The organism is Pantoea sp. sgz302252 (genome assembly GCF_047713085.1).
In the GTDB taxonomy this organism is placed as follows: domain Bacteria; phylum Pseudomonadota; class Gammaproteobacteria; order Enterobacterales; family Enterobacteriaceae; genus Scandinavium.
Genome location: NZ_JBLFJW010000028.1, coordinates 1 through 57,671, shown reverse-complemented (window position 1 = coordinate 57,671; position 57,671 = coordinate 1). Strand labels below are relative to the sequence as shown.

The window sequence follows — 57,671 nt, the reverse complement described above, 5'->3', positions numbered from 1 at the left end:
GCCTGATCGTTTGGCACGATATCCAGCGTGAACCCGGATTCCGGCACGCCGTTATTCACAATTTTCTGCTGTATGTCGTCTTTCACGCGCTCGCAGGACTCCGGCGCGGCAAGGGCAGGCATCGCACTTGCAAACAAAAGAGCAACCAGCCAGTGAGTCTTTTTCATCTGCATCTCCTTATCGCTGTCGTGAGATAAAAGCATAGCACTCGTAGTGTAAATCGCTGTATTTGCTAATATGATTGAGAAAATTCTCCCTTCAAGGAATCGGTGTGAAGAAACTGCTGTTCGTGATGCCGCTGCTCAGCGTGCTTACAGCCTGCGATAACGCGTCAGTGCCGGTGGCATTTACCCCGGAAATGGCCAGCTTTTCGAATGAGTTCGATTTCGATCCGCTGCGCGGCCCGGTGAAAGATTTCAGCCAGACGTTGATGAACGAAAAAGGCGAAGTGACCAAACGCGTGAGCGCGAAGCTCTCTACGGAAGGGTGTTTTGATCTCATCGAACTGCACGACCTGGAGAACAACTCCGGGGCGACGCTGGTGCTGGATGCCAACTATTATCTGGATGGCATGACTCAGGAAAAACGCATTTTGCTGCAAGGCAAATGCCAGCTGGCAGGCATGCCCGCGGCGGGGTTGACCTGGGACACGGATGATAACGGGTTTGTGGTAGCGGCTCATGGCAAAGCGCTAACGGTAGATTATCACTACGACAAAGACGGGTATCCGCTGGGCAAAACGTCGAAGGGCGATAATGAAACGCTGAAAATCATCTCGACCCCCTCAAAGGATGAACGTAAAAAGCTCGATTACACCGCGATAAGTACGCTGAATGACAAAACCATCGGCAACGTGGCGCAAACCTGTGACTACGACAGGCATGACAATCCGGTGAGTTGCAGTCTGGAGATTGTCGATGACAGTGCAACGCCGCCGGTGAAGCAGCATTACACCATCAAAAATACGATTGAGTATTACTGAGCCGTCGGCTTCAGCAGGTTCTGCGCGCCTGCTTTATGTTTGGGCAGATATTGATGCTGGAACAGGCACATGCGAATGGTGTTGCGGTATTCACCATTAATGAAAAACTCATGGATGAGTTCCCCTTCGACCTGAAAACCGAGCTTACGATAAATATGAATCGCTTTCTCGTTTTCCTTATCGACAATCAGATACAGCTTGTACAGGTTCAGCACCGTAAAGCCGTAATCCATCGCCAGCAGCGCGGCTCTTGAGGCCAGACCTTTACCCTGATATTCCGGGGAAATAATTATCTGAAATTCTGCGCGACGATGAACATGGTTAATTTCAACCAGTTCGACCAGACCTGCTTTTTCACCATCGCATTCAATCACAAAGCGGCGTTCGCTCTGGTCGTGGATGTGTTTGTCGTAAAGGTCAGACAGCTCAACAAACGCTTCATACGGCTCTTCGAACCAGTAGCGCATGACGCTGGCGTTATTGTCGAGTTGGTGAACAAAGCGCAGATCCTCGCGTTCGAGCGGGCGCAGCTTAATGGCATAAGCATCGGCCATGTGATTTCCTTTTGTGAGCTTCAGTGCTGAATAGTGCTGATTAGTGCAGAAAAGAAAGGCGCCAGAGAGGGCGCCGTTCAGCATTACGGGGCAATAGGTCGACCGGTGTTGCGATCGAGACAGCGCAGGGTGTTGGGTTCCCAGTACGCATTCAGATTGGCGCTTTGCTCGCACTTGTCGCGCGTATCAAAAGCGACGTCTGTTTTGTCCCATTCTTTCTCTGCACGGGTATTCACTTTCTGGCGCAAGGAACGGGTATCGTTCCACTGTTCCTTGTCCATCGCAGCATTCTGTTTGCTCTGTGCGCTGTCACCAGACTCAATAACCAGTTTGCTGGTCTCGGCAGTTGCCGTGGCGGTGTACACGATGGCACTCAACGCCAGCATCGCCGTCAGACACAGGCGTTTGCTTAAAGTCACTTTCATGGCTGTTTCCTTACGGGATAAAAACGGTAAACCCACAGGGGAAGTTTACTACAACTCCTGTACAGGGAATACCCACGCAGCGACGTAAAAACTTAACCAGAAAACAACCAGAAGTAAAAAGGAAGGGCGTTTAGCAGGCGTCGCTGAGCGAAGATTTGTACAACCGAACTGCCTCGTTAACATCTTTGGTTTTCACGAAGGTAATTTTCGCCCCGTTGCTATAGATGTCGTAGCCGTCCTGATTAAAACGGAACACGAGGGTATTGCCGCGAAAGCGAATCACCTTATCTTTCACGCCGATCCCCTGGCGGCGCAACACAACCGTTGCCATTCTGTCGATACCCATAATCCTGCACCTCAATGGCCGTGAGTCTGTGAGAGAAAGCGATTCTCCCTTTATTCAGATTAATTTATCCTTAAGGACTTTGCAGACACTCACCCGAAAAAAACGTTCATGGTAATCGTCCGGGGTTATCGAGTGTGCCTCAGCGCTGCGGCTGCTTCTTCATCGTGAAAGATCGCATCAACTAATATCTTCCTCGACTTTCCTCTCCCTGCCGGTTTTTGCCGCCAGGGCCACACACTTATTTTTGTGATCCACTGTGACTTTTTTGATCAATATACTTGTATGGTAGTTGCCACTTTGCGTATATATCGCCATCAACACAGAGAGCAGGGAAAGAAAATGAAGATTGTTGCAGCAGAAGTGTTTGTCACCTGTCCGGGGCGTAACTTTGTCACCCTGAAAATTACGACCGACGACGGGATTGTCGGGCTTGGCGATGCCACCCTGAATGGACGCGAGCTTTCGGTTGCGTCCTATTTGAAAGATCACCTGTGCCCACAGCTGATTGGCCGTGACGCCCATCGAATCGAAGATATCTGGCAGTTTTTCTACAAAGGCGCGTACTGGCGTCGCGGGCCGGTGACGATGTCTGCCATTTCGGCTGTCGATATGGCGTTATGGGATATCAAAGCGAAAGCCGCCGGAATGCCGCTTTATCAACTGCTGGGCGGCGCTTCCCGTGAGGGCGTGATGGTGTATTGTCACACCACCGGCCATTCCATTGATGAAGTGCTCGACGATTACGCGCGCCACAAAGAGATGGGTTTTAAAGCGATTCGCGTGCAGTGCGGCGTGCCGGGCATGAAAACCACTTATGGCATGGCGAAAGGCAAAGGCCAGGCGTATGAACCCGCGACCAAAGGCCAGTGGCCGGAAGAACAGTTTTGGTCCACGGAAAAATACCTCGATTTTACGCCGAAGCTGTTCGACGCGGTGCGCAAGAAATTTGGTTTTAACGAACATCTGCTGCACGACATGCATCACCGCCTGACGCCGATTGAAGCCGCGCGGTTTGGCAAAAGCATTGAGCAATACCGCATGTTCTGGATGGAAGACCCGACGCCTGCGGAAAATCAGGCATGTTTCCGCCTGATTCGCCAGCACACCGTCACGCCAATTGCGGTAGGTGAAGTCTTCAACAGTATCTGGGACTGCAAGCAGCTTATCGAAGAGCAGCTTATCGACTATATCCGCACCACCATCACGCACGCAGGCGGCATCACCGGCATGCGGCGTATCGCCGATTTTGCGTCACTTTATCAGGTTCGTACGGGCTCTCATGGGCCGTCTGACTTGTCACCTATTTGTCACGCCGCTGCGCTGCACTTTGATCTGTGGGTGCCGAACTTTGGCGTGCAGGAATACATGGGTTACTCCGAACAAATGCTCGAAGTCTTCCCACACAGCTGGACGTTCGACAACGGCTACATGCATCCGGGTGATAAACCGGGGCTGGGCATCGAGTTTGACGAAAAACTGGCGGCGAAATATCCCTACGACCCGGCCTACCTCCCGGTCGCTCGCCTCGAAGACGGCACACTGTGGAACTGGTAAGGAGCGTTGAGATGAAAAGTATCGTTATTCGTCAACCGAACGAATTAGTGATTGAAGAACGCGATGTGCCCAATCCCGCAGCCGGCGAGGTGAGAGTCAAAGTGAAGCTGGCGGGGATCTGCGGTTCCGATAGCCACATTTATCGCGGTCATAATCCCTTTGCGAAATACCCGCGTGTGATTGGGCACGAATTTTTCGGCCTGATTGACGCCGTGGGCGAGGGCGTCAGCGCAGAGCGGATCGGCCAGCGTGTCAGCGTGGACCCGGTAATCAGCTGCGGGCATTGCTATCCGTGTTCCATTGGCAAGCCGAACGTTTGTACTTCACTGGTGGTGCTGGGCGTGCATCGTGATGGCGGCTTCAGTGAATACGCCGTTGTGCCTGAACGCAATGCGTGGGCTATCCCGGACAACATCCAGGATAAACATGCGGTGATGATCGAACCCTTCACGATCGCGGCGAATGTCACCGGCCAGGTGAATCCAACAGAACAAGATGTGGCGCTGGTGTATGGCGCAGGCCCGATGGGGCTCGTCACCGTTCAGGCCCTGAAAGGGGTTTATAAAGTGAAGCAGGTCATCGTGGTGGATCGTATTCCAGAGCGCCTGATGATGGCTGAGCGCAGCGGTGCAGACTGGACAATCAACAACAGCGACCTCTCGCTGCCAGATGTGCTGGCGGAAAAGGGCAGTAAACCCACGCTCATCGTCGATGCCGCTTGTCACCCCAGCATTTTGCAGGAAGCCATCACCCTGGCTTCACCTGCTGCACGAATCGTTTTGATGGGGTTCTCCAGCGATGCCTCTTCAATCGTTCAGCAGGGCATTACCGGCAAGGAACTGAGTATTTTCTCTTCACGACTAAATGCCCACAAGTTCCCGGTGGTGATCGACTGGCTCAAAAACGGGCTTATCAATCCGGAAAAACTGGTCACGCACGAGTTTGATTATCGGGACGTGACCGATGCCATAACGCTTTTTGAGAAAGATCAGAAGCGCTGCTGCAAGGTTCTGCTGACCTTTGCAAAATAATAAAACAGACGCGAGTTGAGTTGTCCGCACTTTATTCAGAGACAAGATTATGACACAACATCAACCTGTACGAAGCACTAAAGACCTGGTTCGGGCAGCGGTATCAGGCTGGCTGGGCACCGCGCTGGAATTTATGGATTTCCAGCTTTATTCCCTCGGCGCGGCGCTGGTTTTCCATGAAATTTTCTTCCCGGAACAGTCTGCGGCGATGGCGCTGATCCTGGCGATGGGCACTTACGGCGCAGGGTACATCGCGCGAATTATCGGTGCGTTTATCTTTGGCAAGATGGGCGACCGCATCGGGCGTAAACGGGTGCTGTTTATCACCATCACCATGATGGGCATTTGCACGACGCTGATTGGGGTGCTTCCGACCTATGCGCAAATCGGGATTTTCGCACCGGTATTACTGGTCACGCTGCGAATCATTCAAGGGTTAGGCGCGGGAGCGGAAATATCCGGTGCAGGCACCATGCTCGCGGAGTATGCCCCAAAAGGAAAGCGCGGAATTATCTCTTCGCTGGTGGCGATGGGCACCAACTGTGGGACGCTCAGCGCCACCGCTATCTGGGCCTTTATGTTCTTCGCCCTTGATCGCGAAGAGCTGATTGCCTGGGGCTGGCGTGTGCCGTTCCTCGCCAGTGTCGTGGTGATGATCTTTGCTATCTGGCTACGTCTGAACCTGAAAGAAAGCCCGGTGTTCGAAAAGGTCAGCGATGGTGAAGGGGTTGTCCAGGCCTCACAAGAGGCTTCACTTGGCGCGATGTTCAGCAGCAAATCGTTCTGGCTGGCAACCGGGCTGCGTTTTGGTCAGGCGGGTAACTCCGGCTTAATCCAGACTTTCCTCGCAGGCTATCTGGTACAGACATTGCTGTTCGACAAAGCCATTCCGACGGATGCGCTGATGATAAGCTCGATAATCGGTTTTGCAACCATCCCGCTTTTGGGCTGGCTGTCAGATAAAGTAGGGCGTCGTCTGCCGTACATTATCCTGAATATTTCCGCCATCATTCTGGCTTATCCGATGCTGGCCTTGATCGTCGATAAGAGTTACAGCGCCAGCACGATTATGCTGTGCCTGATTGTTATCCATAATGTGGCGGTACTGGGATTGTTTGCACTGGAGAACATCACCATGGCGGAGATGTTCGGCTCACGAAATCGCTTTACCCGAATGGCGATTGCCAAAGAAGCGGGTGGCCTGGTGGCGGTAGGATTTGGGCCGCTGCTGGCGGGGATCTTCTGCAACATGACCGGCAGCTGGTGGCCGATGGCGGTGATGATGATTTGTTACTCGCTGATTGGTCTGCTCGCTGCAGTGCTGATGCCGGAAGTGTGTGACCGCGACCTGAGTCTGGCACAGGATGCGGCGGAACCTGCACCGGTAAAAGCCGGGGCAAGAGTAGGGCAATACAGCTAATTATCCCTCTGTCAGGCGACACAGTTCACGCTTTGTCGCCTGATAGCCTCTTCTTGTATGGTAGTTGACGGAAATCAAAGATGTCATACCAATTGCGTGAGATGGTCTACATCCTTCGATTCGACAACCTCACACGACAATGAGCAACCTCATGAACAAAACCTTGTTGAATGCCAAAGCGTCCCTTCCGGCCTACGATCGTCACAAGCTGGTACCACGCATCGTCCATCTTGGGTTTGGTGCTTTCCATCGCGCGCACCAGGCTGTGTACACCGATATTCTGGCTCAGGAGCACAACAGCGACTGGGGCTACACCGAAGTGAACCTGATTGGCGGCGAGCAGCAAATTGCCGACCTGAAACAACAGGATAATCTCTACACCGTGGCGGAAATGTCTGCCAACGCGTGGACAGCACGAGTGGTCGGCGTGGTGAAAGAAGCGCTGCACGCCCAGGTGGACGGGCTCGAAACTGTGCTGGCGAAGATGTGTGAACCGCAGGTGGCGATTGTCTCGCTCACCATCACTGAAAAAGGCTACTGCCATTCACCGGCGACCGGTGAACTGAATGTCGATCACCCGATGATCGTCGCCGATCTGCAAAATCCACATCAGCCAACTTCAGCCATTGGTGTGGTGGTGGAAGCGCTAGCGCGTCGCAAAGCGGCTGGCCTGGTACCGTTCAGCGTGATGTCCTGCGATAACATGCCAGAAAACGGCCATGTCTTAGGTAAAGTGGTCCGTGCCTATGCACGTGCGCTGAACAGCGAACTGGCGGCGTGGATTGAGCAAAACGTGACGTTCCCGTCCACCATGGTCGACCGCATAGTGCCGGCGGTTACCGCAGAGACGCTGGACAAAATCGAAGCCATTACCGGCGTACGTGACCCGGCAGGCGTTGCGTGTGAGCCGTTCCGCCAGTGGGTTATCGAAGATAAATTTGTGGCGGGTCGTCCTGAGTGGGAAAAAGCTGGCGCTGAACTGGTGTCCGACGTGATCCCGTTTGAAGAAATGAAGCTGCGCATGCTGAACGGCAGCCACTCATTCCTTGCCTATCTGGGGTATCTGGCCGGTTACCAGCACATTAACGACTGCATGGAAGACGCTAACTACCGCAAAGCCGCTCACGCTTTGATGCTGAAAGAGCAAGCGCCAACGCTGAAAGTGAAAGGCGTGGATCTGGCCCGTTACGCCGACCTGCTGATTGATCGCTACAGCAACCCGGCGCTGCGCCACCGCACCTGGCAAATCGCCATGGACGGCAGCCAGAAATTGCCACAGCGCATGCTGGATTCCGTACGTTGGCACCTCGCTCACAAAAGCGATTTCTCGCTGCTGGCGCTGGGCGTGGCAGGCTGGATGCGCTATGTCGATGGCAAGGACGAGCAGGGCAATGAGATTGAAGTCTGCGATCCGCTGCTGAGCACCCTTCAAAGCGTGGTAAAGAACAGCGAACAAGGGGAAGCCCGTGTGAAAACACTGTTCGGCATTGAAGCCATCTTCGGTAAAGAACTGCCGCTGGAAGGGAAATTTGTAGAACAGGTAACGCAAGCTTATCTGTCGCTGCTGGCGAAAGGCGCGAAAGCGACCGTTGCAGACTTTGCCGCGAAACTGTAATGAAAAAAAGCCGCCTCGTTCTGAGGCGGCTGAGACTGATGACAAACCTCTAACGAATACCGTTTTGTCATGGGTGGCAGAACAAAAAATAAGGAAAATCAATTCATTGATTTTCGGCTGCTCACCACAAAGAAGGAAAAACCACGCTTTTTCCTTCTTTGTCAGCAATCTGAGCCGCCTCGTTCTGAGGCGGCTTCCTGTCTGACTATTCTTACTTACTCTTCGCTAAACCAGTCGCTATTTTCCTGACGGATCAACAACACCGATTCGCCAATTTCCTGCAAATGCTGCGTCATCGCTTTATCGACAGCCTCGACGTCGCGTTTTTCCAGCGCACTGAAAATCACCTGATGCTGACGCAACAACATCTCCGGAGAAGAGACGTGGTCGAGGCTCATGTAACGCACGCGGTCGATGGCGGCCTTGATGTTTTCGATGGTGTCCCAGGCGAGCTGACAGTCTGCAATCTGCGAAAGCAGGGCGTGGAATTCATCGTCAAGCTGGAAGAAGTCGGTCAACTGATGGCGATCAATGGCGATACGCTGCTGGTTAAGATTCTGTTCGAGCTGATAGCTCTGCTCATCGGTAATTAACGTTGCGGCGCGGCGGACTACGGCGCACTCAATCGCCTGACGGACGAAACAACCGTTACGAACCTGCGAGAGTGAAATCTTGTTCACATAACTGCCGCGCTGCGGGCGAATCTGAATCAGGCCGTTTTCGGCCAGTTTGATAAACGCTTCACGCACCGGCTGGCGAGAAACATCAAACCGAATCGACACTTCCTTCTCAGACAGCGGCGTACCGGGGGCTATCAGACAATGCACGATGTCCCGACGTAAAATACGATAAATCTGCTGATTCACGGGTTGTGTCGGATTGAGTTGCGATTCTGCGGCCATTGCGTTTTCTTGGTGACGGGTTAAGTGCGTTATTTTACGCTGATTTTGTTGTCAGGCACATACCCGGCCAGCAGGCCGGGCGAGTTTATTGCACAAATGTGCGCTTATCCCTGACGATGGATACTCAAACCGGCATAAGTCTGGCTGACCGGCATCATTTCCAGGGTATTGATGTTGACGTGTTTCGGTAACGTTGCTACCCACCAGACTGCTTCAGAGATATCTTCCGCAGACAAGGCATTCGCATTTTCGTAGATTTTATCGGCTTTGGCGTCGTCGCCTTTAAAGCGCACATTGGAAAACTCCGTGCCGCCGACCAGGCCTGGCTCGATATCTGTTACGCGAACGGCGGTGCCGTGCAAATCGGTGCGCAAATTCAGGCTGAACTGACGCACGAACGCTTTGGTCGCGCCGTACACGTTGCCGCCTGCATAAGGCCAACTGCCTGCGGTGGAGCCAATGTTGATGATGTGTCCACAGTTGCGTTCGACCATGCCCGGCAGCACGGCACGGGTCATGTAGATCAGGCCTTTGTTGTTGGTGTCGATCATCGTTTCCCAGTCATCGACATTGGCCTTTTGCGCCGGTTCTGTGCCCAATGCCAGCCCGGCGTTGTTGACCAGAATAGCGATATTGCGCCATTCGGCGGGGAGGTTGGCGAGCGTCTCTTCGATGGCTGCACGATTACGAACATCCAGCTGCGCCGTCAAAATGTTGTCACCAAACTCTTCTTTCAATTCTTGCAGACGCTCATGACGGCGTCCTGCGGCGATGACTTTGTGTCCATTGGCGATAAAACGGCGGGTAATACTCTCACCAAATCCGGCGGTTGCGCCAGTAACCAGTACAATCATTCTTCCTGTTCCTCAAGGCTTTAACTGTCGTAATACCATAGCATGCAGCGCGAAAGAGCGTGACAGGAACTTTGTGGCCCAATGTGGCACCAGCGGGGGGCAGTTCAACGCGAAGCACGCACAATCTCAGGCCGACCGTCACGCTGGGTCACCCAGCCGTAAGGGTAAGATATTCAGGAAAGCCGCTCGTTACGACGCTGGTCGGTCCGCACCGCGTGTTGTCCGAGCAAAAAAGCATGGAAAAGTGTGTTATCGGAGTAATCATCAGTTGTTTAGTTTTCATTGAAGCAATTAATGATATTTTGTCTGAATCAAGCAAGTCAGGCAAAGAAATGCCAGAGATGCTGACTAACCAAAACACAAATCTATCCATGCAAGCATTTACCGCCACTCAGTTGGCGGTTTTTTTTGCCTTTGTGCTTTGTCACAGGCAGTAAAAAGCCCCTTGAGCAACATGCTGCAAGGGGCTGTTAAGGGTGGGGATTGTCACTCTTCACTAGTCATCCCATTTGTGGCTGAAATACGCAGCAAGAAAACCCGAAAATAAGATGATTCCTAAGACTGCGATAAAGACATGCATATTTCCCAGCATGATTAACCTCCGTTAAATATTCAGACGTACGATAAAAGCCTCACTTACCTTAATTAGCCGCGATGAAGAGAGTATATCGCCTGGAATCTAAACGAATCATTAATTGTGTGAATTAAACTGCCGGTCCGGTAAATTTTTTGCACCAGGCCAGCGGGCTCATGCCGGTTTGTTGTCTGAAACGCTGTTTGTGGTCATCCCGGCAGTGGCAGAAAGTCCGGTTGGTGACGGAGATTGCTGCCGATGCCAGGTAAATTCTGAGAGTCGCCGGGCAATGCTGAATCAAGATAAACGGCATTGCCTGCAAAAAAGTACGTAAACGGACAGTGACGTCCAATTTTAACGTTATTTGCAGTTGATGAGGAAGACAAAAATACTAATGATCTTCTCTGTTTTTCATGGAGGATGTATGAACCGTTTTTTTAAATATGCCGCTATTCCGTTTGTTATTTACGCGTCTGCCTGTGCTGCACAGGTCAATACCACCCACTGGGGCTACCAGAATGAAAATGGCCCGGATCACTGGGGCAGTATTACTCAAGATTTTCGTCTCTGTGCCACAGGAAAAAACCAGTCACCGATCAATATTAAGAAGGCTTCTAAAACAACCCTGAACCATCTCAATCTGGGCTTTAAAACCGGCCCGCAAACCGTGATTAATAATGGTCACACGATCCAGGTAAACATCAGCGAAGGGAACACCCTGAAGCTGGATGATGAGTTGTATACCCTGACGCAGTTCCATTTCCACTCCCCAAGTGAGAACGAAATCAACGGGAAACACTTCCCGCTGGAAATGCATCTGGTCTACAAATCTGATTCAGACGACCTTGTCGTACTGGCCGTTATGTTCAAAACGGGCAGTGAAAACAAGGCGCTGGCGAATCTCTGGCAACATCTTCCTGCCAAAGAGGGAGACGAGTCTGCGTTAAGTCAGCCAGTGAAAGTGAAAGATCTGCTCCCCTCTGAACTCAATCACTATCGCTTTAGCGGTTCGTTGACCACACCACCGTGCTCTGAAGGGGTCACCTGGATGGTCTTTGAAACGCAGTTACAGGCTTCTGAGCAACAAATTCAGACATTCAAAACCATCATTCATGACAATAATCGTCCGGTGCAGCCGATAAGCGGCCGTGTTGTCGTAGAAGAATAAGTCTTATTGATAATAGGGCAGTGACAGAGCATCTCCTGCGCTGCCTTTTATATTTCCCGTCATGTTTTAACATGGATATTTGCACCGTTTTAAAGCAACGTTGCCCCTGAATCTGGCGTTGCACTCTGCAACAAAAGTTGCCTCTCTCCGGCCATCACGGCTGTTTTCCTGCACTTTTACAACCTGGCACTGTTTTTGCCTTACTCCTGATGACTACACCCGGTTAATAACATCCATGTTGCTGTCTCATTTCAGGAGTGAATCATGCGCCGTCGAACTTTGCTTAAAGCTTTTGCTCTTTCTGCCTCCACGATTGCCCTGGGGTTTAGCGTCAGTGTCTATGCCGCCGAGACCATCAAAGTGGGGATCATGCATTCGTTGTCCGGCACGATGGCGATTTCCGAAACGCCATTAAAAGATGTGGCGTTGATGACGATTGATGAAATTAACGCCAAGGGCGGGGTGCTGGGGAAAAAGCTGGAACCTGTGGTGGTTGACCCGGCTTCCAACTGGCCATTATTCGCAGAGAAAGCTCGTCAGTTGCTGACTCAGGACAAAGTGGCGGTGGTGTTTGGCTGCTGGACTTCTGTCTCACGCAAATCCGTATTGCCTGTGTTTGAAGAGCTTAATGGCTTGCTGTTTTACCCGGTTCAGTACGAAGGCGAAGAGATGTCGCCAAACGTGTTTTACACCGGTGCAGCGCCTAACCAGCAGGCTATTCCTGCGGTCGAGTACCTGATGAGCGAAGACGGGGGCAGCGCTAAACGCTTCTTCCTGCTCGGCACCGATTACGTTTATCCGCGTACCACCAACAAAATCCTGCGTGCTTACCTGCACTCTAAAGGTGTGCAGGACAAGGATATCGAAGAGGTTTACACGCCGTTTGGTTACAGCGATTACCAGACTATCGTCGCGAATATCAAAAAATTCTCTGCAGGCGGCAAAACGGCAGTGGTGTCGACCATCAACGGTGACTCCAACGTGCCGTTCTACAAAGAGCTGGCAAACCAGGGTGTGAAAGCGACTGATGTGCCGGTCGTGGCGTTCTCGGTCGGTGAAGAAGAGCTGCGTGGGATCGATACCAAACCACTGGTGGGTAACCTGGCCGCCTGGAACTATTTCGAATCCGTGGATAACCCGACAAACCAGACCTTCGTGGCGGATTACCGCGCGTACGCCAAAGCCCACAAATTGCCGAACGCCGATACGGTCGTGACTAACGATCCGATGGAAGCAACCTATGTGGGCCTGCATATGTGGGCGCAGGCAGTGGAAAAAGCTGGCACGACGGATGTGGATAAAGTCCGTGCGGCGATGGCCGGGCAGACCTTCAAAGCGCCGTCAGGCTTCACGTTGACGATGGACGCCACCAATCACCATCTGCACAAGCCGGTGATGATTGGTGAAATCGAGAGTAATGGTCAGTTTAACGTGGTGTGGCAGACCGACAAACCAGTGCGAGCTGAGCCGTGGAGCCCTTACATTCCGGGCAATGATAAGAAATCGGATCAGCCAATGAAAATGGCCAGTAACTGACGGTGACTTTTCCCCCTCTCCCTCAGGGAGAGGGGACTGAATGATGAACTGAATGTCCTTCTCCCTCTCCCTGGGGAGAGGGTGCGTGCCGGGCATTCTGCAACCGCTTCACCTCCCTCAAATAAAACACTGCCAAAGGAGGCGACCATGACACTGATCCGACGGCTGCTACTGCTCGTCTGGCTATTGCCACTATTCGCCCACGCGGCGAATGAGGCAGATGCCTTTGTGGCGGCGAATCGTACTCAGCAGGCAACGCTGCTGGAGCAATGGGCCGCCGATCCTCAGCCGCAGCGTATACCGCTGCTACAGGCGTTATCGGCTGAAAGTTTACGTAGCGATTCCGCTCGACATGCTTTTAGCGTGGCGGGTGGAAATATCGTCGCTCTAGGGGCTGCAGCAACGCCACAAGGTGACTTAAAACCTGTGCGTCTGACTAACCGGCTGCGTAATCTGGTGTCCGGGGCGCTCGCCACGCACCAGCTGGTAAGTGACGGTGTCACTCAAAGAGTGAGCGCAGCAAGAACGCTGCAGCGTGATGCCTCGCCCGATCTGATGCCAATGCTGGAACAACGGTTGAAAATTGAGAGTGATGCCGGGGTTAAACAGCAGCTGGAAATTGCCCTCGCTAATTTACAACTGACCAGCCCCAACGCGGCAGTGCGTAAACAGGCGATGGTGATGCTCGGTCATTCAAGCGACCCTGAAACACAGGCCCGTTTGCTGCCCTTTACTGATGCGAGCAAAGAATCTGATGCGGGGGTGAGAGCGGCAGCGGCTGAAAGCCTGAAGCACATTCAGCAGCGTTTATTCTGGGGCGATATTCTTGGCCAGGCGTTTATGGGCATTTCCCTCGGCTCCATTCTGCTGCTGGCCGCGCTTGGGCTGGCAATAACCTACGGTCTGCTGGGCGTGATTAACATGGCGCATGGCGAAATGTTGATGCTTGGGGCTTACTGTACCTGGCTGGTGCAACAGGCGCTGGCCCAGTTTGCGCCACAATGGCTGGCTTTCTATCCGGTACTGGCGCTTCCGGTCGCGTTTCTGGTGACAGGCGGGGTCGGCATGCTGCTGGAACGCACTGTTATACGCCATCTCTATGGTCGTCCTCTGGAAACCTTGCTCGCCACCTGGGGGATCAGCCTGATGCTTATCCAACTGGTTCGCATGTTGTTTGGTGCGCAGAACGTCGAGGTTGCCAATCCAGCGTGGCTTTCTGGCGGTATTCAACTTCTGCCAAATCTGGTTCTGCCGTGGAACCGCATCGTGGTGATTGGCTTTGTCTCGCTGGTATTGTTCTTTACCTGGCTCACGCTCAACAAAACGCGGCTTGGTTTGCATGTGCGAGCCGTGACGCAAAACCGCGCCATGGCCGCCTGCTGCGGTGTGCCCACAGGCAGGGTTGATATGCTCGCTTTTGGGCTGGGTTCAGGCATTGCCGGACTGGGCGGCGTGGCGTTATCGCAGTTGGGCAATGTCGGGCCGGAACTGGGGCAGGGTTATATCATCGATTCGTTTCTGGTGGTGGTGCTTGGCGGTGTGGGTCAGCTTGCCGGAAGCGTGGTCGCGGCGTTTGGCCTTGGGATCTTCAACAAAATACTCGAACCGCAAATGGGGGCCGTACTCGGCAAAATTTTGATTCTGGTGCTGATCATTCTGTTTATTCAGAAACGCCCGCAAGGCCTGTTCGCATTGAAAGGGAGGGTCATTGACTGATGAGCCAGCCATTAACGTTAACGCTTGTGCGTAAAACGCCGCGCCCACTTCGCTGGGTCGGTGTCGCGGCAGCCATTGCGCTGCTGATTATGCCCTTTTTGGCATTGTTGCCCGCGACACATCCCTTTGCCGTCTCGACCTGGACATTAACGCTTGTCGGCAAAGTTCTTTGTTATGCCGTCGTGGCGGTAGCGCTGGATTTGGTGTGGGGATACGCAGGCTTGCTTTCTCTCGGGCACGGGCTGTTCTTTGCCCTTGGCGGCTACGCGATGGGAATGTATTTGATGCGTCAGGCCGCGGGCGATGGCCTGCCAGCGTTCATGTCCTTTTTGTCCTGGAGCGAGCTGCCGTGGTACTGGTGGGGCACTCAGCATTTTGCCTGGGCTTTATTGCTGGTGATACTGGTGCCTGGTGTGCTGGCGCTGATTTTTGGCTGGTTTGCTTTCCGCTCGAAAATCAAAGGCGTCTATTTCTCAATTATGACGCAGGCGCTGACCTATGCCGGCATGCTGCTGTTCTTCCGTAATGAAACGGGGTTCGGCGGCAATAACGGGTTCACCGGATTTACGACCCTTCTTGGCTTCCCCATTACGGCGACGGGAACCCGTGCGGCGCTCTTTCTGGCGACAGTGCTGCTGCTTCTGGCGACGCTGGCGATAGGGTTTGCGCTGACTCGCAGTAAATTTGGCCGCATTCTGACCGCCGTTCGCGATGCCGAAAACCGCCTGATGTTTTGCGGCTACGATCCGCGTGGCTTCAAGCTGCTGGTGTGGACGTTGTCTGCCGTGCTCTGCGGTCTGGCAGGCGCGCTGTACGTGCCGCAAGTGGGGATCATCAACCCGGGCGAAATGTCGCCGACAAATTCCATCGAAGCCGCCATCTGGGTAGCGCTTGGCGGAAGAGGCACGTTAATCGGGCCCATTCTCGGCGCAGGGCTGGTGAATGGCGCCAAAAGCTTCTTCACCGTTGCCATGCCGGAATACTGGCAGCTGTTTCTGGGGCTGATTTTTATCGTCGTAACGTTGTTTTTGCCGCGCGGAGTGATTGGCCTGCTGCGTAAAGGAGACAAATGATGCAACCCGATGAAGGACTTTTCACCCGCCAGTTACCGGGTGACCGCTATCGCGACCAGACAGACCCGGTGCTTCAACTTGAGAACATCAACGTTAATTTCGACGGTTTTCAGGCTCTAACCGATCTCACGTTAGAGATTGGCGTCGGCGAACTTCGCTGCGTGATTGGCCCCAACGGGGCGGGGAAAACCACGCTGATGGATGTGATTACCGGCAAAACGCGGCCGCAAAGCGGCAGGGCGATTTACGATCAGTCTGTGGATTTGACTGCACTCGATCCGGGGGCGATTGCCCGTCAGGGAATTGGCCGCAAATTCCAGAAACCGACGGTGTTTGAAGCGCTAACGGTCGCGGAAAACCTCGAACTGGCGATGAAAGGCGATCGCTCTGTCTGGGCCAGCCTGTGGGCAACACTCAGCGGTGAGCAGCAGGACAGGCTCGATGAGGTCCTGCAACTGCTGCGTCTGGAAGGCGATCGCGCTCGTCGCGCCGGGATGCTTTCACATGGGCAAAAGCAGTTTCTGGAAATCGGCATGCTGCTGGTTCAGGAGCCGCATTTGCTGCTGCTCGATGAACCCGCCGCAGGCATGACCGATGCCGAAACTGAATACACCGCTGAACTGTTTCGCACGCTTTCCGGCAAGCATTCGCTGATGGTGGTTGAGCACGATATGGGGTTTGTCGAAACCATCGCCGACAAGGTGACAGTACTGCATCAGGGCCAGGTTCTGGCGGAAGGTTCGCTGAAAGAAGTGCAGGCGAATGAGCAAGTGATCGACGTTTACCTTGGGCGCTAAGGAGTCACTATGTTACAGGTTCAGGAACTGCATCAATATTACGGCGGCAGCCATATTCTGCGCGGCGTCAGCTTCACTGCCGAGCCCGGCGAAATCACCTGTCTGCTTGGGCGTAACGGCGTGGGGAAAACCACGCTGCTGAAATGCCTGATGGGCTTAATTCCCGCCCGCAGCGGCAGCGTTAACTGGCGTGACCAGCCCATCACGCACCGAAAACCCCATCAGCGTGTGCAGGCCGGGATAGCGTATGTCCCGCAAGGGCGTGAGATTTTTCCTCGCCTGACCGTTGAAGAAAATCTTCTGCTTGGGATGTCACGATTTTCTGCCCGAGAAGCCGCAAAAGTCCCGGAGGAAATCTACCAGTTGTTTCCGGTTTTGAGAGCCATGAAACAGCGGCGAGGCGGCGATCTGTCCGGTGGTCAGCAGCAGCAACTGGCGATAGGCCGCGCGCTGGCAAGTCGCCCACAGCTGCTGATCCTCGATGAGCCGACAGAAGGCATTCAACCTTCGGTGATTAAAGAGATTGGCGAGGTTATCCGCCAGCTCGTTCGACGGGGCGATATGGCCATTCTGCTGGTTGAACAGTTTTATGATTTTGCCGCGGAGCTTGCCGATCAGTATCTGGTGATGTCTCGCGGAGCGATTGTTCAGCAAGGGCGTGGTGAAAACATGGCGGCGGAAGGGGTCAAAGGGTTGGTGACGATTTAATGTCTCACTCCGGTTGATGGTTGTGATGTTATATTATAACATTTCATTTTCACATCGACCTGAGGGATCTGTATGGCCGTTTCACGTTTATCTCTGACAATGATTTTTCTGGGGCTGCTGGCAAGCAGCGGAGCTTTCGCCCATTCGCATGGGCACGCCATGACGGAAGTTGAACAACAGGCCGCTAAGGGCGTGTTTGATGACAGCAACGTCAAAGACCGTAAGTTGGCGGATTGGGAAGGGATCTGGCAGTCGGTTTACCCTTTACTGGTGAACGGCAGCCTTGACCCGGTATTCCAGAAAAAGGCGGAAAAAGAGGGCAGTAAATCTTTCGAACAGATCAAAGCCTATTATCGTACCGGCTATCAAACCAATGTTGGTAAAATTGCGATTGAAAACAATATCATTGAATTTCATACCCCCAATAATATTGTCTCCTGCCGCTACCGCTATGAGGGCTTTAAGATCCTGAACTATTCGTCAGGGAAGAAGGGCGTGCGTTATCTTTTTGCCTGTGATGATAGCGCCAGCCAGGCCCCGAAATATGTGCAGTTCAGCGACCACATCATCGGCCCGCGCAAATCTCAGCACTTCCATATTTTTACCGGCAATACTTCACAGGCCGCGCTGCTGGAAGAGATGAAAAACTGGCCGACTTACTATCCCGACCAGCTTTATATCCACCAGGTCGTAGATGAAATGCTGCACCACTGACAGAAAAAACGGCCTGAAAATCAGGCCGTTTAAATTGCAGACAAAGAAGGAAAAAGCGTGGTTTAGGCGGTTTTCAGCTCACCGTCCCAGGCTTTAACGCTCATCCCGCGCAGGATCATCAACCACGCCAGCACGATAGCGAGCATCATGATGGCAAACAGCGTCCACGCCGGAAGATTCGTCAGGATAATCCCGGTGACCATCGGATTCGCCGCTGCACCCAGCCAGCCCAGCGCCTGAGCAGAAAAGTAGCTCGCTTTCATCCCCGGCGGGGCGATGTTGTCGATAAGCATATATTCCCCCGGCGCATAGATTATTTCGCCAAGGGTAAACACCGCCGCGGCAATGCCCCAATAGACCAGATTCTCTCCAGAGAAGATAAATCCGCCCAGCCCAAGCAGGAAACAGAGTGTGCCGACCACCATCAGAGGACGAATATTGCGGGTGGAAATTTTACGCCCCACGAAGTATTGCAAACTGACCACCACCACGGCGTTAACCGGTAGCACCACAGAAACCACTTTCTGCGCGAAATCGGCATCATCACCCATGCTCAGAACGTATTGTGAAATGCAGGTCGCGAAGGAACCGCCAACGTAAGAGGCCAGCAAGCCAGAGAGCGTGAACCAGAACAACGCCCGGTCTTTTAACAGCACCGAGGGCTGCCAGACAGTCGCGGCTTTCTCTTCAGCAGAGATACTGACGCGCTGGACGAAAAACTGAATAAACACCAACGGGAACGCCGCGCAAACGGCTGCCAGCCAAAAAGGCAGTTGCAGGCTGTACATCACAAGCCAGGTGCCAATCGGCGGCCCAATTGTCCAGCCGATATTCAGGAAGCTGTAGTTCAGGGAAAAAATGCGAGCTTTTTCGCCGGGCGTTAACACGTCGGCAAACCAGGCTTTCAGTACCGTAGAAAAAACCGAATAGGCGCAGTTAATCAGCGAGAAGAAAAAGACTACCAGCGTGACATTATTCACCACAGGAATGGCGGCAAACCCGGCAATAAACGCGAGGATAGCCACAATCATGTAGAGTTTCTTATCGAATTTATCCGCCAGAATGCCAAAGCCCAGGCTAAATACCACCCCGATAGTCAGGGCGATAGTAAGCGCATAGCCGATGGCTTCCACGCTCATGCCGTACTGACGTGTCAGATAGATGGTCATAAAAGGCAGCGTCGCACCGCGCCCGATAGTCAACAGCAACGACGACACCAGCAGCGCTGAGGTCGAACGTTTAACGGAGGCTTTCATTTTTTCACCGACATTCCCGTCATACTTCACGCCGCCTTTCTGCGACGCGAATGATTTAGGGAAAATAATTGAGTTATTGTGTTGTGCCGTATCAGAATTATCACGGCATAAGGGGCTTGTATAGATCCCAATTTATCCATCCGTGCCCCGACTGCCTGCCAGAATGAATAATCTGTTCCTTGTGCGTTTTTTTCGTTACCTTGATCCTGTTTACAAAAATTTAAACATTCAGAGGCAGGGTATGACGCGGAAAGACGGGTTGTTGGCGCTGTTAGTGGTGGTGGTCTGGGGATTGAACTTTGTGGTCATCAAGCTGGGTCTGCACAACATGCCGCCGCTGATGTTGGCGGGTTTGCGCTTTACGCTCGTCGCCTTTCCGGCCATTTTCTTCGTTGCTCGCCCCAGAATCCCGTTGTCGTTGCTGTTGGGGTACGGCCTGACTATCAGCTTTGGTCAGTTTGCCTTTCTGTTCTGCGCGATTAAATTCGGAATGCCTGCGGGCCTGGCGTCGCTGGTTCTGCAGGCGCAGGCTTTCTTCACCATTATTCTTGGTGCATTCGCCTTCGGCGAACGGCTTCAGGGCAAGCAGCTTGCGGGGATCACTCTGGCCGTGTTTGGTGTGCTGGTGTTGATTGAGGCCAGTCTGAACGGACAACAGGTGGCGATGCTCGGTTTTATGCTGACACTGGCGGCGGCCTTCAGCTGGGCCTGCGGGAATATCTTCAACAAGAAAATCATGCAGCTTCCGGCACGCCCTGCGGTGATGTCGTTAGTGGTGTGGAGTGCGTTGATCCCGATTCTGCCGTTTATGCTTGCCTCTTATCTGCTCGATGGCCCGACGCTGATGGTGCAAAGCCTGGTGAATATCGACCTCACGACCATTTTGTCGCTGGTCTATCTGGCGTTCGTGGCCACGATTGTTGGGTACGGCATTTGGGGCTCGCTGCTTGGGCGTTATGAAACGTGGCGTGTGGCACCGCTTTCGCTGCTTGTTCCCGTAGTGGGTATCGCCAGTGCGGCTTTGCTGCTTGGCGAAACGCTGTCCACGTTGCAACTGATGGGGGCGGTGCTGATTATGGCGGGGCTGTATATCAACGTCTTCGGATTGCGCTTTCGGCGGGTAAAAGCGGTGCAGGGGTAAATCGCGGACATAAAAAGGCCCCGCATCCGCGGGGCAAAAAAGTTACTGGGAGTTTCCGTTATAGTAAGGTACGCCCAGTTCGTCGGACTTATCACTGCCAGAGCCCATATGGTTAAAATCGAACGGAGATTTATCCTGGGCTGACGGCATTATCATGGTGTCATGAGCACCGCGACTGGCCGGGTGAGTGGATTGCTCCGCAAAACTCTGGCCGGAGACCAGTACCAACAAGGTGAGGGCGGCGGAGGCGAACAGTTTCATTTTTTCCTCGATACGTCTTTAGCAGGCGATTAACAATTACAGTGATTAAGCGGCATCAGATAACGTGATTCACCGGGCATATTGGTAATGCGATATTTATGCGGCGGCACGTCGAAATAGTTCTTAAAAGTCCGCGTCAGGGTTTGCTGTGACTCGAAACCATAACGTTCGGCCAGATACAGGATCGGCTCGTTACTCTCTTTCAGCTTCTGTGCGATTTCAGTGAGCTTACGGCTGCGGATGTATTGACCTAGTGAATGTCCGGTCTCTTTCTTAAACATCCGTTGCAGGTGCCATTTGGAGTAACCCGAACGCTCTGACACCTTTTCCAGCGACAGCGGCGATTCCAGATTGCTCTCGATCCAGTCCAAAATGCTATGAATAGTGATAGCGTCAGTATTACGTCTGGACATCGTCTTACCCCTTTGATCTGTTACGGCAGGATTTTCTTGAGCAGAAGCTCAAGGGCTGCGACCTCATCCGCCGTTAAGTTTTTTGTCAATTCCTGATGCAGGTTCTGTCCCACCAACTGGTGGCATTGCTCACATATTGCTGCGCCGTCCGGTGTCAATTGCACCAGCACGCCGCGTTTGTCATTCGGGTTTGGCAGGCGTTCAATCCAGCCTTTACATGCCAGGCGGTCGAGCATGCGGGTGAGCGCACCCAGGTCGACCGATAACGCTTTTTTCAGTTCAACCGGGGTGATGCACACTTCACAACGAATTGAACACAGCGTTTTGAACTGCGAGGCAGTGATATCCATAGGCGACAGATAATCATTCAGGAGCCTGTCTTTTTTCTGGTTGACCATATGGATCAAGCGACCGAGTGGGATGATTTCGTTAAACAGATCACTGGTGCTTTTCACAAAGGTTGCCCTGGCAAGTAGTTTAGTTGCTGGCGATATTATTGCCCAGGCAACCATAAGTCAACCGAATGAATAAGCTTATGCCACGAATTGCTAAAGTGAGTCGCGTCACATTTTTTAACGCTGTCTGCACCCATTGATAACGGATCGTTATAGCTTTACGGACGAAAAAAGGGCTAACACTTTGGCGTGGTAATCCTGACAAGAATGCTCTTATACTCTGCCGGCAATGACCGTTCTCACAGGAGTGTTTCCTCATGCTCGATTTGTTTAAAGCCATTGGCCTTGGGCTGGTGGTGATTTTGCCGCTGGCCAACCCGTTAACCACCGTCGCGTTGTTCCTCGGCCTTGCTGGCAACATGAATAGCGCAGAGCGTAATCGGCAGTCGCTGATGGCCTCTGTGTATGTCTTCGCCATTATGATGGTCGCGTATTACGCCGGTCAGGTGGTGATGAATACCTTTGGTATTTCGATTCCCGGGCTGCGTATCGCGGGTGGCTTGATTGTGGCCTTCATTGGTTTTCGCATGCTGTTCCCACAGCAGAAAGCGCATGAATCGCCGGAAGCCGCGCATAAGTCGGAAGAGCTGGAAAATGAGCCGACAGCGAATATCGCCTTTGTGCCGCTAGCCATGCCGAGTACCGCAGGGCCAGGCACGATTGCGATGATCATCAGCTCGGCGTCTACCGTGAAACACGGCGTGAACTTTCCCGATTGGGTCGTGTGGGTCGCACCGCCACTGATTTTCTTCGCAGTCTCAGTGATTTTGTGGGGATGCCTGCGCAGTTCAGGGGCGATTATGCGCCTGGTCGGAAAGGGCGGTATCGAAGCGATTTCCCGCCTGATGGGCTTCCTGCTGGTGTGTATGGGCGTGCAGTTTATTATCAATGGCGTGCTGGAAATTATTACGACCTATCACGCATAGTTTGTTGCCATCCTGTAGGCCCGGTAAGGCGTAGCCGCCACCGGGCGTTCATCCTGCCAACTTAGTGCTGTACCTGCTCTTCCAACGCAACAGGCCAACGGCGGAAAATAACCACCGACCAGATTAACGCCGCAACTGCCGGCACTGCGCCGACATAGCCAATGTCCGCCATATCGAAATGCAAACTCACCTGATTGCCTACCAGCGCGCCCGCGCCGATCCCAATATTGAAGATGCCGGAGAATAACGCCATGGCGACGTCAGTGGCATCTGGCGCAAGGGCGAGTACTTTCACCTGCATGCCCAGGCCGATAATCATGATCGCAATGCCCCAGACGATGCTCAGAATGGCGAGATTGATTTCGCTTTCTGCCGCCAGCAACAGCGCTGCCAGGCAAACCGTCAACAGCGCAATAGCACTGCTCACCAGTGAGGAAGCATGACGATTGCCGAGCTTGCCGAAGATGACCGAACCCACGATCCCCGCGCCGCCTAATAATAAAAGCAGCAGCGTCGCGAAGTTGGCATCAAACCCCGCCACGTTCATCACGAACGGTTCGATGTAGCTGTAGGCGGTGTAATGTGCGGTCACCACCACAACGGTGAGCAAGTAAATGCACATCAACGCCGGGCGACGGAACAACACAGGCAAACTTTTCAGAGAGCCAGAATGCTCACTTGGCAGCTTCGGCAGCAGCTTGATCAGCGCAACCAGCGTGATTAACGCGCCGAGACCAATAATAAAGAAGGTGGTACGCCAGCCGAAATACTGCCCGACGATGCGACCAATGGGTAAACCCAGCACCATTGCCAGCGCAGTACCTGTGGCAATCAAACTTAATGCCTGGGCACGCTTACCGGCAGGAGCAAGACGAATCGCCAGCGACGCGGTAATCGACCAGAACACCGCATGAGCGAAAGCGATACCAATGCGGCTAATCACCAGCACGGTGAAATTCCATGCAAGGAACGAGAGCACATGGCTGGCGATAAACAGGACGAACAGACCAACCAACAGCTTACGCCGTTCCATTTGGCTTGTGAGCAGCATAAAGGGCAGCGACATCAGCGCTACCACCCAGGCGTAAATCGTCAGCATGATCCCGACTTGCGCGGTTTCCATCGAAAAGCTGTGGGCGATATCCGACAGCAACCCCACTGGCACGAATTCTGTGGTGTTGAAGATGAATGCGGCAATGGCAAGAGTGACCACCCGCAGCCACGCGACCTTGCGTGAAACCGTGTTCGTTGTCATAGAAAGATTCTGGGTTGGTGAGTCAAAGGAGAAGAGAAGGCGATCTTAAAACCAACGCTGCTCAAAACACAACCGTTTTGTGATGAAGATCTCATAAAATAGCTTTATGACACGGTGAGGCCAGGAGCGCACTTATTGGCTGCCATTGAAAAAGCAGAGGCAGGAACGGGAAACTGGCTCGTAATTTCTCCTGAAACGAGGTATTAATGTTGCTAAGTCGTTATAAAAAAAGGATAAAGGCTATGCAGGAAATCCCGTTTTACATGGTTGATGCCTTCAGTGACCGTACCTTTGGCGGAAATGCGGCCGCGGTTTGCCCGTTATTCGAGTGGCTGCCGGATGAGACGCTACTGAAAATGGCGCAGGAGCATAACCAATCAGAAACCGCTTTCTTCGTGTGTACCGACAGTGGCTTTGAGCTGCGCTGGTTCACGACGCAGGGGGAAATTAATCTCTGCGGACACGCCACGCTCGCCAGTGCGCATGTGATATTCGAATACCTCGATTACCCTGAGGCTGAAATCCGCTTTTCGACTCGTTTTGTCGGCGAACTTATTGTCAGCCGCAGCGGCGACTGGTTAACGCTGAATTTCCCTGCCTGGGCGACGGAAACAGTAGAGCCGCCAGTGCTGTTGCTGGACGCGTTAGGGGTAGACACTTACCAGGAAATTCGCGTCGCTCGTGATTACCTTGTGGTGCTGAAAACTCAACAGCAACTGGAGGCGCTGACCCCAGATATCCACGCTATGTTGCCGCTGGGCAAAATGGTTTGTGTCACGGCGCCAGGTGAAAACCATGACTTTGTCAGCCGCTTTTTCTGCCCGGGCGAATCCGTAGCGGAAGACCCGGTGACCGGTTCTGCACACAGCATGCTGATCCCTTATTGGGGTGAAAAACTCGGCAAGACAAAGATGCAGGCAAGGCAGGTTTCTGCTCGCGGTGGCGATCTACGTTGTGAATGGCAGGGTGATCGCGTGTTGATTTCAGGTCAGGCCACCACTTACATCATCGGTAGCGTTTATTACCGCGAAAGGGACGGGTGAGTATGATTTTGTCAGCCGCTTTTTCTCGCCCGGTGAAGCCGTCTGGGAAGATCCGGTGACCGGTTCTGCGCACAGCATGCTAATTCCTTACTGGAGCAAAAAGTTGGGGAAAACCCGGATGCTTGCCCGTCAGGTTCCATCGCGTGGGGGCGATACAACCGTGTGCTGATGAGCGGAAAAGCCACGATCTGGATGCAGGGCAATATTCTGCTGCGATAGTTAAGTGAAGGCCACGGAATGGCCTTCTTCATATCAAGGCTGTTCCGGGATTTTCGGGCTTTCATCCAGCAAGGTAATAAACGCTTCCAGTTGACGAGTCATCGCGCCACGGCGCCAGACCAGCCAGGTGGTCAGCCAGCGCCATTTTTCTGCCAGCGGCCACGCGTCCACCTGATGATGTCCGGGCATACTTTCCAGCATACTGTGTGGGATCATCGCCAGTCCCGCACCGGCAATCACGCAGGCCAGCATGCCGTGATAAGACTCCATTTCGTGAATGCGCCCTGGCGTGGCTCTGTCGGCATGGAACCAGCTTTCGAAATGTCGGCGATAGGAACAGTTCGCGCGAAACGCGTAGATGCTGGTGCCGTTAACATCGCTGGCTCGGGTGACCTTCGGGTGACCTTTTGGCGTCACGATCATCATTTCTTCCTGATATACCGGAACGCCTTCCAGACCGGGGTGCATCACCGGGCCATCCACAAACGCCGCGCTTAACATGCCCTCAAGGACACCATCAATCATGGTGCCTGACGGCCCGGTCGCCAGATCGAACTGGATCTTTGGATAACGCTGGTTATACAACGCCAGCGTCGGCGGAATACGCACCGCCGCGGTACTTTCCAGCGAACCGAGCGAAAACAGGCCTTGCGGTTCGTCACCGGCGACGACCATTCGGGCTTCATTGACCAGCGCCAGGATTTGCTGACTGTAACGCAGGAAGCTGTGACCGGCAGGCGACAAACGCAGGCGCTGATTCTCGCGAATAAAGAGTTCCACACCTAAGTCGGCTTCCAGTTGGCGGATACGCGTCGTCAGGTTTGACGGTACGCGGTGCACTTTCTGCGCGGCCTGGGTAATGCTGCCCGTCTGGGCGACGGCGTTGAACATCTCAAGCTGAGTCAAGTCCATACTGTTCTCGTATCGTGAATGGTGTGGTTAATATTATTCATTTTTCATAAATAGCAGAGTGCGGCAATATCCGGCAATAGCCTTCGTGAAGAGAGAGAAAAAAATCATGACATCACCTGCAACCCACGCTATTTCCCTGAACCCGGCCACGGGGGAAACCCAGTCTGCGCTGCCGTGGGCCACGACGGAAGAGGTCAATCAGGCTGTGGCGCTGGCTGACGAAGGTTTTCGTCAGTGGAAGAAACGCTCTGTGGCTGAGCGCGCCGATGCGCTGCGCAACGTTGGCAATGTGTTACGCCAGCATGCGGAAGAAATGGCGCTGCTGATCAGCCGCGAAATCGGTAAGCCTGTCGCTCAGGCTCGCGGTGAAGTGACCAAATCTGCCAATCTTTGCGACTGGTATGCGGAACATGGCCCGGCAATGCTTTCCACTGAAGCCACTCAGGTTGAAAATCAAAAAGCGGTTATCGAGTACCGTCCGTTGGGGCCAATCATGGCCGTGATGCCGTGGAACTTCCCACTGTGGCAGGTCATGCGTGGTGCAGTGCCTATTCTGTTGGCCGGAAACAGCTACCTGCTAAAACATGCGCCAAACGTTATGGGCAGCGCCGGGCTTATCGGCAAGATATTCACCGAGGCGGGCGTACCAGCAGGCGTATTCGGTTGGGTCAATGCCACCAACGATGGTGTTTCGCAGATGATCAACGATACACGCATTGCGGCGGTAACGCTGACAGGCAGTATGCGTGCAGGTAAAGCCATCGGCGCACAGGCAGGCGCGGCGCTGAAAAAATGCGTGCTGGAGCTTGGCGGCTCAGATCCGTTTATCGTGCTGAACGATGCCGACCTGGATGAAGCGGTGAAAGCGGCGGTCATCGGGCGTTACCAGAACACCGGGCAAGTGTGTGCGGCGGCAAAACGCTTTATCGTGGAAGCGGGCATTGCAGACGCCTTTACCGAGAAGTTTGTGGCGGCAGCGGCCAAACTGAAAATGGGCAACCCGGAAGATGAGCAAAACTACCTCGGCCCAATGGCGCGTTACGATCTGCGTGATGAACTGCACGACCAGGTCACCGCCACGCTCGAAGAAGGCGCAACGTTGCTGCTGGGCGGCGAGAAAATTTCCGGCAAAGGCAACTACTACGCTGCCACCGTGCTGGGGAATGTCACTCCGAAAATGACCGCCTTCCGTCAGGAAATGTTTGGTCCGGTTGCTGCTATTACCGTTGCCCGTGATGCTGACCATGCCCTGGCGCTGGCGAACGACAGCGATTTTGGTTTGTCCGCCACGGTTTATACGGCAGATGAAAAACTTGCTCAGCGCTTTGCCGATGAGCTGGAATGCGGCGGGGTGTTTATCAACGGTTACAGCGCCTCCGATGCCCGCGTGGCCTTTGGCGGCGTGAAGAAGAGCGGCTTCGGGCGCGAGCTGTCGCACTTTGGTCTGCACGAGTTCTGTAATATTCAGACCGTGTGGAAGGATCGCCACTAATCCTTCCGCCCTTCGGGGCGCTATTTCGTCTGCCAGCCTGACGCTGGTATACTCGCAGGCCGAATTTGGCCTGCGGGCAAGGAGTGAAAGTGGTAACGGTCATCGATAACAGCATGCTGGAATCTGTGTTAGCAGAAGTTCAGCCGTTGATAGGGAGCGGCAAAGTCGCCGATTATATTCCGGCACTGGCGTGTGTGGATGGCAGCAAGCTGGGGATTGCTATCAGTACCGTTGACGGTCAGCATTTTCGTGCCGGCGACGCCGATGAGCGTTTCTCGATTCAGTCGATTTCCAAGGTGCTCAGCCTGGTAGTGGCGATGAACCATTATCCGGAAGAGGAAATCTGGCAGCGCGTCAGAAAAGATCCCTCCGGCCAACCCTTCAACTCTTTATTGCAGCTGGAAATCGAACAGGGGATTCCGCGTAATCCCTTCATCAATGCGGGCGCGTTGGTGGTCTGCGATATGCTGCAAAGCCGTTTGAGTGCGCCGCGCCAGCGTATGCTGGAAATTGTACGTAACCTTTCGGGTGTGGATGACATTGCCTACGACGCCGTAGTGGCTCGTTCGGAGTTTGAAAATGCCGCGCGTAACGCCGCGATTGCCTGGCTGATGAAGTCCTTTGGCAATTTCCATAATGACGTGACCACTGTCCTGCAAAACTATTTCCATTATTGCGCGCTGAAGATGAGCTGCTCCGAGCTGGCGCAGACCTTTCTGTTCCTGGCGAATCAGGGGCAGTTTCCGCAACGCGATCAGCCCGTCATTACGCCGTTACAGGCACGGCAGGTGAACGCGTTAATGGCGACCAGCGGGATGTATCAGAATGCCGGGGAGTTTGCCTGGCGTGTCGGGTTGCCCGCGAAATCGGGTGTGGGCGGCGGGATTGTTGCGATTGTGCCCCATGAGATGGTGATTGCCGTCTGGAGCCCGCAACTGGATGAGGCTGGGAACTCACTGGCGGGGATCGCCTCGCTGGAGAAACTGACTCAGCGACTGGGGCGTTCCGTCTACTGATAGGGCAAGAGTGATTCATCACTGGCTGATTTTGCAAATAAGTAACAAGGCGAATTGTGAATACGCGCATTGTGATCAATAGTAGATACAGTTAGCGATCATTGTCCCTCAAGTCTCGAAATAATTGCCATCTGCGATTATATGGAAAGATAATTAATGCGTTCGATTTCCGTTCCTCGTTTCACTCTTTTTAGCGAAGCGCACGCCCTGCGTAATGCACTTGTTCTGTTTATTATCACCACGCTGTTTTATGCGATTGGCGCGATACTGCGTATGGTGCAGGAGCTTTCCTTATTCTGGCCGCTGAATGCGGTGATGGCGGCGATATTCGCTCGCTATATCTGGCTCAACCGAATCCACTATTACGTCATTTGTTACGGTGCGATGCTGTTGTATGACGTAATGACCACTCAGTGGGGGCTGGCCTCGCTGGTGATTAACGCCTCGAACATGGTGTTTATTATCATGGTGGCGCAGTTAGTGATGCGCGATAAACGACAGGCCGGGCGCGATCCTGGCCCGATTAATGCGCTCCGACTTTTTTACTATTGCCTTGTGTCCGCTGTCTTTTGCGCCCTGATTGGGGCTTTGGGGTCGGTAGGTATCGACAGGCAAACCTTTATGCCGCTGCTTGCGGATTGGTTTAGCGAACAGTTCTCTACCGGCGTGCTAATCCTGCCGTGTGTGATGACACTGACGATGCCGCATCAACTCACCGGTATCCGCTGGAAACAGCTTTTGCCCATTTTCACGCTGGTGCTTTCTGTGTTGGCTTCCATCGCCGTGGGCGGGGCGGGAAGTCTGGCATTCCCGTTGCCGGCGCTTATCTGGTGTGCCATTCGTTATCCTTTGCCGGTCACCTGTTTGCTGACGCTGATTACCGGTGCGAGCGAAATTATTCTGGTTGCTAACTCGGTTATCAATCTTGCCGTTTCCGGGCCGTTGCATACTGCGCAACTGTTTTCTACGCGTCTGGGCATTGCCACGCTGGCTATTAGCCCGGTTATTGTGTCTACAAGTGTGGCGGCCATTAATAATCTGATTCGCCAGGTATCGCTGCGTGCAGACTTCGATTTTTTGACTCGTGTTTATTCCCGTTCTGGCTTGTACGAAGCGTTAAAAAATCAACCGGGCAACCCTGACCAGAACCTGACGGTCATGTTGATCGATATCGATTTCTTTAAAAGCGTGAATGACAGCCACGGGCACGAGTGCGGCGATTATGTGCTGGCGGCGTTTGCTCGACAGGTGCATGACGCCGTGGGTGAGCAAGGGCTGGTGGCGAGAATGGGTGGTGAAGAGTTTGCCGTTGCCGCCAAAACAGAGGATCCGCTCCATGGTTATCAGCTGGCAGAGAAAATTCGCTGCCGCGTTGAGGATTATGTTTTCCAGTGGCGACAGCAGCCGCTGCGGGTGACAGTCAGCATCGGAATGGGCAGCGGCAGTGTCGGTAACAAAGCCATGATTGATGCCTTCAATGAATTGCTGGTGGAAGCCGATGAGTATCTCTATCGGGCTAAAAAGGCCGGGCGTAACATAACCTGTGCCAAAGTGCTGGCGGAAGAAGGGCTGCTGGAGTCAGCGCCTTCATGATGCATAGGTGACAATGTCACCTTTTTAGGTGAGAAATTAAGCGAAAGCATTCACCCATCCAGCGCCCGACCAGAGATAGAAAGTGTCGCCGCCTGGCTGAAAGCCGCCGATGACGCGCTCTACGAAACCAAAAAGCGCGGTAAAACCCAAATCTACGCCCATTAAGCCTTTCCCTCAAAAATCCAGGCTAAGCTATTCATTATTCGGCAAGAGGAGACGCTATGAAGAGTCCTGACCATCCTGAAAATGAAACCCAGCGGCTGGCCTCGTTACGTGAGTCGGGCATTCTCGATGCAGGCGATCCGACGCGCTTCGATCGCCTGACTCGCCTGGCGCGTCGTTTGTTTAATGTCCCGATGGCCATGGTGAGCCTGGTGGATGAAGAATCGCTGGTGTTCAAGTCCTGTAATGGCCTGCGCTACGCATCACTGCCGCGCGATATTTCGTTTTGCGGCCATGTTATTCTCAACGAAACGCCGTTGTTGGTGCCGGATGCCAGAAACGACGCGCGTTTTAGCGACAATCCTTTGGTGACGGGCGAGCCGCATATCCGCTTTTATGCAGGCTATCCGCTGCGCCTTCCTGATGGCGCGATGGTCGGTTCGTTCTGCTTGCTCGATCATGATAAACGCACTTTCACCGACGACGATGTGGCGGTGCTGAAAGATCTGGCAGCCATTGTCGAAGATGAATTTGAAACCATTGCTGAGGCTACGACCGATGTGCTTACCGGGCTATTAAACCGTCGCGGCTTCGAGCATCTGGCTAACTTCGCCATTTCCTCTGCTCGTCGACGGGCGGAACCTTTAACGCTCGGTTGGCTGGATCTCGACAGGTTCAAGGAGATAAACGATCGCTTCGGGCATGCCGAAGGCGATGTCGCCCTCAGGCAAATGGCGCAATTGCTGACCAAAGCTTTTCGCGATACCGATTTGCTGGTACGCCACGGTGGCGATGAGTTCGGTATTCTGTTTTCCGATACCGATGAAAGCGGCGCATGGATTGCGATGCAGCATCTGGTGGAAGAGGCCGACGCATGGAACCTCACCTCGGGTAAGCCCTGGAAACTGGCGTTTTCGTGGGGCGTGACGGAGTTCAATCACGACGATATCACCAACCTGACCAGCTGGCTGCGCGCGGTGGATAAACGCATGTATGCCATGAAGAAAGAGCATCAGGCCGAACGGCGTAATTGAACTAAGCGACATTCTGGTCGACAGCTTGATTGGTGGCGCCTCCGTCCTTTCTATGCAATCTTTTCCCCCTGATAAAGCCGCCACTTTCTGGCAGAACGTGGCGCACCTTTGATCAAAGCAGGGGTTTCGTGGTTTTAAAGTCTGCTAAGTTATTAGACCAATAACGCAGGCTGTATGACCAATCAATAAGGGAAACCCATTGTGAAAACACTAAACCGCCGCGATTTTCCTGGTGCCCACTACCCCGACCGTATCATTCAGTTCGGAGAAGGTAATTTTCTTCGCGCTTTCATCGACTGGCAAATTGACCTCCTGAATGAACACACCGATTTGAATGCTGGTGTGGTTATCGTGCGCCCGATTGCCAGCGATTTTCCGCCGTCGCTGAGCACCCAGGATGGCCTCTATACCACCATTATTCGTGGCCTGAATGAACAGGGCGAAGCGGTGAGCGACGCGCGTCTGATTCGTTCCGTTAACCGTGAAATCAGCGCTTACAGCGATTACGCTGCATTCCTGGAACTGGCGCATAATCCGCAAATGCGCTTTGTGTTCTCTAACACAACAGAAGCCGGGATCAGCTATCACGCGGGGGATAAATTCGACGATGCGCCAGCCATCAGCTATCCGGCGAAACTGACTCGCTTGCTGTTTGAGCGCTACAGTCATTTTGCGGGCGCTGCGGATAAAGGCTGGGTCATTATTCCCTGTGAACTGATTGATTATAACGGCGACGCACTGCGTGAACTGGTGCTGCGCTATGCCCACGAATGGGCGTTACCCGAAGCTTTCATCACCTGGATTGAAACCGCGAACACTTTCTGTTCCACGCTGGTTGACCGCATCGTGACGGGTTATCCGCGTGATGAAGTGGCGAGTCTTGAAAGCGAGCTCGGGTATAAAGATGGTTTCCTTGATACCGCCGAGCATTTCTACCTGTTCGTGATTCAGGGGCCGAAAACGCTCGCGGCTGAGCTTCGTCTCGATAAGCTCCCGCTCAATGTGCTGATTGTGGATGACATCAAGCCTTACAAAGAGCGCAAAGTGGCTATCCTCAACGGCGCACATACGGCACTGGTGCCGGTGGCTTATCAGGCAGGGCTGGACACTGTGGGTGAAGCGATGAACGACGAAGCCATTTGTGCGTTTGTCGAGAAAGCGATTCATCAGGAAATCATTCCGGTGCTCGACTTGCCACGCGATGAGCTGGAATCTTTTGCCAGCGCGGTGACAGGGCGTTTCCGTAATCCTTACATCAAGCATCAGTTGCTGTCGATTTCACTCAACGGCATGACCAAGTTCCGCACCCGTATTCTGCCGCAGCTGCTGGCAGGGCAGAAAGCACAGGGCAAACTTCCGGGCAGGCTGACCTTTGCACTTGCCGCGCTGATTGCGTTCTATCGTGCAGAGCGCAACGGAGAGAGCTATCCCGTTCAGGACGACGCGCACTGGATTGAACGCTACCAGCAACTCTGGTCATTGCATGGTGATAATCAAATCAGCACGCAATCGCTGGTTGAAGCGGTATTGTCGGTGAAAGATCACTGGGAGCAGGACCTGACTCAGGTTGAGGGATTGGTGGAGCAGGTGACTCACGATCTCAACGCTATTCTGAGCAAAGGCATGCGCGAAGCCGTTCAACCCTTGTGTTAAGGGCTTAATCATAACCCGGCGAAATGCCGGGTTCAGACTGCTGACAAAGAAGGAAAAAGCGTGGTTTTTCCTTCTTTGTGGTTATCAGCCGAAAATCAATAAATTGATTTTCCTTGTTTTTTTATTCGGTACCCTATGACAAATCTCATTCGTTAGAGGTTTGTCATCACTCTCAACCCGGCGAAATGCCGGGTTTGTTTTACCTTCTCATTAGTTACAACATTCTATTTTGTTTTTTTAACACAGCCCGGTTTGGCACTGTGCCTGTTAAAGCTTTGAAGGGGAGATGAGCCGATTGAGATGCATATTCGGCTCATTGACTGAGTTGAATAAAGCCAGCATTTGGCTCATGCCATTTTCGCCAAATGATAACGTGTGTTGCGTCCGCCGCCGGGTAATTTCTCAAGCAACCCTTGTTCCAGCAGGAACGCAAGGTGACGGGTTGCCGTCGCTTTACTGACTTTCGCGACTTTCTGATATTGACTGGCGCTGATCCCCTCCGCAAAACCCGCGTCTCCCCCTTCCAAAAGCCGGTTAAGGACTTTCATCTGTTCCGGGCTTAAGACCTGACGAACCACATCGTGCCGTTTCCAGTAGCGGCTTTTCTCCAGCGTGCTGTCAATTCTCGATAACGCGGCATCCAGAGTGGTATCAAGCGTTTCCAGAAACCAGACGAGCCAGCCGGTGATATCCAGCCCCGCTTTTTGCGTTTGTTCAAGGACACGGTAATAAGCACTTCTGCGCTCAAGAATGGAGGCTGACATGGCATACAGGCGGATACTTTGCTTGTCGGCCTGGGCCAGCGCTAAATCTGTCAGCGCACGGGTTAAGCGTCCGTTTCCGTCGTCATAGGGGTGAAGCGTAACAAACCACAGGTGAGCGATTGCGGCCCTGATAACTGGGTCCAGCAGCGGATCGTTGTTGCTCAGGTTAAACCAGACAATAAAGTTTTCCAGTCGTTCCTCAAGCCCTTCGCGAGGTGGCGCTTCAAAGTGAACGACGGGTCTGTCGATTCTCCCCGAGACAACCTGCATGGTTTCGCCGCCTCGCAGTTCACCGGCATGAACGGAATGCACCGCCCACGGATCATGCGGAAAAAGCCAGCGATGCCACTGGTTCAAACGGGCAAGGGAGAGAGGAACCTGCCGGTTATCGATAGCATCGATCATTATCGACGCTACGCCTTCCGAGCGTTCAGAAACAGGAAAGGGTGTTTCTTCATCCACGCCAAGGCGACGAGCGAGAGATGAACGCACTGAATGCGCGTTCAACCGCTCATCTTCGATGGCCGATGAGGCCAGAATGTTGGTGAGCAGGGCGTCCAGCGTTTGCTTTTCTTCGTCCTGAACTTCACTGCGGCCCACCAAAACACCCGTTTTTCGCTGTAGCTGACGCAACAGCGGCAAAACGGACTCATCCTGCCAGTAAAATTCTGGCCAGTTCGGTTGTTGCCAAATCCAGTGCGTCATAAAAGCCTCTGAGCCGAACAGGTAAATTATTGGCTCATATTATGAGCCGAATAGGGTGAAAAGTAAAACAATGTCCAGCCGAGTTCTCGCCATGACATGATTGCCATGATTCATCGCCTGAGCAACAATGACCGCGCATCACCCACGGTTTACAGGACACTCAATCTAAAACAGGAGGTCTCATGTCATCCATGGTACTTCACTTCCTTAATGCGCAGGGAAAGTTAACAGCACATTGCAGCTGGCTTGAAGCCTGTCTGTCAGAAACGTATATAAAAGCCAATACTCAGATGTCATTACCTTCTCTGGATGTGATCGTTAAAGCCGGAACCCATGTTATTCCTGAAAAGGGGCATCTGGGATATAGCCCAGAACCTGGGGTTGTGTACATTACGGTTGATCCTGTGAGCGCTGCATTTTGTTCTAATTCCAATCAATCACTGGAACGAATGTTTGCTCATGAACTGCATCATGCAGCAAGATGGAGTGGGCCGGGATATGGTTTTTCTCTGGGTGAAGCCCTTGTCTCAGAGGGATTAGCCGGGCATTTCGCCCTTCAGGTCTGTGGGGGACAGCCTGAACCATGGGAATGTCTTAATTTACACGAAATTAATCTTCACAGGGTACGGGCATTAAGAGAATGGGGGAACACGAATTATCACCATAATGTCTGGTTTTTCGGTTTTGGCGATTTGCCCAGATGGCTGGGATATTCTCTGGGCTTTGATATGATTTCCCGTTATTTGTCAGCGCATCCTGAACAACGAGCATCAATGCTTACATATGCAAGTGCAGACGTGTTCAGGGATTCAATCGAATTGGCAGATATCAGCAATAACAGGCCAGAAGGTTCCGGCGCGCAAAATGCCTGATAAATGCTATCAACTAACATAAGGACGCTGGCAATGGATGTAAGCATTCGTGAAGTACAAGCGCAGGACAAAGCCCAGTGGCGTCAGCTTTGGGACGGGTACAACGCGTTTTACCGCTCCGTGGTGACCGAAGAGATAACCGAAAACACCTGGCAGCGAATGCTGAGCGATCAGTCTTCCATTTTTGGCCGTGTGGCGGTGGTGGAGGGCGAGATTGTCGGCTTTGCACTCAGCGTGCTGCACGAAGGTACGTGGGTAACATCACCTATTTGTTATCTCGAAGACTTGTTTGTGGCTGAAAACCAGCGTGGCCGTGGCATAGCCGGAAAGCTTATTCAGGCGTTGATTGATGAAGGGAAAGCGAAAGGCTGGTCGCGTCTGTACTGGCATACTGCCACCGATAACCCGGCCAGAAAGCTTTACGACCGTTTTACGCCCGTTGAGGATTACGTGCGTTATCGGATGAATCTGTAACCCTGCTGTTAAAAATCCAGGTAAGCTTTTTTCCAGAAATGGCAAAAGCCATCAGGAGAGTCATCATGGAAAAAAAGATTGAGACCGCCGTAAACATCATCATTTTCATATCCCTGTTCGCGACGGCCTGGGATTTATCGATCGTTCGCGACTTCAGCTTTTAGTGCTTCGAGCCACAATGAACAGCCGTGGGAACGCCAGCAGAACCTGGCCGTTTTGCTGGTGCGGATAATGTTCTTCCAGCAATTGCAAATAGCGGCGTAAGAAAGCCTGTTGGCTGGCGCTATCAAGATCTTGCAGGTATGGGCGCAAACCTGTCGCGCTTAACCACTCAATGATGGCCTGATGCGATGCCAGCGGATGGAAATAGGCCGTTCTCCAGATATCCACTTCACAGCCATGGCTGGTCAGTAAATCATAGTAAGTCTGCACGCTCGGCAGCGGTGTTCTTGCCCGTGGAGGATGGTCCAGTTCGCTGGCAACCTGGCGCATCGAAGCATGCGAAGGTTCTTCCCAGTTATCCGGCATTTGTACCGCCAGCACGCCGTCTTTCGCCAGCAATGTCACTAAGTGGGGGAACAGCGTTTGATGGTCGGGAACCCATTGCAACGAGGCATTGGCATACACCACATCCAGTGGCTGTTCTGGTTGCCATTCACTGATATTCGCATTCACAAACTGACAGTCAGGTAAGGCTTGTTGCGCCTTCTCCAGCATCGCTGGCGAATTATCTACGCCGGTGATCGCTGCCTCAGGCCAGACATCGCGCAGCAGCTCGGTACTGTTGCCGGGGCCACAGCCCAGATCGGCGATATAATTGGCAGAAGGCTTGGCGATTCTTGCCAGCAATTCCGCCGCCGGGCGGGTTCGTTCAGACGCAAACTGCAGATACAACGAGGGGTTCCAGTCGGCCATACAAACTCCTTGAGCCTTGTTTAGACGAGGTAGAGCTTAGCGCAGTTATGCTTTTTGCCAGTAATGTTTTCCAGCGTCATGCTCCGTTAACAAAATCGCCATAAAGTAGCGCGATATCTCAACGGAGCAGAAAGCGAATGAAAACCGTAAAACTTGCCACTTGCCGAAACCTTTATCGACAATAGCGTACTGATGCGGGAATGTCGGGTTGGCCAGCAGTGTGAAATCCTTACCCAGAGCGTGCTCGAATACGCCACGTATCGCTGAAAGGGAGAGACGGTGAGCAGCCAGTGCCGCTCACCGTGGTCAGGGATTAGCCCGGATAGATGCCGCGATCTTTACGGGCCAGCAGAATGCGTTCACAAGCCACAATATAGGCGGCGGTGCGCAGAGAACAGGTTTTTTCTGCCGCTTTCTCCCAGACATGAACCATCGCATCGGTCATGATCTTGTCCATACGCGCGTTGATTTCTTCTTCACTCCAGAAGAAACTCGCCATGTCCTGAACCCACTCGAAGTAGCTGACGGTGACACCACCGGCGTTACATACCACGTCGGGAACCACGATAATGCCGCGGCTGGCTAACATATCGTCAGCATCCGGATAGGTTGGGCCGTTTGCGCCTTCAAGCACCAATTTACATTTCAGCACTTCTGCGCGATGACGGGTAATCTGACCTTCCAGCGCGGCCGGGATCAGAATGTCCATATCGACTTCCCAGAATGCTTCGCTGGCGATGGTGTCTGCGCCCGGGAAACCGGCAATTTGTTTGTGCTCAATCTGCCAGGTGGTCAGGGCATCCATATCAATGCCGTTGGCATTGAAGAGGGTGGCCGTGTGATCCTGAATCGCCACAACGCGAGCGCCAGCGCCGGCAAACAGACGAGCGGCTTCGCTACCTACGTTACCAAAGCCTTGCACCGCAACGCATGCGCCTTCAACTTCAATGTTCGCACGGCGAGCCACTTCACGACCACTGATGTACACGCCACGGCCAGTCGCTTTCTCACGGCCTAGTGAGCCGCCGAGATGAATCGGTTTGCCCGTGACCACGCCAGTAATGGTGGTACCATGGTTCATGGAATAAGTGTCCATCATCCACGCCATCACTTTGCCGTTGGTACCCACATCCGGCGCAGGGATGTCTTTCTGCGGCCCGATGATGATACCGATTTCGCTGGTATAACGGCGGGTCAGACGTTCGAGTTCGCCTTCAGACAGTTCAAACGGGTTAACACGAATACCGCCTTTCGCACCGCCATAAGGCAGGTTCAGGGCGGCACACTTGATGGTCATCCAGGCTGAAAGCGCCATCACTTCGTTCAGATCCACGTCCGGGTGGTAACGGACACCGCCTTTACCCGGCCCACGGGAAAGGTTGTGCTGCACACGATAGCCTTCGAAATGGCGGATAGTCCCGTCATCCATTTGTACCGGGATATCGACAATCAACGCGCGTTTAGGATGGCGGAGGGTATCGACCCAACGGGACAATTCGCCAAGGTAAGGGGCCACACGCTCGATTTGTTGCAGGTAGGTGTTCCAGGCAGATGTCTTGCTATCTGATGCGTAAGATAACTTATCCATGATGAACCTTAGTCTTGTAAGTAATATGTTCTTAGTTAGCCGTGGTGTGCAGTGTTAGTCACTGCATGGCATAAATTTAACATTTATTTAAAATTTCGCACGAAAGAAGCGCCAGAAAACGGCCGAAATGGACAGAATTTTTAACAGTCATAATGAATAATTATTTACAAGAGAGAGCAGCGAAGAGGGGGTGTTAGCGATGTTGTTGGTCTTCAAAACGACGTAACGAAGTGAAGTAATCAGATTAAATATAAATACCCAACTCACATTCATAGCATAAATTGAATATTTAGGAATAAAGGAAGTGATAATTTTATTAAATGGGAAATAACCCTAAATACAAGGCCATTTTATTGACAACAAAAAACGGCGTGACTACCATGGCGGCCAGAAATAGCACGGCTTTAGATTAATAAATTCAACTTTATTTTTAACACCGTCATAACCCAGGACCCAAACTACACCTTAATCACCATAACCTTAAGGTTGCTGGATCTTTACACTGAATTTGAGGTCACCATGACAGCTAAGATTATATTTATAAAGCGATTCAATTCTCTGATTTTACTTCTATTGGCTATGCTATTTTCGAAGGCGTCGTTGGCAAAGTCCGATTGTTCATTTGTGTCCGGGTATTCTGAATCTAAGGCTTACGTTAACCTTCCCAGTGTGCTTAACATTTCGAGGGATGCTGCACCAGGTGATGTTTTATGGGAAACCGAATACTGGCAAGGTGACATTCAGGGTACCAGGGTGAAATGTTCCAGACAATATTTTTGGGATGATAGCACTGTCATCTATTCAACGGGGTATTTTAATTCTATGACCAAAGTACAAGTATCTGGTCATGACAATGTTTATCTCACCACAAATCCTTCCATTGGTATTTACACCGAATTTAACAACAGCACTTCCGATATTGAAAATACGGTCGACATGGTTTCCCCTATGACAGAAGGCCCAATTGAACTATGGGAGTACATACCTAAAACTCGCTTCAAGGTGAAATTAATCGCCCTTTCTAAGCCTGTATCAGGCACATTGAACTTTGCTTTACCTACCGCAGGCTTGAAATATGGGACGTTAAGAACAAATTCTCTGTGGTTTACAAGCACTGAAGTGATAGTGCAAACAGTTTCCTGTAAAGTTGAAACGCCGATTGTGAATGTCCATCTTGATGAGATTTTGGCTACTGAACTTACCGGCGTTGGTTCTGTGGCAAAGCCTAAAAGTTTTAGCATTGGGATGACCTGCGACGAAGGAGTTTCGATCTCAGCGAAATTCACTGGAAAGAGCGATGAAAATACCACTAATGAGCAGGGGGTGTTGGCTTTAAGTAATGGTGATATTGGCATTGCAGATGGAGTAGGTATTCAGCTACTTTATAAAAATAACCCAGTAAAATTAAATAACACTAACAAATTAGCATCATCCGCAGGATACATAGAGCTTCCGTTCACTGCACAATATTACCAAACTAAGAATCTAATCAAACCTGGAGCAGCAAATGCGGTGGCGACAGTAGAGATTTTATATCAATAGATTCTGATATTCACCAGGGATTGCGTGAAGATGATTTCATTATTTTTAATGTATATTATTCATGTTAAAAATACTGTTTTACTATTTTTCCCAATCTGTTGTTTTATTCATGATGTTATGAAATCATTTAACGGAAATTTAGATGGCTAAATATATGGAAAACATATCATTTGGCGGCATCTATTGGTAATCGATATTATTCATGGGTGGTGTATATGAAAAAGATACTTCTTACATTAGCAATTGCCGGCAGCTCTGTAGCCATGGCTTCAACGGCCCTGGGTGAAGAAAGTGCTGTTTATCCAAGTTTTGATGGCACCGTCACCTTTAATGGCGAAATTATTCAAACCGCATGTGTCATTGATAACGCATCGAAAAATCTCGTTGTGCCATTGGGTAAAATTCCTGTGAGTGCATTTAATTCATCAGTTCCGACAGCAACGAATGCATTCAGGAAAGACTTCAGCTTGAATTTGGTTTGCCCTGAAGGCTTTTCAACGCCAAAAGCCACGGTACGTTTCGATGGCGTGCCCGCGGAAGGAAACAGCAAAATTGTCCAGTTAACCGCAGACAGCGTGGCAACCAAAGTGGGTGTGCAGTTGCAGGATGCCAAAGGAGAAATCGTTACTTTAAATGATGACTCCTCAGTTTATGACCTCATTGAGGGGGCGAATAATTTGGACTTCAGTGCCTATTATTACCCAACAACATCCGAAGCTCCGACACCTGGCTCAGCCAACGCAATTGTGAATTTTTCAATCATATATCAGTAATATCAATGAGTGCCTCCGACCAGATAATACATGTTGTCTGTTTTTTTTAATTTAGTTTTATAATATATCTCGGTGTGAACTATGAATAAATTATGGCGTAACAGTTTTCTGGCAACGGTATTGCTGGCTACAGGCATTACTGCGGAAGCGGGCGTCGTTGTCGGGGGCACTCGTCTTATTTATAAGGGGAATAAAAAGGAAGCATCCATCACTCTGACCAATCCAGATAATATTGCTTATCTGATTCAGTCATGGGTTGATGCCGACATTAAAGACAACACAGGAAAATCGCCGTTTGTGATTACACCGCCGTTATTTCGGCTGGATGAACAAGCAGATAATGTTTTGCGTGTAATCATGGTTCGCAATGAATTACCCAAAGATCAAGAGTCATTGTTTTGGCTGAATGTGAAGTCTATCCCTTCAGTTGAGAAGCAAGAAAACAGCCTGCAAATTGCCATTAAAACCAGGATTAAACTCATTTATCGTCCAATAGGCGTAGCCGGGACACTTGAAGACGCTGCGGGGAAACTAACATGGAAGCAGCAGGGGAGTTCTCTGCAACTGGCGAATAACTCACCTTATTACATTACGCTTTATTCATTGGAGGTAGGTGGGAAGAAAATAAAAGACACCACAATGGTTTCGCCTAAATCTACGGTGACTTATCCCATGCCAATGGGGAGTACCGGTAGTAATGTTCGCTGGACAATCATCAATGATTCAGGGGGCGTGAGTTCTACGTATCAGGCGAAACTCTAAACATATAGAGGCCATTTTCGCCAGCCATAGCTGGTGATAGCACGTTCACCTTACACATAAGTCAGCAATAATGCTGAAGGATGGGATTCGTATATGTCTACCGATATGCGGAAAATCAGATTACTTTCCCTTGTGATGATAATCCCATGTCAGCTGATAATATATTCAGGCTGGAATACTGCCTACGCGAGAGAGTACTACTTCAACCCAGATTTACTGGAATTAAACAGCCCTTCAATAGCCGGAGCAGACCTGGCTGTCTTTGAAACCCATGGAAAGCAAGCGCCAGGAAAATACCATGTCGATCTTTACCTCAATGGTGAGTTAATAGAAACTCGCGATGTTGATTTTCTGTTGCTGAGTGACGCAGCCCATGCTGAAAGCCTGCAACCTTGCTTATCTGCAGACGAATTTGCCTCATTTGGTGTCAAAATAACGCCACTGCCGCTCTGGGAAACCACACAATGTGTGAACTTATCGCAGGCAATCAAAGATGCCCAAATGGTCTTTCGCTTTGATAAACAGCGTGTAGATATCAGCATTCCTCAGGCCGCGCTCCGTCATGTACCACGCGGATATGTGTCTCCGGATAAATGGGAACACGGTATTCCTGCCTTTCTCCTGAATTACACTTTCAGTGGCGCGAGCACCCGTGTGCACACCGGAAGCGGTGCTGACAGCGAAAGCTACTATCTCAATCTGAGAAACGGTATCAATATCGGGGCATGGCGATTCAGAAATTACTCAACATGGAACCGCGATAACAGCGGCGGTGTACACTGGAATTCCATTAGCAGCTATCTGCAACGGGATATTATTACGTTAAGAAGTCAGCTGGTGATGGGCGACGCCGCCTCGTCAAGTGTTGTATTTGATAGTGTTCCGTTTCTGGGGGCTCAACTTTCATCTGACGATGACATGCTTCCCGACAGTCTGAAAGGTTTTGCGCCCGTTGTCCGTGGAATTGCAAAGACCAATGCTCAGGTTACCGTCAAACAAAATGACTATGTCATTTATCAAAGCTATGTTTCACCCGGCGCATTCGAAATTACCGATCTGTACCCAACGTCGGGAAGTGGCGATCTTGAAGTCACGATAAAAGAAACTGATGGCAGTGAACAAACTATGCTGGTTCCTTATGCCGCAGTGCCGGTTCTTCAGCGTGAGGGCCGTCTGAAATATAGCCTTGCGTCAGGCCAATATAAATCCTATCAGGAGAACGGCGAGAAACCTTTATTTGCTCAGGGCACAGCCGCTTACGGTCTGCCATGGGGGCTCACAGTCTATAGTGGAATACAGAGCGCAGGGGATTACCATGCCTGGGCATTCGGGGCGGGTAAGAACCTGGGGAAAATTGGGGCAATTTCTGCCGATGTGACACAAAGCAGAGCCACGATCAATTCCATGCCTGCTCAGCAACGTGGGGAATCCTGGCGTGTTCGTTACAGCAAAAACTTCGTCGATAGCGGGACTAACTTCTCTCTGGCCGGCTACCGTTACTCAACGGCTGGCTTTTATACCTTGCAGGATGCGCTGGATACACAGCAGGAAAACGATGGCTATAGCTACACGGATCGCAAAAAGAACCGTTCAGAAGTCTCGCTCTCACAAAGTTTGTGGGAAGGTTTTGGTTCACTGAACCTAAGTTTCATGAAAGAAAGCTACTGGAACAGTGGTAACAGCACGATGTCGACATCGCTAGGGTATTACAATAACTGGGGCCTTGTCAGCTACGGGCTGAACTATACGTACAGCAAAAATACCTCCGCTGAATACAGCAGCAATGATCAGCTATTTGCTTTAACACTCAACCTGCCTTTGAGCAGTTGGGTACCTGGCAGCTATCTGTCCTACGGTGTCAGCAGCAGTGCAGGCTATTCCTCGCAAAATCTCTCCCTTAGTGGGTCGTTATTAGAACGAAATAATTTGAGTTATAGCGTCTATCAGGGCTACTCCAGTCAGGGAAGCAGTTCCAGTAACGTTAATCTTGATTATCGCGGTGGCCGTGGTGAAGCGAATTTGGGGTATGCCTATGACATGACTCAGCATCGAGTGAACTACGGCGTACGAGGCGGCATTTTACTGCATGAAAACGGCCTGACACTTTCACAACCGCTAGGCGAAACCGTGATACTGGTTAAAGCACCGGGTGCTAATAACACCGAAATTACTAACTACGTTGGCGTGGAAACGGATTCGCGTGGATACGCTGTGGTGCCGTATGCCAGCGCCTACCGTAAAACAAACGTCGTGCTGGATACGTCAACCTTTGGAGATGACGTGGATACAGACAGAAACAGCCTGTCGACGGTACCCACACGTGGTGCGGTAACTCGCGTTAACTTTAAGGTTCATATTGGCCAACGTGTATTGATGACGTTAATGCGTGACAACGATACGCCTGTACCGTTTGGCGCGATCGCCAGCCATGCTGATGAGCAATCACGCAGTTCGTCCATTGTGGCCGATGCCGGGCAGGTCTACTTATCCGGGCTGAATGGCAACGGCACGCTGCAGGTAAGTTGGGGAAATGATGCTTCACAGCAATGTTGGGCCAACTACACCCTGACGAAAAAAGAGAAAGACAGCAGTATTCAGTTTTTGACCGCGCAATGTCTACCACAGCGGGTAAATCAGCCGCAAGCCAACGAATAAGTGTCATAGCTGGCGCAAGCAAATCAGGTCAGATATGGCGATCCACATTTAAGGACGATTATGTTAACGAGGAAGAGTGCACTGCTGTTTATGCTACTGGGAGGGTCACTGGTACCCGTCATGGCCAATTCAGAAGAAACGGAGTATGAACAGATTCAGCTCAGTTTTTTTGGTAGCGTTAAGGCCGCGCCGTGCGTGATTGAGGGCGGTTCCACAATGAGCGTGGATCTGGGTAAAAAACTGCAAATGCGCTTTCTTAACCAGCCGGGAGCTGCTTCGAGCTGGGTCGAATTTGCGATGAATTTGATCAACTGCCCGAACTCAACAACAGAAGTTACTGCCACTTATTCAGGCGCGCCCTCGGAAAGTGGCGATAGGTACGCCAATACCGGTACTGCCAGGAATGTCGATATCGAATTACAACGTGCAGATGGGCAAAATCTGGGAAATGGTAAGACGTATATTGTGGCGGTCAACCCCGTAACCGCTGCGGCAAGTTTAGCCATGCGAGCCAGAGTGTATACTGCAGCAGGAAATGCGACAGCCGGAACAATAAATGGCACAGTTTCTATTAGCCTTACGTATAAATAAAAGCACAGGACATTATTATTTTTGAATCAGGCATTAAAGAGCCATGCCGATCTTTATATATATGCAATTTTCGTGAATAACTAATGATGAGATGAATTTACTGGAATTATGACGAGCCTCAAAAAGTAAACATATTGATAAAATACCGTGTTGACTTTGTTATCTCATGTTGAGGCGGTACACAATGCGACTGTCAAGTGGCCAAAGTGTTACCAGCAGGCAACCTGACTGTTCAATATTTCCGACATACACCACACTGACACTCAGGCAGCGAGTCATGCCGGGTTTTATGGCGAGTATCACAATACAATCACGATACAATGCATTGATATTTAATGAATTTTATTGCATCAGAAGTAAGCTCCCGCTCAAACTCTCGTAAGCGCAATAACGCCACGCTGAAAACAACATTAAATTCCGGGATGAAAATAAGTGGCGTTATATCATGCTAATTCAGTCGCTTTGCTCCACGATCGGTAGGTTCGGACATGCTTTTACTCCTTTAAGCCATGTTTTCAGGTTCGGGTGACGTGTTTTTACGCGTGTTACAGCGCAATATTGCTGGTATGCGCCACATCTTCCGGCAAACGGGGCAGAATAGGGATGATGAGGCCAATGCCGACCGCATCGAGACAGATTGTTGTAAAGATAACAATCAAAGATTTCAGACTGCTGACAAAGAAGGAAAAAGCGTGGTTTTTCCTTCTTTGTGGTGAGCAGCCGAAAATCAATAAATTGATTTTCCTTGTTTTTTATTCGGTACCCTATGACAGATCTCATTCGTTAGAGGTTTGTCATCACTCTCATTTGTTCATAATGATTCTCAAAGTGTGAAAAGGTGTACTGAGTTTTAAATGGTACTGAGTACATATTTGGTGTGTGTGAGCCTGGCGATTGTCAACGAACGTTAAAACAGAGGCTGGAAATGGAAAAAGATCACCCATCAGCAGAGAACATTATGCGCCTGTATCAGGAAGGCGCAGCGCAGTGGGATGCCGTACGCAAGGAGAATTTCATCGAGCAAGCCTGGCTTGACCGCTTTTTAACTTTATTGCCAGAACACGCCAGCATTCTTGATCTCGGCTGTGGCGGTGGGGATCCGATAGCCAGGTATTTCCTGCAAAAGGGGCACCAGATTTGTGGTGTCGATGTTTCAGCTCCGCTCCTTGAACGCTGCCAGCAACGTTTTTCTCATGCCGAATGGCATCTTGCGGATATGCGCAGTCTGGATCTTCAAACGACATTCGATGGCATCCTTGCCTGGGACAGTTTTTTTCCATCTGACTCGCAGTGCACAACGCAAGATGTTCGCTATTTTTCAGCGCCATAGTCACGACGGTACCGCGTTGATGTTCACCAGCGGACCCGATAACGGTGAAGCCATCGGGGAGTTTATCGGCGAGCCGCTTTATCATGCGAGTCTCGGCCATGATGAGTATCGTCAGCTGTTTATCACACACGGTTTTAACGTCACAAACCAGGTGACAAAAGACCCGACGTGCGGCGGGCGTACGATTTGGCTGGCCCGGCAAGAGAAGACTTCTTAGAAAGCCGCTGCGTATTCGTATTAAAGCGGTGTATCTGGTGCCGACGTTTGGCAACCCGAGCGGAACCACGCTCAGCAAAGCTCGTCGTGAGAAACTGGTTAAACTGGCAGTTCCTGAAGGCCGAGCTGGGCGAGCATATCAGCTTCAACCAGCCGCAGGGTGGCATGTTCCTGTGGGCGACGTTCCGTTATGACTTCGATACCACGCAGTGGCTGAAGCAAACGCTGGAAAAAGGCGTGGTGTATATACAGTCGAGAAAAGACGAATCGGAAGCAATTAAAACGTTTCGCTGATTAAGGAACCCACCGACAATATGAATCTGTGAACCTGAAGCTATATCTATGTAACGATCCAACATGAGATCTACTAGATATTTTTTGTCAGGTGCTGAGTTACAATACATGTAACTTATGTAATCGGTAACATAACTTAATGGCTTCGATCAGAGATGTAGCAACGAAAGCGGGTGTTTCAACCGCCACGGTATCGAGGGTGATTAACAACCATCCGAGCGTGACGGCACAAACCCGCCGTACGGTGCACGAAGCGATGGATTTTCTCTGCTATGTTCCCAACAGAAATGCCGTTCAGCTGAGCGGAAAATGCTCTGGCCTGATAGGAGTCGTGCTACCTAATTTGATTAACCCGCATTTCTGCGAACTGCTGGCCTCGCTTGAGGAAGAGGCGCGATACGTCGGGAAATCAGTCATTGTAAAAACCCATCAAAACCAGCCATTTCAGGACAAGCAAATAGTCAGAACACTGGCCGGGATGGGTATTGAGGCATTGATTTGGGTACCAACTGAAGCCGAATCCTCCTTGTCGGAGTGGCTGATAAGCACCGGTATTCATACCGCAGTAGTGACACAAAATTCGCGTTTCTTTAATTCGGTTTGCAACAATCAGGAACGAGGAGCAGAAACGGTAGCTGAGCATTTTATCGATATCGGCCGTATTCGCCCAGGCTTTATCGGCCAGGATGGCGTAGACAACCGTAAAATGTCAGCCTTCTGCAAAAGAGCGCTCAGCCACGGTCACCAGGTGGAAAAGCACCATGGCTACTGGATACCGAAAGGCGACGGCGAAATTAACCGGGGGCATATCCACTCGCTGGAAAATATTGTGGATAATATAATTGCTCAGGGCGAAAAAATAGACTGCCTGTTTATTTATAACGATGTTGCCGCTAGCTACGTGATTGAAAGTCTGAGACGTAAAGGGGGCAATATCCCAGCAGATATTGCGGTGGCAAGTTTCGATAATACTATTATTGCGCAAATGATGAACATTACCAGCATCGCCCAGCCTATTAATGAAATGGGCAAGTTGGCGTTTGAACTTATTAATAATCGTGAGGAAAAGGATTACATTGACTCAGTGGAGTTAACGACACGATTGATTATACGTCAAAGCAGTTTGGGTATGACGATAGCTCAAAATTAGCTTGCACTACTTATTTATTAAGTATAACCATTTTTTATCGAACCAGTTGAGGATAGAGTACATTTCGCCTGTAAATAATTCTCATCTGTTAACTAAAGAGTAATCACCATGAATAAATTAGTTTTGCCCGCAGTATCAGGCACGCGATTTGATCTGTGGCTGAAAAAAAATCACGACTCGTGTTTGCCGTTGCTACAGTTTTCAGCGGCCGGAAAAATCGTATACGCCATAAAAACAGCGGCTGAATATTATCAGTATTTCACCTGGACTCACTATTCTGACGAACCGATATCGATCGAATGGGATGATGACGCGGCGGATATTTCGTTATTTTACTTTTGGCAGCCCGAAACGGTGCACCGGGTTGGGGTAACATACCTGGTCGGCGAAGCCGATACGTTACGGGCTGTGGGGCAAGATGAGATGGAGACCTGGTACAAGCAAGAGCCGTTGCGCCCGGCGCTGCACTTTTCGCCTTTTAGCCGCTGGATGAATGACCCTAACGGGTTGTGCAAAATTGGAGATACCTATCATCTTTTCTACCAGTTTCATCCGCATAGCACTGAATGGGGGCCAATGCACTGGGGGCATGCCACCAGTGACGATCTCTACCATTGGCGTCACTATCCGGTGTTTTTACAGCCAGAGCAGAATCTTGAAGCCCTTGGCGCGACCGGTGGTGCGTTTTCCGGTACCGCTTTCCAGGATAACGACGGCAATACCCGGTTCTACTTCACCGAACGTTTACCTGCCTACGATCTGTATGCCGGTTATCGCGAAGTTCAGAAGTGCGCCCGGCCTGGCCGCTGGCTGGATAAAGTGGAATCCGTTAAGCAAGTGTTGAGCGAGCTGCCCCAAGGTGTGAGCTGCGATTTCCGCGATCCTAAAGTCTGGTTTGATAAACAACAACAGCGTTATTTCATGTTGCTGGGTGCTGCGGTGGACAACGATCCCGCAGTGTTGCTTTTTATCTCGCCAAACGGCGATGACTGGGTATTCGACCACGTGCTCTATCGAGCAGATAAAACGTTCAGCCAGCACGGAGGGCGTTGTGTGGAATGCCCGGACTTTTTCCCGATCGGGGATAAATGGGCGTTAATCATGGGGATCGTGGGCTATAAGGAAGCGAAAACCGGGCGACATAACCTGCTTTATGCTCTGACTGGCGAGTTTAGTCAGGGTCGCTTTACCCCGGATGATAAAGCATTGCAGACGCTTGATTTCGGAACGGATTTTTATGCGCTGCAAACATTCCGCGATGGGGAAAAAAACCTTGGTTTTGCGTGGCTGTACAACTGGGCCAACAAGAAGAGCGCTGATTCAGTCTACAACGGTGAAATGTCGCTACCGCGCCAGTTTGCACTTAATGACGCCGGACAGGTGTGTATGCTACCCGTGCCGCCTCCAGCTTCTTGTGTCATCCAACAACACGAACATCTCCGTGCATGCTCTGAAGGGCGGTTACAGCTCAGCCTTGATGCGTGGCAATCATTCTCGCTACAGCTTAAAGGAAATGAGATCACCCAGTTACACCTGACGTTGCAGGGTGAAAATGACCAGCATATAACACTGCGCTTTAACGAAAATATGCTGACGCTACAGGCCGTAGGCCTGGACGATATGCGCTACAGTGTTTACGTGGATGAGCTCAGCGAACTGGATCTGTTCTTTGATGCGGGCATTGTTGAGGTGTTTGCCAACCAGGGTAGCCAGTGCGGCACGCGCCGCTACTTCCATATCAGTGCATGCCAGCACATCGCCCTGGAATACAACTCGTCCGCGACGCTCACCACGGCGTTACTCTCACAATATCGAACGACATGGAGTCATCAATAATGAGCTTAGAAGCAACCATGAATGGTCAGAGTATTGTCTGCCTGGGCGAACTCTTGATTGATTTTGTTTGTACCGACATCGATCAGGGGTTGGTAAAAGGCGAGAACTTCCTCAAGAAAGCGGGCGGTGCACCAGCAAACGTTGCAGTAGCGATTACCCGTCTGGGGGGGGATGTTCGGCTGGCTGCACAGGTAGGCAACGATCCTTTTGGTGAGTTTTTGATAGAGAGGCTGCGTCAGGAATCAGTGGATACCACTCTGATTATTCGCGATAACGCCTTTCCCACAACGCTGGCTTTTGTGGGGATACAACACGACGGCGAGCGCGATTTTGTGTTCTGCCGTGGGGCCGATGGCAATTTATCGCTACAAAGTTTGCCCGCTGATTTTCTCAGCGGTAGCGGAATCGTTCACCTCGGGGCGGCCACTGGCTTGATGGATGGTGAGTTTTATCAGACCTACGCCACGATCGCTCGTCGGGCGAAAGAGCAGGGCAAAATGCTCTCTTTCGACCCTAATTTCCGCAGCGGTTTGTGGGGGGGTAACGAGGCTGAATTTATTCGCCGTTGCGAGCCCTTCCTGAACATGGCCGATGTTGTCAAAATGAGTGAAGAAGAACTGGAACTTATTACCGGTCAAACTGACAAGATTCAGGGATGTCGATATTTACACGACCGGGGAGCCACCTTTGTCACCATCACCCTTGGCAGCCAGGGAACCTGGGCCAGCCATCGGGACGGGGAGCACACTCTGGTTCCTTCTATTGCGGTCAATTCTGTCGATTCAACGGGAGCCGGAGACGCCTTTGTAGGCGCGTTGTTGCTGCGTTTCATGCAGCGTGACACCCGAGCGATAACCTTTAATGATTTCGTGGCGGATGTCATGTGGGCCAACAAAGTCGGCGCCTTAACCTGTACACGCTTCGGTGCAATCGACGCTATTCCGTCTTTGGCTGAACTGGTGTAAACGCAGAGATCAACAGTCCTGGATTTTTTTTTCAGACATAAAAAAGAGGAGAGCTTCAAAAACCCTCCTCATTTTTTATCAATAAACTCAGATAAAAATCTATACGCCGCCAGGCACAGGGGTTGGGCGGAACGCATTTAGCGTTTTGTCTAGAACGACCTGAGCATCACTCCCCGAGTCCAGAACAGTATTTTGCTCCGACTCCGTCTCAACCTGCACCATGGTGACGTCAAGCGGTGTCAGATCCCTGACCGACAGCATAGAACTCACCTGTGCCTCGAAACAGGAATCTGTTTTTGCCGTCTGGATATCAGCCACGTTGGTCGTCGCCACAATACGGTTGTCAGAAATATAATTTCCGCTGCCTGAAATCACACGGATGATGACCGGTTTGGCCCCGAGTGGCTTAATATACTGCGCGTCGATAGATTCAGAAATATGGTTAGCAATCAGAGAATTATTGCTGCCGTTAATATACAACAGGCCATACAAATCATCTAAACCATTATCATAGGGTTGCATCGGTTCCCAGGGTTCATGCTCGCGGAAGAAATGGTTAGAAGACACCAGAACTTCAGCACATTGATTATCAAGCACCAGCATACCTGGATAAAACGAGTGCAGCCTGTTGCTGCTTATTGTAGATCGCACCACGTTGGAGAAATGGACGCTGCTTGAACCGCGAGGGAAGATATTATTGGCAGTGACTAACAGGCCAGCAAAGTTCTCAGCATAAATGGAATAACCTTTGTAGCCAGCACCGATCAAGTTATCGGTGATTTTTGACGCCTGTCCTGACCCGCGCAGTTCAACGCAGTTCCCGCATTCGGCAATAAAGTTATCATGTACTGACAGGGCATCAGCATCATAGCTGGTGAAGCCGTGTTCTAAATACACAAAGCCCATACCATTAACGCGGAATGAGTCCTGGGCACTGGCGATATAAATACCTGTTTTACCGTTCACATAGGTATTTTCAGGATCGTCATTGCCTGAGCCATCATCGACAAAGTGCAAACCATCAATACAGAAATTGGTGAATTCAACGGAGCTGATACGTGGATCGCCATCGCGTTTCACGTAAAACGCGGCACCTTTATATTCTTCATCACCCAACTGCGGAGACAAATCAACCATGACCCGACTGCCTCCTGGCCACACTTCATGCCAGTTTGAGGTGTCCGGGGTATTGAACCGAATACTTGAGGAGGTAAAACCATGGCCGGAGCCCATGATTTTAAGAAAACTGATGTCAATCAAGACCTGCGTTTTCAGATGGTAATCTCCTGGTGGAATATAGATAACCGCCCCCGGTTTCCCGCTTTCATCGACATCAACCGCCGTTTGTCTCGTTTTAATATCGGTGATGATACTGTTGATAACTTCGCCAATATCGCTATACGGATTGCCAACATTCCATTCTGTTACATCATAATAATTTTCACTGGACATCAATTGAATACTCCTGAATCACTAAAACATAATTAAACCGCGCGGCACCCCGCATCGAGGATGCCGCTTGTTATTCAAAATTAATGTGAGGGTTGAATCGCCAGGGTGTCAGTCGGTTCCGCAGGTTGTGCACGGCCATTTTCCAGTTCGCGCTTTGCCAGATCGACTTTTATTCTTTCGAGGAAGACATCGTTTAACTTAAAATAACGTGCCATATATGCGCTGACAAAATAGCTTAGCATTGGCATGAGCGAGAACATGATGATAATCCACTGGATCGTCTCGTGATTTTGCTGCGGCTGATTGGCAACGTAACCAGTTGATGCCAAAACCCAGGCAACGATAGCCCCAGCTACGGCCAGGCCCATTTTCAACATAAACAGATTGCCCGCAAAGGAGATGCCGGTCAGGCGCTTGCCAAATTTCCAGTCACCGTAATCATCCACATCAGACATCATGGCCCACAGAATCGGTCCTGACTGAATTAAATGCAGAATATTAATGATGATAAACAGCGTTAACAACGGTGTCAGCGACGCAGGGTTAACAAACCACAATGTGAACGACAGTATCCCCAGAATAACGTTGAGTACGCGAAAGAGCTTAATTTTATCGAAGCGGTCGGTAAGCGGTTTGGCAATAACGCTTCCCAACATATTGCACGCGACACCCAGTGCCATAAAGAAGGTAATAAACCCAACAGAGGCATGCATGACATAGGTTGCATAATAAATGGTAACCGCCCCGCGAATAAAGGCAGGGAAGACGTTAAGGAAGGTGATGGAGATCATCAACAGCCATTGATCATTTTTAATGATGTCTTTCAGGTCACGCTTTAACGAATCATTGGCATTAACTGAAACAACGCGTTCTTTAATGCTGGAGAAACAGAAAAGGAACATTAAGGTTGCCGCCCCCCCCATAATCATCATGGTCATCTGAAAACCGGAAGCCCGACTACCGCCTCCCAGCCAGTCGGTCAGGGGTAAAATAGTCGAGGAGACGATAAGCGTCGCCAGACCATTAAGGAAGAAACGCCATGACAAACAGCTCATCCGTTCTTTCTGATTAAGCGTAATCACACCCGCGACCGAGCAATACGGGATATTGATTGCGGTATAGATTAAGGACATGACCAGATAGGTCACCCAGGCATAAATAATTTTCCCATTCATGCTCAGATCGGGTGTGGAGAACATCAGTATCGCCCCCAAACCAAAGGGTATTGCCATCCACAGTAGCCACGGTCTGAATTTACCCCAACGACTTTGGGTACGATCGCAAATTGCCCCCATCACGGGGTCGCTAAACGCATCGAAAATACGAATGACCAGGAATAACGTCCCGACAATCGCAGGATCCAGCCCATAAACATCGGTATAGAACCAGGTCAGGTAAAGTGCCAGAACGCTCCAGATCATACAGGAACCTGCATCACCCATACCGTAGCCAACCTTTTCTCTCAGGCTTAGCTTCTCATAAGCGCTCTGCTTTTCAATTACTGAAGTAGACATATACACCTCATTGCATAAACTTGGATACAGAGTACTGACCTTTATGGAAGTACCGACGAAAAAATGGAAACCTTGAACCCGCTGTGGGCATGCAGAATCGCGTGAGGCACAACAGTGGCGTACACTATAGAAGGTGAGGAAAGCGAAAAATGTAATCGAGGGCACATGTCTTTTCGTTACATAAAAACGGATGTTGGCCTCACTATAATTTGGTTATTTGTCAGATAATATTACCGAAAATTTTCGAACCACCGAACTTCAGACCTCGCTTTAAGCGAGTTTTAACATCACAAATATTTATGCCACGGAGGCAAATACTCAGTAGTGAAGAAAAATAACGCTTGTTGGTTGTGCCGGATGATGACGTTCTTCTGATCCGCTTGGGTTTTGCTGTTTTACTCTGCTATTTGCGGGGCCCCGGGTTTCCTCCCGACAAAAGTATTTCACCTCACGACGGTGTTGTCTCCCGGCTGGCGGCTCATTTGAAACTTCAGCCTGATTTGTGGGCTGAGTATGCATCAAGAGAGGTCACCCGCTGGTAACATCTGGCTGAACTCTACCGAGACTCCGGCGCTGGGCAAGCAGCGGTGTCGGTGAATTCCGTTTTGCTGCAGCAAAGTGTTTATCCGCAAAAGTATATGAACGGCAAACTGGGTAAGGAAATGTGCTTGTACAAAAGAAAGACTCAGAAGGCAACGATCACAGAAACGGAATGGAAGCAGACGGGGCGATGTAGAACCAACGGAAAAAGAAAAATGTCACAGGAAGAGATGCAGTCTCATTTAGTAAAAAATAATTATTAAATCAGTTATAATGAACAATTAAAATATCCCTTGAAATTCAATTGATTAGTAATTTCATCGTCATAGTCATAACATTGAAATATTCCCCCACGTTATCAATTCTGTGAGGTATACTCCTCAACTGATGAATACTTGTAATGTGTTTAGGTGGCGTGCAAATCCTGCAAACTAAATAACAAGTTGCTCAAAGGTGTCGATTTTTAATGCCTGTTATCTCTAATAGACAAACGCATCTGCAACTCTGTGATAAAGAACGTTATTCCGTGGGTTAGTGATAAACATTATCTCTATACACAATCTCATTATGTCGAAATATATCGCGACAGGAATAAAGAACGCCCGTAAGAAAAATTCAGCCTGATAATACAACTGTGTGAACTAGTTGTATTTCTGAATGAAATGTTATTTTTATTGAATGCGCACAACTTAATTAACATTCCAGTCATCACTATCCTTAACTCTCCCACAAGGAGAGGAAAGCGTATCCAATCATTACAGAAGGGTCTATGCCATGAAATCGGCAACCAGTAAGAAAATGTTAAAAAGGAGCACACTCTCTCTCTGTGTTGCCTTTACCCTGCAAGGAAATATGGCGTGGGCGGAGCCCGCTGACCCCTCAGAGGAAAAAACGGAGATTCAGTGTCCGGGTGATCTCAGTAAATTAACGAAAGAGCAAAAAGATAAACTCGCTCCGGTGTGCCTGAAGCCAGTGATTAACGCTGACGAAGGAACGACATGGGCGTGGGTTGCCGGTGGTGCGACTGCGCTGCTGGCGACGGTTGGCTTAGCGGCTACCAATAGCGACGGTGACAGCCACCACAGCAGCAATGATTCCGGTAGCGGTGGTGACACTGGCGGCGGTGGTGATTCTGGCGGCGATTCTGGCGGTGACTCCGGCGGTGATGATTCTGGTGGCGACGATTCCGGCGGTGGAACTGACACCACGGTCACCACCTATAACAACAACGTCACCATTGATAAAGGGGCGAAAACGCTGACCGTGGGTGATTCCGTCTGGAACATTTCCACTAATAGCGACGGCACCTGGACGCTGACCAACACAACCGACGGCAGAACCGCGCTGCTGAATCAGTACAAAGTAAATGAGGCCAGCAACACCATTAAGCTGGATATGATCAGCGGCGATGGCACCAAAGCCGCGGTTTACGATTACAAAGGCAACCTGACGCTGACCGATATTGGTGACATGACGCTGACCGACAACAGCTCCGTCACCATCAGCGGCGGCACTGCCTCCGGCAACGGTAATGCGGGCAAGATAGTTGATGGCAGCGGCAACACCGTCAGCATCGGTGACTCAACCGCCACAGAAAGCGCTACCGGCAGCTTTATTATCGGCGACGACAACGCCATTACCACCACCGGAGCGACCAGCGCCAACGGCGTAGACTCCATTGGTGTCGAAGTCTATGGCGACAATAACGTCATCAGCAATACCGGCGATATCACCGCCACCGAAGGCGCGGAGGGTATTCTGGTCAGCGGCGATGGCAATACCATCACCAATGGCGGTACCACTACTGTAAGCAGTAGCGATGAAAATATCCATTCCACCGGTGTGGCTGTCGATGGCAACGGTAATACCGTCCATCAAACCGGCGATCTGAACGTCGGCGATTTCTCAACAGGGTTAGATGTTTCCGGTAACGGGAACACTGTGAGCCTGGAATCCAACGCCATCAACGTCACCGGGCAAAAAGCCACCGGTGTCAATGTGACCGGTGAAAGTAACACCGTAACGCTAAGTGGCAACATGGTGGTCGATAAAGATCAGACTGCGGATAACGCCGCTGACTATTTCTGGGACCCATCAGTCGGCATTAACGTCGAGGGCAATAATAACAATGTCACCCTCGACGGCAGTTTAACCGTGATCAGTGACGGTGAATATGCAGGTTCAAAGTATGGCAATGCCAGTGGAACAGAAGAAGAGATTCAGGGGCTAAAAGTGAAGGGCGATGGTAACACCGTCACCCTGAACGAGGGTATTCATCTGGTCGGCGAAACCGATGCGATGACGGATACCGCCGCTGGCGATGAGATTGCCAACGGGCGCTATGGCTTCGCTTATGATTCTCCTGTTTCAGTCGATGGCCAGTCGACGTTGGTCCTGAACGGTGAATCCACCCTGAGCGGGGAATTTAAATCCGGAATATGGCGGTCCTTCTTCGATCTCACAAATGGTGCCTCTCTGATAATTGAAGACGGGGCAAGCTTTGTCACTGATGCAAACCCAATTGATAAGTCTCTGGAAGAGTCGACATTAATCACTGCCAACAATGGTTCATCCGTTGTCAATAAGGGGGCTATCGAGTCAACCAATATCTCTGTCGTGACGAGTTATAGTGATGGCACGCTGGTCAGTAACCAGGGTGAAATTACCCTTAACCGCGCAACTTCAACCTCAAGAGATCTATTTGCACTCTCTGGAACACTCACCGAGTTTGGCAGTACGGCCGTCAATGAGAGTGGTGCCGTGATAACTGGGAAAGTGGTTAACCAGGACAGCGTGGTGAACACTCCTGAATTCTATGGTGTCTACGCACAAACCACCTTCAATAATAAGGCGACTTCCGTTCAGGGAATGGTTGCTGCGGTTGACGGCAGCACGGTAGTGAATAATGGCACTATCGATATGGCCGGACGTGGCGCTGTCGGCATGGTCGGATTATACGATGGCGGTTATGCGGTCAATAATGGCACCATCACGACCGATGCGTTATGGGTCGACCCGAATGATACCACCACTCTGGCTTCAAATATTGGTACCCGGGCGATTGATTACTCAGTGGGTATGGGAGCTGGCAGTGACCATGACGCAAATTATGGCAAAACCGGCTCTTCCGCTCTCAATCAGGGTACCATTACTATTAATAATGCCGGTGCGGGCATGGCGGCCTATGGTAATAATACCGTGGTTAACCAGGGCACCATTAACCTCGAGAAGGATGAGAACTACGACCCAACGGCTCCGCTGGTTGGCATGGCGGTCTATGCGGGCGGTACTGCGATCAACGACACTACTGGCGTCATCAATATCAATGCTGAAAATGGTGTGGCCTTCTATTCCGACGGCAATGCCAACAACCGTATCATCAACAAAGGCCAGGTTATCCTTGGCGAAGGTGTACCAGACAGCGCCGATAACACTGACGACGATTTAGCGTCGATGGTTCTGGAAGGCACGCTGAGTGGAATTACCAGCATAACATCTTCTGGCTGGGTTGAGTCAGGCACGGTGGCGACCAATACGGGAACCCTCGAAGGCCCTGGAACTATTGATGTCGACGGCACGCTGGATAACCAGAGTGGAGCCAGCATCACTGCAGCTCTGAATATCGCTAACGGCACACTCACCAATGCCGGTGACATAAGCAGTACCATCCTGGCAACGGGTACCAGTACCCTAAATAACAGTGGGACAGTCGACAACGGCGTTAAGCTGCGTGACTCCAGCCGTATGACTAATACCGGCACAGTGACGCTGGGCAGCGCTGCGGATGCCGGTAACGCCAGCATGATGGAGATGAAAAACAACGCGGTATTTGAGAACGCGAGCACCGGCACGCTGCTGGTTGATAACAACAAAAACGCCATTCACCTCAATGACAACAGCACCCTGAAAAATAGCGGCACGATGGTGGTGTCC

General features: G+C 51.2%; 54 protein-coding genes and 3 pseudogenes (1 of these 57 running past the window's edge). 38 read left to right on the top strand and 19 right to left on the bottom strand.

The window, feature by feature from the left end; genetic code table 11:
* Positions 1–167: the 5' portion of a DUF1161 domain-containing protein gene (locus ACLW56_RS19090; protein WP_330985296.1), read on the bottom strand. It extends 94 nt beyond the left edge of the window; the window shows 167 of its 261 coding nt (coding positions 1–167); its start codon is at positions 165–167; its stop codon lies beyond the left edge, outside the window.
* 104 nt (positions 168–271) lie between these two features.
* On the opposite strand from ACLW56_RS19090, the gene ACLW56_RS19085 reads away from it, so the two are divergent.
* The gene (locus ACLW56_RS19085; protein ID WP_330985295.1) at positions 272–982 is read left to right on the top strand and encodes a YnfC family lipoprotein; all 711 of its coding nucleotides are present in this window, start codon (positions 272–274) and stop codon (positions 980–982) included.
* Here ACLW56_RS19085 and speG read toward each other — a convergent pair.
* From speG to ACLW56_RS19070, 3 genes are all read right to left on the bottom strand, one after another.
* Positions 976–1,536 carry a spermidine N1-acetyltransferase gene (speG, locus tag ACLW56_RS19080; protein ID WP_330985294.1) on the bottom strand — a complete coding sequence of 187 codons (561 nt, stop codon included), beginning with the start codon at positions 1,534–1,536 and terminating at the stop codon, positions 976–978. The genes ACLW56_RS19085 and speG overlap by 7 nt on opposite strands.
* A gap of 83 nt (positions 1,537–1,619) precedes the next feature.
* Positions 1,620–1,961 (bottom strand): DUF1283 family protein, encoded by a 342-nt coding sequence (locus ACLW56_RS19075; protein WP_330985293.1) that lies wholly within the window; start codon positions 1,959–1,961, stop codon positions 1,620–1,622.
* A gap of 130 nt (positions 1,962–2,091) precedes the next feature.
* Positions 2,092–2,307 (bottom strand): hypothetical protein, encoded by a 216-nt coding sequence (locus ACLW56_RS19070; RefSeq protein ID WP_330985292.1) that lies wholly within the window; start codon positions 2,305–2,307, stop codon positions 2,092–2,094.
* Between the two features lie 339 nt (positions 2,308–2,646).
* On the opposite strand from ACLW56_RS19070, the gene rspA reads away from it, so the two are divergent.
* The 4 genes from rspA (at position 2,647) to ACLW56_RS19050 (ending at position 7,927) form a co-directional block, all read left to right on the top strand.
* Entirely contained in the window at positions 2,647–3,861 is a 1,215-nt protein-coding gene (gene rspA / locus ACLW56_RS19065; RefSeq protein WP_330985291.1) for a starvation-sensing protein RspA, read from the top strand.
* A gap of 11 nt (positions 3,862–3,872) precedes the next feature.
* Positions 3,873–4,892, top strand: coding sequence for a Zn-dependent oxidoreductase (locus ACLW56_RS19060; RefSeq protein WP_330985290.1), 1,020 nt, complete (start codon positions 3,873–3,875; stop codon positions 4,890–4,892).
* 49 nt (positions 4,893–4,941) lie between these two features.
* Positions 4,942–6,312 carry an MFS transporter gene (locus ACLW56_RS19055; protein ID WP_330985289.1) on the top strand — a complete coding sequence of 457 codons (1,371 nt, stop codon included), beginning with the start codon at positions 4,942–4,944 and terminating at the stop codon, positions 6,310–6,312.
* A 151-nt stretch (positions 6,313–6,463) separates the two neighbouring features.
* Positions 6,464–7,927 (top strand): mannitol dehydrogenase family protein, encoded by a 1,464-nt coding sequence (locus ACLW56_RS19050; RefSeq protein WP_330985288.1) that lies wholly within the window; start codon positions 6,464–6,466, stop codon positions 7,925–7,927.
* A 215-nt stretch (positions 7,928–8,142) separates the two neighbouring features.
* Here the strand turns inward: ACLW56_RS19050 and ACLW56_RS19045 are convergent, their stop codons facing one another.
* Both ACLW56_RS19045 and ydfG read right to left on the bottom strand, forming a co-directional pair.
* Positions 8,143–8,829 carry a GntR family transcriptional regulator gene (locus ACLW56_RS19045; RefSeq protein ID WP_330985287.1) on the bottom strand — a complete coding sequence of 229 codons (687 nt, stop codon included), beginning with the start codon at positions 8,827–8,829 and terminating at the stop codon, positions 8,143–8,145.
* Positions 8,830–8,933: 104 nt separating this feature from the next.
* Entirely contained in the window at positions 8,934–9,683 is a 750-nt protein-coding gene (ydfG, locus tag ACLW56_RS19040; RefSeq protein WP_330985286.1) for a bifunctional NADP-dependent 3-hydroxy acid dehydrogenase/3-hydroxypropionate dehydrogenase YdfG, read from the bottom strand.
* Between the two features lie 236 nt (positions 9,684–9,919).
* Between ydfG and ACLW56_RS19035 the strand changes: the two genes are divergently transcribed.
* Complete coding sequence (locus tag ACLW56_RS19035; protein WP_330985285.1) at positions 9,920–10,120, top strand: hypothetical protein; 201 nt, start codon at positions 9,920–9,922, stop codon at positions 10,118–10,120.
* A 59-nt stretch (positions 10,121–10,179) separates the two neighbouring features.
* Here the strand turns inward: ACLW56_RS19035 and mgtS are convergent, their stop codons facing one another.
* Positions 10,180–10,275 carry a protein MgtS gene (mgtS, locus tag ACLW56_RS19030; protein ID WP_039078912.1) on the bottom strand — a complete coding sequence of 32 codons (96 nt, stop codon included), beginning with the start codon at positions 10,273–10,275 and terminating at the stop codon, positions 10,180–10,182.
* Between the two features lie 406 nt (positions 10,276–10,681).
* Here mgtS and ACLW56_RS19025 point away from each other — a divergent pair, with 406 nt between their 5' ends.
* The 7 genes from ACLW56_RS19025 (at position 10,682) to zinT (ending at position 17,969) form a co-directional block, all read left to right on the top strand.
* Entirely contained in the window at positions 10,682–11,425 is a 744-nt protein-coding gene (locus tag ACLW56_RS19025) for a carbonic anhydrase (RefSeq protein WP_330985284.1), read from the top strand.
* Between the two features lie 264 nt (positions 11,426–11,689).
* Positions 11,690–12,961 (top strand): urea ABC transporter substrate-binding protein, encoded by a 1,272-nt coding sequence (gene urtA, locus ACLW56_RS19020; RefSeq protein WP_330985283.1) that lies wholly within the window; start codon positions 11,690–11,692, stop codon positions 12,959–12,961.
* 147 nt (positions 12,962–13,108) lie between these two features.
* Positions 13,109–14,677, top strand: a complete 1,569-nt coding sequence (gene urtB / locus ACLW56_RS19015; protein WP_330985282.1) for an urea ABC transporter permease subunit UrtB — start codon at positions 13,109–13,111, stop codon at positions 14,675–14,677.
* Positions 14,677–15,750 carry an urea ABC transporter permease subunit UrtC gene (gene urtC, locus ACLW56_RS19010; RefSeq protein WP_330985281.1) on the top strand — a complete coding sequence of 358 codons (1,074 nt, stop codon included), beginning with the start codon at positions 14,677–14,679 and terminating at the stop codon, positions 15,748–15,750. Before urtB ends, urtC begins: the two co-directional genes overlap by 1 nt.
* On the top strand, positions 15,750–16,547 hold the full coding sequence (urtD, locus tag ACLW56_RS19005) for an urea ABC transporter ATP-binding protein UrtD (RefSeq protein ID WP_330985311.1): 798 nt from the start codon (positions 15,750–15,752) through the stop codon (positions 16,545–16,547). The genes urtC and urtD overlap by 1 nt, the downstream gene beginning before the upstream one ends.
* Before the next feature lie 9 nt (positions 16,548–16,556).
* Complete coding sequence (gene urtE / locus ACLW56_RS19000; RefSeq protein WP_330985280.1) at positions 16,557–17,255, top strand: urea ABC transporter ATP-binding subunit UrtE; 699 nt, start codon at positions 16,557–16,559, stop codon at positions 17,253–17,255.
* 72 nt (positions 17,256–17,327) lie between these two features.
* The gene (zinT, locus tag ACLW56_RS18995; RefSeq protein ID WP_330985279.1) at positions 17,328–17,969 is read left to right on the top strand and encodes a metal-binding protein ZinT; all 642 of its coding nucleotides are present in this window, start codon (positions 17,328–17,330) and stop codon (positions 17,967–17,969) included.
* 62 nt (positions 17,970–18,031) lie between these two features.
* Here zinT and ydeE read toward each other — a convergent pair whose 3' ends face one another.
* Positions 18,032–19,225, bottom strand: a complete 1,194-nt coding sequence (gene ydeE / locus ACLW56_RS18990) for an efflux MFS transporter YdeE (protein WP_330985278.1) — start codon at positions 19,223–19,225, stop codon at positions 18,032–18,034.
* A 241-nt stretch (positions 19,226–19,466) separates the two neighbouring features.
* Here ydeE and eamA point away from each other — a divergent pair, with 241 nt between their 5' ends.
* Positions 19,467–20,366: an O-acetylserine/cysteine exporter gene (gene eamA, locus ACLW56_RS18985; RefSeq protein ID WP_330985277.1), complete on the top strand. Its 900-nt coding sequence runs from the start codon at positions 19,467–19,469 to the stop codon at positions 20,364–20,366.
* Positions 20,367–20,408: 42 nt separating this feature from the next.
* On the opposite strand, the gene marB is transcribed toward eamA, so the two are convergent.
* Genes marB through marR form a run of 3 tightly spaced genes read right to left on the bottom strand, consistent with a single transcriptional unit; the run spans position 20,409 to position 21,495 of the window.
* A complete protein-coding gene (gene marB / locus ACLW56_RS18980) occupies positions 20,409–20,627 on the bottom strand; it encodes a multiple antibiotic resistance protein MarB (protein ID WP_330985276.1) in 219 nt (72 codons plus the stop codon).
* A gap of 29 nt (positions 20,628–20,656) precedes the next feature.
* Positions 20,657–21,040: an MDR efflux pump AcrAB transcriptional activator MarA gene (gene marA, locus ACLW56_RS18975; protein ID WP_159756530.1), complete on the bottom strand. Its 384-nt coding sequence runs from the start codon at positions 21,038–21,040 to the stop codon at positions 20,657–20,659.
* A 20-nt stretch (positions 21,041–21,060) separates the two neighbouring features.
* Entirely contained in the window at positions 21,061–21,495 is a 435-nt protein-coding gene (marR, locus tag ACLW56_RS18970; protein ID WP_330985274.1) for a multiple antibiotic resistance transcriptional regulator MarR, read from the bottom strand.
* 257 nt (positions 21,496–21,752) lie between these two features.
* On the opposite strand from marR, the gene ACLW56_RS18965 reads away from it, so the two are divergent.
* Entirely contained in the window at positions 21,753–22,421 is a 669-nt protein-coding gene (locus tag ACLW56_RS18965; RefSeq protein WP_330985273.1) for a MarC family NAAT transporter, read from the top strand.
* A gap of 61 nt (positions 22,422–22,482) precedes the next feature.
* Here the strand turns inward: ACLW56_RS18965 and ACLW56_RS18960 are convergent, their stop codons facing one another.
* Positions 22,483–23,676 carry a sugar transporter gene (locus tag ACLW56_RS18960; protein ID WP_330985272.1) on the bottom strand — a complete coding sequence of 398 codons (1,194 nt, stop codon included), beginning with the start codon at positions 23,674–23,676 and terminating at the stop codon, positions 22,483–22,485.
* A gap of 242 nt (positions 23,677–23,918) precedes the next feature.
* Here ACLW56_RS18960 and ACLW56_RS18955 point away from each other — a divergent pair, with 242 nt between their 5' ends.
* Positions 23,919–24,719, top strand: coding sequence for a PhzF family phenazine biosynthesis protein (locus tag ACLW56_RS18955; RefSeq protein ID WP_330985271.1), 801 nt, complete (start codon positions 23,919–23,921; stop codon positions 24,717–24,719).
* A pseudogene (locus ACLW56_RS18950) lies at positions 24,715–24,938 on the top strand (PhzF family phenazine biosynthesis protein); the annotation flags it as partial. The gene ACLW56_RS18955 and the pseudogene ACLW56_RS18950, both read left to right, overlap by 5 nt.
* 33 nt (positions 24,939–24,971) lie before the next feature.
* Here ACLW56_RS18950 and ptrR read toward each other — a convergent pair.
* On the bottom strand, positions 24,972–25,850 hold the full coding sequence (gene ptrR / locus ACLW56_RS18945) for a putrescine utilization regulator PtrR (protein WP_330985270.1): 879 nt from the start codon (positions 25,848–25,850) through the stop codon (positions 24,972–24,974).
* Positions 25,851–25,953: 103 nt separating this feature from the next.
* Here ptrR and sad point away from each other — a divergent pair, with 103 nt between their 5' ends.
* The 3 genes from sad to ACLW56_RS18930 all read left to right on the top strand — a co-directional run bounded on the left by sad (position 25,954) and on the right by ACLW56_RS18930 (position 29,951).
* Positions 25,954–27,342: a succinate-semialdehyde dehydrogenase gene (gene sad, locus ACLW56_RS18940; RefSeq protein ID WP_330985310.1), complete on the top strand. Its 1,389-nt coding sequence runs from the start codon at positions 25,954–25,956 to the stop codon at positions 27,340–27,342.
* Between the two features lie 89 nt (positions 27,343–27,431).
* Positions 27,432–28,358: a glutaminase B gene (gene glsB / locus ACLW56_RS18935; protein ID WP_330985269.1), complete on the top strand. Its 927-nt coding sequence runs from the start codon at positions 27,432–27,434 to the stop codon at positions 28,356–28,358.
* A gap of 156 nt (positions 28,359–28,514) precedes the next feature.
* Positions 28,515–29,951: a GGDEF domain-containing protein gene (locus tag ACLW56_RS18930; protein ID WP_330985268.1), complete on the top strand. Its 1,437-nt coding sequence runs from the start codon at positions 28,515–28,517 to the stop codon at positions 29,949–29,951.
* Positions 29,952–29,987: 36 nt separating this feature from the next.
* On the opposite strand, the gene ACLW56_RS18925 is transcribed toward ACLW56_RS18930, so the two are convergent.
* A complete protein-coding gene (locus ACLW56_RS18925; RefSeq protein WP_330985267.1) occupies positions 29,988–30,113 on the bottom strand; it encodes a hypothetical protein in 126 nt (41 codons plus the stop codon).
* A gap of 59 nt (positions 30,114–30,172) precedes the next feature.
* Here ACLW56_RS18925 and ACLW56_RS18920 point away from each other — a divergent pair, with 59 nt between their 5' ends.
* Positions 30,173–31,147 carry a sensor domain-containing diguanylate cyclase gene (locus ACLW56_RS18920; RefSeq protein WP_330985266.1) on the top strand — a complete coding sequence of 325 codons (975 nt, stop codon included), beginning with the start codon at positions 30,173–30,175 and terminating at the stop codon, positions 31,145–31,147.
* A 201-nt stretch (positions 31,148–31,348) separates the two neighbouring features.
* Positions 31,349–32,800 carry a tagaturonate reductase gene (locus ACLW56_RS18915; protein ID WP_330985265.1) on the top strand — a complete coding sequence of 484 codons (1,452 nt, stop codon included), beginning with the start codon at positions 31,349–31,351 and terminating at the stop codon, positions 32,798–32,800.
* A 347-nt stretch (positions 32,801–33,147) separates the two neighbouring features.
* Here ACLW56_RS18915 and ACLW56_RS18910 read toward each other — a convergent pair whose 3' ends face one another.
* A complete protein-coding gene (locus ACLW56_RS18910) occupies positions 33,148–34,269 on the bottom strand; it encodes a Fic family protein (RefSeq protein WP_330985264.1) in 1,122 nt (373 codons plus the stop codon).
* Positions 34,270–34,451: 182 nt separating this feature from the next.
* On the opposite strand from ACLW56_RS18910, the gene ACLW56_RS18905 reads away from it, so the two are divergent.
* Both ACLW56_RS18905 and ACLW56_RS18900 read left to right on the top strand, forming a co-directional pair.
* Positions 34,452–35,141, top strand: coding sequence for a DUF2268 domain-containing putative Zn-dependent protease (locus tag ACLW56_RS18905; protein WP_330985263.1), 690 nt, complete (start codon positions 34,452–34,454; stop codon positions 35,139–35,141).
* Between the two features lie 33 nt (positions 35,142–35,174).
* Positions 35,175–35,615 carry a GNAT family N-acetyltransferase gene (locus ACLW56_RS18900; protein ID WP_330985262.1) on the top strand — a complete coding sequence of 147 codons (441 nt, stop codon included), beginning with the start codon at positions 35,175–35,177 and terminating at the stop codon, positions 35,613–35,615.
* A gap of 153 nt (positions 35,616–35,768) precedes the next feature.
* Here ACLW56_RS18900 and tam read toward each other — a convergent pair whose 3' ends face one another.
* Together tam and ACLW56_RS18890 are read right to left on the bottom strand one after the other, a co-directional pair.
* Positions 35,769–36,530, bottom strand: coding sequence for a trans-aconitate 2-methyltransferase (gene tam / locus ACLW56_RS18895; RefSeq protein ID WP_330985261.1), 762 nt, complete (start codon positions 36,528–36,530; stop codon positions 35,769–35,771).
* Positions 36,531–36,843: 313 nt separating this feature from the next.
* Positions 36,844–38,118, bottom strand: coding sequence for a Glu/Leu/Phe/Val dehydrogenase (locus ACLW56_RS18890; RefSeq protein WP_330985260.1), 1,275 nt, complete (start codon positions 38,116–38,118; stop codon positions 36,844–36,846).
* A 519-nt stretch (positions 38,119–38,637) separates the two neighbouring features.
* On the opposite strand from ACLW56_RS18890, the gene ACLW56_RS18885 reads away from it, so the two are divergent.
* The 12 genes and pseudogenes from ACLW56_RS18885 (at position 38,638) to ACLW56_RS18830 (ending at position 50,232) form a co-directional block, all read left to right on the top strand.
* Entirely contained in the window at positions 38,638–39,660 is a 1,023-nt protein-coding gene (locus tag ACLW56_RS18885) for a fimbrial protein (protein WP_330985259.1), read from the top strand.
* A gap of 170 nt (positions 39,661–39,830) precedes the next feature.
* Positions 39,831–40,433, top strand: coding sequence for a fimbrial protein (locus ACLW56_RS18880; RefSeq protein WP_330985258.1), 603 nt, complete (start codon positions 39,831–39,833; stop codon positions 40,431–40,433).
* Positions 40,434–40,514: 81 nt separating this feature from the next.
* Positions 40,515–41,195: a molecular chaperone gene (locus tag ACLW56_RS18875; protein ID WP_330985257.1), complete on the top strand. Its 681-nt coding sequence runs from the start codon at positions 40,515–40,517 to the stop codon at positions 41,193–41,195.
* A 135-nt stretch (positions 41,196–41,330) separates the two neighbouring features.
* Positions 41,331–43,850 (top strand): fimbria/pilus outer membrane usher protein, encoded by a 2,520-nt coding sequence (locus ACLW56_RS18870; RefSeq protein WP_330985256.1) that lies wholly within the window; start codon positions 41,331–41,333, stop codon positions 43,848–43,850.
* A gap of 120 nt (positions 43,851–43,970) precedes the next feature.
* Positions 43,971–44,441, top strand: coding sequence for a fimbrial protein (locus tag ACLW56_RS18865; RefSeq protein WP_330985255.1), 471 nt, complete (start codon positions 43,971–43,973; stop codon positions 44,439–44,441).
* A 509-nt stretch (positions 44,442–44,950) separates the two neighbouring features.
* Positions 44,951–45,157, top strand: a complete 207-nt coding sequence (locus ACLW56_RS18860) for a hypothetical protein (RefSeq protein ID WP_330985312.1) — start codon at positions 44,951–44,953, stop codon at positions 45,155–45,157.
* 209 nt (positions 45,158–45,366) lie between these two features.
* Entirely contained in the window at positions 45,367–45,771 is a 405-nt protein-coding gene (locus ACLW56_RS18855; RefSeq protein ID WP_330985254.1) for a class I SAM-dependent methyltransferase, read from the top strand.
* On the top strand, positions 45,746–45,988 hold the full coding sequence (locus ACLW56_RS18850) for a hypothetical protein (protein ID WP_330985253.1): 243 nt from the start codon (positions 45,746–45,748) through the stop codon (positions 45,986–45,988). The genes ACLW56_RS18855 and ACLW56_RS18850 overlap by 26 nt, the downstream gene beginning before the upstream one ends.
* A 113-nt stretch (positions 45,989–46,101) precedes the next feature.
* Positions 46,102–46,236 (top strand): annotated as a pseudogene (locus tag ACLW56_RS18845) (PLP-dependent aminotransferase family protein); the annotation flags it as partial.
* 184 nt (positions 46,237–46,420) lie between these two features.
* On the top strand, positions 46,421–47,431 hold the full coding sequence (locus ACLW56_RS18840; protein WP_330985252.1) for a LacI family DNA-binding transcriptional regulator: 1,011 nt from the start codon (positions 46,421–46,423) through the stop codon (positions 47,429–47,431).
* A gap of 108 nt (positions 47,432–47,539) precedes the next feature.
* A complete protein-coding gene (locus ACLW56_RS18835) occupies positions 47,540–49,267 on the top strand; it encodes a GH32 C-terminal domain-containing protein (protein ID WP_330985251.1) in 1,728 nt (575 codons plus the stop codon).
* On the top strand, positions 49,267–50,232 hold the full coding sequence (locus ACLW56_RS18830; RefSeq protein WP_330985250.1) for a carbohydrate kinase: 966 nt from the start codon (positions 49,267–49,269) through the stop codon (positions 50,230–50,232). Before ACLW56_RS18835 ends, ACLW56_RS18830 begins: the two co-directional genes overlap by 1 nt.
* 99 nt (positions 50,233–50,331) lie before the next feature.
* Here ACLW56_RS18830 and ACLW56_RS18825 read toward each other — a convergent pair whose 3' ends face one another.
* On the bottom strand, positions 50,332–51,684 hold the full coding sequence (locus ACLW56_RS18825) for a NosD domain-containing protein (protein WP_330985249.1): 1,353 nt from the start codon (positions 51,682–51,684) through the stop codon (positions 50,332–50,334).
* Positions 51,685–51,764: 80 nt separating this feature from the next.
* On the bottom strand, positions 51,765–53,198 hold the full coding sequence (locus ACLW56_RS18820; RefSeq protein ID WP_330985248.1) for an MFS transporter: 1,434 nt from the start codon (positions 53,196–53,198) through the stop codon (positions 51,765–51,767).
* Positions 53,199–53,539: 341 nt separating this feature from the next.
* Here ACLW56_RS18820 and ACLW56_RS18815 point away from each other — a divergent pair.
* Both ACLW56_RS18815 and ACLW56_RS18810 read left to right on the top strand, forming a co-directional pair.
* Positions 53,540–53,737: pseudogene (locus tag ACLW56_RS18815) on the top strand (DUF4158 domain-containing protein); the annotation flags it as partial.
* 775 nt (positions 53,738–54,512) lie between these two features.
* A partial coding sequence (locus tag ACLW56_RS18810) for a beta strand repeat-containing protein (RefSeq protein WP_415377966.1) occupies positions 54,513–57,671 on the top strand: 3,159 nt, incomplete at its 3' end.

Bases quoted from the DNA above. Each gene is read 5' to 3' on its own strand.
- speG (WP_330985294.1), bottom strand. From the start codon at position 1,536: ATGGCCGATGCTTATGCCATTAAGCTGCGCCCGCTCGAACGCGAGGAT.
- ACLW56_RS19075 (WP_330985293.1), bottom strand. From the start codon at position 1,961: ATGAAAGTGACTTTAAGCAAACGCCTGTGTCTGACGGCGATGCTGGCG.
- ACLW56_RS19070 (WP_330985292.1), bottom strand. From the start codon at position 2,307: ATGGGTATCGACAGAATGGCAACGGTTGTGTTGCGCCGCCAGGGGATC.
- rspA (WP_330985291.1), top strand. From the start codon at position 2,647: ATGAAGATTGTTGCAGCAGAAGTGTTTGTCACCTGTCCGGGGCGTAAC.
- ACLW56_RS19060 (WP_330985290.1), top strand. From the start codon at position 3,873: ATGAAAAGTATCGTTATTCGTCAACCGAACGAATTAGTGATTGAAGAA.
- ACLW56_RS19055 (WP_330985289.1), top strand. From the start codon at position 4,942: ATGACACAACATCAACCTGTACGAAGCACTAAAGACCTGGTTCGGGCA.
- ACLW56_RS19050 (WP_330985288.1), top strand. From the start codon at position 6,464: ATGAACAAAACCTTGTTGAATGCCAAAGCGTCCCTTCCGGCCTACGAT.
- ACLW56_RS19045 (WP_330985287.1), bottom strand. From the start codon at position 8,829: ATGGCCGCAGAATCGCAACTCAATCCGACACAACCCGTGAATCAGCAG.
- ydfG (WP_330985286.1), bottom strand. From the start codon at position 9,683: ATGATTGTACTGGTTACTGGCGCAACCGCCGGATTTGGTGAGAGTATT.
- ACLW56_RS19035 (WP_330985285.1), top strand. From the start codon at position 9,920: ATGGAAAAGTGTGTTATCGGAGTAATCATCAGTTGTTTAGTTTTCATT.
- mgtS (WP_039078912.1), bottom strand. From the start codon at position 10,275: ATGCTGGGAAATATGCATGTCTTTATCGCAGTCTTAGGAATCATCTTA.
- ACLW56_RS19025 (WP_330985284.1), top strand. From the start codon at position 10,682: ATGAACCGTTTTTTTAAATATGCCGCTATTCCGTTTGTTATTTACGCG.
- urtA (WP_330985283.1), top strand. From the start codon at position 11,690: ATGCGCCGTCGAACTTTGCTTAAAGCTTTTGCTCTTTCTGCCTCCACG.
- urtB (WP_330985282.1), top strand. From the start codon at position 13,109: ATGACACTGATCCGACGGCTGCTACTGCTCGTCTGGCTATTGCCACTA.
- urtC (WP_330985281.1), top strand. From the start codon at position 14,677: ATGAGCCAGCCATTAACGTTAACGCTTGTGCGTAAAACGCCGCGCCCA.
- urtD (WP_330985311.1), top strand. From the start codon at position 15,750: ATGCAACCCGATGAAGGACTTTTCACCCGCCAGTTACCGGGTGACCGC.
- urtE (WP_330985280.1), top strand. From the start codon at position 16,557: ATGTTACAGGTTCAGGAACTGCATCAATATTACGGCGGCAGCCATATT.
- zinT (WP_330985279.1), top strand. From the start codon at position 17,328: ATGGCCGTTTCACGTTTATCTCTGACAATGATTTTTCTGGGGCTGCTG.
- ydeE (WP_330985278.1), bottom strand. From the start codon at position 19,225: ATGAAAGCCTCCGTTAAACGTTCGACCTCAGCGCTGCTGGTGTCGTCG.
- eamA (WP_330985277.1), top strand. From the start codon at position 19,467: ATGACGCGGAAAGACGGGTTGTTGGCGCTGTTAGTGGTGGTGGTCTGG.
- marB (WP_330985276.1), bottom strand. From the start codon at position 20,627: ATGAAACTGTTCGCCTCCGCCGCCCTCACCTTGTTGGTACTGGTCTCC.
- marA (WP_159756530.1), bottom strand. From the start codon at position 21,040: ATGTCCAGACGTAATACTGACGCTATCACTATTCATAGCATTTTGGAC.
- ACLW56_RS18965 (WP_330985273.1), top strand. From the start codon at position 21,753: ATGCTCGATTTGTTTAAAGCCATTGGCCTTGGGCTGGTGGTGATTTTG.
- ACLW56_RS18960 (WP_330985272.1), bottom strand. From the start codon at position 23,676: ATGACAACGAACACGGTTTCACGCAAGGTCGCGTGGCTGCGGGTGGTC.
- ACLW56_RS18955 (WP_330985271.1), top strand. From the start codon at position 23,919: ATGCAGGAAATCCCGTTTTACATGGTTGATGCCTTCAGTGACCGTACC.
- ptrR (WP_330985270.1), bottom strand. From the start codon at position 25,850: ATGGACTTGACTCAGCTTGAGATGTTCAACGCCGTCGCCCAGACGGGC.
- ACLW56_RS18930 (WP_330985268.1), top strand. From the start codon at position 28,515: ATGCGTTCGATTTCCGTTCCTCGTTTCACTCTTTTTAGCGAAGCGCAC.
- ACLW56_RS18925 (WP_330985267.1), bottom strand. From the start codon at position 30,113: ATGGGCGTAGATTTGGGTTTTACCGCGCTTTTTGGTTTCGTAGAGCGC.
- ACLW56_RS18920 (WP_330985266.1), top strand. From the start codon at position 30,173: ATGAAGAGTCCTGACCATCCTGAAAATGAAACCCAGCGGCTGGCCTCG.
- ACLW56_RS18910 (WP_330985264.1), bottom strand. From the start codon at position 34,269: ATGACGCACTGGATTTGGCAACAACCGAACTGGCCAGAATTTTACTGG.
- ACLW56_RS18905 (WP_330985263.1), top strand. From the start codon at position 34,452: ATGTCATCCATGGTACTTCACTTCCTTAATGCGCAGGGAAAGTTAACA.
- ACLW56_RS18900 (WP_330985262.1), top strand. From the start codon at position 35,175: ATGGATGTAAGCATTCGTGAAGTACAAGCGCAGGACAAAGCCCAGTGG.
- tam (WP_330985261.1), bottom strand. From the start codon at position 36,530: ATGGCCGACTGGAACCCCTCGTTGTATCTGCAGTTTGCGTCTGAACGA.
- ACLW56_RS18890 (WP_330985260.1), bottom strand. From the start codon at position 38,118: ATGGATAAGTTATCTTACGCATCAGATAGCAAGACATCTGCCTGGAAC.
- ACLW56_RS18885 (WP_330985259.1), top strand. From the start codon at position 38,638: ATGACAGCTAAGATTATATTTATAAAGCGATTCAATTCTCTGATTTTA.
- ACLW56_RS18875 (WP_330985257.1), top strand. From the start codon at position 40,515: ATGAATAAATTATGGCGTAACAGTTTTCTGGCAACGGTATTGCTGGCT.
- ACLW56_RS18870 (WP_330985256.1), top strand. From the start codon at position 41,331: ATGATAATCCCATGTCAGCTGATAATATATTCAGGCTGGAATACTGCC.
- ACLW56_RS18865 (WP_330985255.1), top strand. From the start codon at position 43,971: ATGGCCAATTCAGAAGAAACGGAGTATGAACAGATTCAGCTCAGTTTT.
- ACLW56_RS18860 (WP_330985312.1), top strand. From the start codon at position 44,951: ATGTTTTCAGGTTCGGGTGACGTGTTTTTACGCGTGTTACAGCGCAAT.
- ACLW56_RS18855 (WP_330985254.1), top strand. From the start codon at position 45,367: ATGGAAAAAGATCACCCATCAGCAGAGAACATTATGCGCCTGTATCAG.
- ACLW56_RS18850 (WP_330985253.1), top strand. From the start codon at position 45,746: ATGTTCGCTATTTTTCAGCGCCATAGTCACGACGGTACCGCGTTGATG.
- ACLW56_RS18840 (WP_330985252.1), top strand. From the start codon at position 46,421: ATGGCTTCGATCAGAGATGTAGCAACGAAAGCGGGTGTTTCAACCGCC.
- ACLW56_RS18835 (WP_330985251.1), top strand. From the start codon at position 47,540: ATGAATAAATTAGTTTTGCCCGCAGTATCAGGCACGCGATTTGATCTG.
- ACLW56_RS18830 (WP_330985250.1), top strand. From the start codon at position 49,267: ATGAGCTTAGAAGCAACCATGAATGGTCAGAGTATTGTCTGCCTGGGC.
- ACLW56_RS18825 (WP_330985249.1), bottom strand. From the start codon at position 51,684: ATGTCCAGTGAAAATTATTATGATGTAACAGAATGGAATGTTGGCAAT.
- ACLW56_RS18820 (WP_330985248.1), bottom strand. From the start codon at position 53,198: ATGTCTACTTCAGTAATTGAAAAGCAGAGCGCTTATGAGAAGCTAAGC.